This window comes from Amycolatopsis sp. NPDC003676 (assembly GCF_053587275.1).
In genome coordinates this window covers 1-55908 of sequence record NZ_JBSFNS010000031.1, presented here as the reverse complement: position 1 = coordinate 55908, position 55908 = coordinate 1, and the positions used below count along the sequence as shown (strand labels likewise).

At 70.2% G+C, this 55908-nt stretch carries 57 protein-coding genes (1 of these 57 only partly in view); 26 read left to right on the top strand and 31 right to left on the bottom strand.

The genetic code is table 11. From position 1 onward, the window contains the following. From ACWDNU_RS20145 to ACWDNU_RS20135, 3 genes are all read right to left on the bottom strand, one after another. Positions 1-769, bottom strand: partial view of a peptidoglycan-binding domain-containing protein gene (locus ACWDNU_RS20145; RefSeq protein WP_370938312.1) — the 5' portion only. It extends 59 nt beyond the left edge of the window; only the first 769 of its 828 coding nucleotides appear in the window; it begins with the start codon at positions 767-769; the stop codon falls past the left edge of the window. Positions 770-848: 79 nt separating this feature from the next. Beyond that, positions 849-1157 carry a cupin domain-containing protein gene (locus ACWDNU_RS20140; protein ID WP_449669997.1) on the bottom strand — a complete coding sequence of 103 codons (309 nt, stop codon included), beginning with the start codon at positions 1155-1157 and terminating at the stop codon, positions 849-851. 57 nt (positions 1158-1214) lie between these two features. Next, entirely contained in the window at positions 1215-1649 is a 435-nt protein-coding gene (locus ACWDNU_RS20135; RefSeq protein WP_449669996.1) for a HEAT repeat domain-containing protein, read from the bottom strand. Positions 1650-1710: 61 nt separating this feature from the next. On the opposite strand from ACWDNU_RS20135, the gene ACWDNU_RS20130 reads away from it, so the two are divergent. Continuing rightward, entirely contained in the window at positions 1711-4848 is a 3138-nt protein-coding gene (locus ACWDNU_RS20130; RefSeq protein ID WP_449669995.1) for a GH92 family glycosyl hydrolase, read from the top strand. Positions 4849-4952: 104 nt separating this feature from the next. Then, complete coding sequence (locus tag ACWDNU_RS20125; RefSeq protein WP_449669994.1) at positions 4953-6212, top strand: Bcr/CflA family multidrug efflux MFS transporter; 1260 nt, start codon at positions 4953-4955, stop codon at positions 6210-6212. 60 nt (positions 6213-6272) lie between these two features. Here the strand turns inward: ACWDNU_RS20125 and lexA are convergent, their stop codons facing one another. The 8 genes from lexA to bla form a co-directional block, all read right to left on the bottom strand. Further along, a complete protein-coding gene (gene lexA / locus ACWDNU_RS20120) occupies positions 6273-6926 on the bottom strand; it encodes a transcriptional repressor LexA (RefSeq protein ID WP_370938307.1) in 654 nt (217 codons plus the stop codon). Positions 6927-7138: 212 nt separating this feature from the next. Continuing rightward, the gene (locus ACWDNU_RS20115) at positions 7139-7594 is read right to left on the bottom strand and encodes a MarR family winged helix-turn-helix transcriptional regulator (protein ID WP_449669993.1); all 456 of its coding nucleotides are present in this window, start codon (positions 7592-7594) and stop codon (positions 7139-7141) included. Between the two features lie 32 nt (positions 7595-7626). After that, a complete protein-coding gene (locus tag ACWDNU_RS20110; RefSeq protein ID WP_370938305.1) occupies positions 7627-7989 on the bottom strand; it encodes a VOC family protein in 363 nt (120 codons plus the stop codon). A gap of 54 nt (positions 7990-8043) precedes the next feature. Continuing rightward, a complete protein-coding gene (locus ACWDNU_RS20105) occupies positions 8044-8769 on the bottom strand; it encodes a maleate cis-trans isomerase family protein (protein ID WP_449669992.1) in 726 nt (241 codons plus the stop codon). Positions 8770-8809: 40 nt separating this feature from the next. Then, positions 8810-9541, bottom strand: coding sequence for a hypothetical protein (locus ACWDNU_RS20100; protein WP_449669991.1), 732 nt, complete (start codon positions 9539-9541; stop codon positions 8810-8812). 168 nt (positions 9542-9709) lie between these two features. Then, positions 9710-10465, bottom strand: coding sequence for a hypothetical protein (locus ACWDNU_RS20095; protein ID WP_449669990.1), 756 nt, complete (start codon positions 10463-10465; stop codon positions 9710-9712). Between the two features lie 133 nt (positions 10466-10598). Beyond that, the gene (locus ACWDNU_RS20090) at positions 10599-11120 is read right to left on the bottom strand and encodes a D-alanyl-D-alanine carboxypeptidase family protein (RefSeq protein ID WP_370938301.1); all 522 of its coding nucleotides are present in this window, start codon (positions 11118-11120) and stop codon (positions 10599-10601) included. Then, the gene (gene bla / locus ACWDNU_RS20085) at positions 11117-12013 is read right to left on the bottom strand and encodes a class A beta-lactamase (protein WP_449669989.1); all 897 of its coding nucleotides are present in this window, start codon (positions 12011-12013) and stop codon (positions 11117-11119) included. Before bla ends, ACWDNU_RS20090 begins: the two co-directional genes overlap by 4 nt. A gap of 105 nt (positions 12014-12118) precedes the next feature. On the opposite strand from bla, the gene ACWDNU_RS20080 reads away from it, so the two are divergent. Together ACWDNU_RS20080 and ACWDNU_RS20075 are read left to right on the top strand one after the other, a co-directional pair. Next, positions 12119-13003 (top strand): LysR family transcriptional regulator, encoded by an 885-nt coding sequence (locus ACWDNU_RS20080; RefSeq protein WP_449669988.1) that lies wholly within the window; start codon positions 12119-12121, stop codon positions 13001-13003. Between the two features lie 4 nt (positions 13004-13007). Continuing rightward, a complete protein-coding gene (locus ACWDNU_RS20075) occupies positions 13008-13913 on the top strand; it encodes a serine hydrolase (RefSeq protein ID WP_370938298.1) in 906 nt (301 codons plus the stop codon). A 291-nt stretch (positions 13914-14204) separates the two neighbouring features. Here the strand turns inward: ACWDNU_RS20075 and ACWDNU_RS20070 are convergent, their stop codons facing one another. After that, positions 14205-15173, bottom strand: coding sequence for an SEFIR domain-containing protein (locus ACWDNU_RS20070; RefSeq protein ID WP_449669987.1), 969 nt, complete (start codon positions 15171-15173; stop codon positions 14205-14207). 190 nt (positions 15174-15363) lie between these two features. Between ACWDNU_RS20070 and ACWDNU_RS20065 the strand changes: the two genes are divergently transcribed. The 4 genes from ACWDNU_RS20065 to ACWDNU_RS20050 all read left to right on the top strand — a co-directional run bounded on the left by ACWDNU_RS20065 (position 15364) and on the right by ACWDNU_RS20050 (position 21458). Continuing rightward, positions 15364-15939, top strand: a complete 576-nt coding sequence (locus ACWDNU_RS20065) for a TIR domain-containing protein (RefSeq protein ID WP_449669986.1) — start codon at positions 15364-15366, stop codon at positions 15937-15939. A 3-nt stretch (positions 15940-15942) separates the two neighbouring features. Beyond that, positions 15943-17550, top strand: coding sequence for a KGGVGR-motif variant AAA ATPase (locus tag ACWDNU_RS20060; protein ID WP_449669985.1), 1608 nt, complete (start codon positions 15943-15945; stop codon positions 17548-17550). Between the two features lie 63 nt (positions 17551-17613). Beyond that, on the top strand, positions 17614-18240 hold the full coding sequence (locus tag ACWDNU_RS20055) for a hypothetical protein (protein WP_449669984.1): 627 nt from the start codon (positions 17614-17616) through the stop codon (positions 18238-18240). Beyond that, the gene (locus tag ACWDNU_RS20050; protein ID WP_449669983.1) at positions 18237-21458 is read left to right on the top strand and encodes a helicase HerA domain-containing protein; all 3222 of its coding nucleotides are present in this window, start codon (positions 18237-18239) and stop codon (positions 21456-21458) included. The genes ACWDNU_RS20055 and ACWDNU_RS20050 overlap by 4 nt, the downstream gene beginning before the upstream one ends. A gap of 50 nt (positions 21459-21508) precedes the next feature. On the opposite strand, the gene ACWDNU_RS20045 is transcribed toward ACWDNU_RS20050, so the two are convergent. Next, entirely contained in the window at positions 21509-22216 is a 708-nt protein-coding gene (locus ACWDNU_RS20045; RefSeq protein WP_449669982.1) for a S1 family peptidase, read from the bottom strand. A gap of 260 nt (positions 22217-22476) precedes the next feature. On the opposite strand from ACWDNU_RS20045, the gene ACWDNU_RS20040 reads away from it, so the two are divergent. After that, positions 22477-22893, top strand: a complete 417-nt coding sequence (locus tag ACWDNU_RS20040; protein WP_344279432.1) for an STAS domain-containing protein — start codon at positions 22477-22479, stop codon at positions 22891-22893. A 115-nt stretch (positions 22894-23008) separates the two neighbouring features. Here the strand turns inward: ACWDNU_RS20040 and ACWDNU_RS20035 are convergent, their stop codons facing one another. After that, entirely contained in the window at positions 23009-23659 is a 651-nt protein-coding gene (locus tag ACWDNU_RS20035) for a sigma-70 family RNA polymerase sigma factor (protein ID WP_370938290.1), read from the bottom strand. 285 nt (positions 23660-23944) lie between these two features. Then, the gene (locus ACWDNU_RS20030) at positions 23945-24907 is read right to left on the bottom strand and encodes a hypothetical protein (RefSeq protein WP_370938289.1); all 963 of its coding nucleotides are present in this window, start codon (positions 24905-24907) and stop codon (positions 23945-23947) included. Between the two features lie 509 nt (positions 24908-25416). Here ACWDNU_RS20030 and ACWDNU_RS20025 point away from each other — a divergent pair. The 5 genes from ACWDNU_RS20025 (at position 25417) to ACWDNU_RS20005 (ending at position 30315) form a co-directional block, all read left to right on the top strand. Continuing rightward, complete coding sequence (locus tag ACWDNU_RS20025; RefSeq protein WP_370938288.1) at positions 25417-25560, top strand: hypothetical protein; 144 nt, start codon at positions 25417-25419, stop codon at positions 25558-25560. Between the two features lie 62 nt (positions 25561-25622). Continuing rightward, positions 25623-27785, top strand: coding sequence for an ATP-binding protein (locus tag ACWDNU_RS20020; protein WP_449669981.1), 2163 nt, complete (start codon positions 25623-25625; stop codon positions 27783-27785). A gap of 57 nt (positions 27786-27842) precedes the next feature. After that, a complete protein-coding gene (locus ACWDNU_RS20015; RefSeq protein WP_449669980.1) occupies positions 27843-28271 on the top strand; it encodes an Asp23/Gls24 family envelope stress response protein in 429 nt (142 codons plus the stop codon). A 5-nt stretch (positions 28272-28276) separates the two neighbouring features. Continuing rightward, positions 28277-28405 (top strand): hypothetical protein, encoded by a 129-nt coding sequence (locus tag ACWDNU_RS20010; RefSeq protein WP_449669979.1) that lies wholly within the window; start codon positions 28277-28279, stop codon positions 28403-28405. A 314-nt stretch (positions 28406-28719) separates the two neighbouring features. Next, the gene (locus tag ACWDNU_RS20005) at positions 28720-30315 is read left to right on the top strand and encodes an FUSC family protein (protein ID WP_449669978.1); all 1596 of its coding nucleotides are present in this window, start codon (positions 28720-28722) and stop codon (positions 30313-30315) included. Between the two features lie 675 nt (positions 30316-30990). Here the strand turns inward: ACWDNU_RS20005 and ACWDNU_RS20000 are convergent. From ACWDNU_RS20000 to ACWDNU_RS19990, 3 genes are all read right to left on the bottom strand, one after another. Then, a complete protein-coding gene (locus tag ACWDNU_RS20000; protein ID WP_449669977.1) occupies positions 30991-31347 on the bottom strand; it encodes a hypothetical protein in 357 nt (118 codons plus the stop codon). A 54-nt stretch (positions 31348-31401) separates the two neighbouring features. Beyond that, positions 31402-32844: an MDR family MFS transporter gene (locus ACWDNU_RS19995; RefSeq protein WP_449669976.1), complete on the bottom strand. Its 1443-nt coding sequence runs from the start codon at positions 32842-32844 to the stop codon at positions 31402-31404. Positions 32845-33494: 650 nt separating this feature from the next. Next, positions 33495-34589, bottom strand: coding sequence for a calcium:proton antiporter (locus ACWDNU_RS19990; RefSeq protein WP_370938282.1), 1095 nt, complete (start codon positions 34587-34589; stop codon positions 33495-33497). A gap of 198 nt (positions 34590-34787) precedes the next feature. On the opposite strand from ACWDNU_RS19990, the gene ACWDNU_RS19985 reads away from it, so the two are divergent. The 4 genes from ACWDNU_RS19985 to ctaD all read left to right on the top strand — a co-directional run bounded on the left by ACWDNU_RS19985 (position 34788) and on the right by ctaD (position 38054). Continuing rightward, complete coding sequence (locus ACWDNU_RS19985) at positions 34788-35552, top strand: acetate uptake transporter family protein (RefSeq protein ID WP_449669975.1); 765 nt, start codon at positions 34788-34790, stop codon at positions 35550-35552. Positions 35553-35574: 22 nt separating this feature from the next. Further along, positions 35575-36000 (top strand): SPW repeat domain-containing protein, encoded by a 426-nt coding sequence (locus ACWDNU_RS19980; protein WP_449669974.1) that lies wholly within the window; start codon positions 35575-35577, stop codon positions 35998-36000. Between the two features lie 4 nt (positions 36001-36004). Further along, complete coding sequence (locus ACWDNU_RS19975; RefSeq protein WP_449669973.1) at positions 36005-36247, top strand: hypothetical protein; 243 nt, start codon at positions 36005-36007, stop codon at positions 36245-36247. Positions 36248-36347: 100 nt separating this feature from the next. After that, a complete protein-coding gene (gene ctaD, locus ACWDNU_RS19970; RefSeq protein WP_449669972.1) occupies positions 36348-38054 on the top strand; it encodes an aa3-type cytochrome oxidase subunit I in 1707 nt (568 codons plus the stop codon). On the opposite strand, the gene ACWDNU_RS19965 is transcribed toward ctaD, so the two are convergent. The 5 genes from ACWDNU_RS19965 to ACWDNU_RS19945 all read right to left on the bottom strand — a co-directional run bounded on the left by ACWDNU_RS19965 (position 38055) and on the right by ACWDNU_RS19945 (position 40940). Continuing rightward, positions 38055-38633: a TetR/AcrR family transcriptional regulator gene (locus tag ACWDNU_RS19965; protein WP_449669971.1), complete on the bottom strand. Its 579-nt coding sequence runs from the start codon at positions 38631-38633 to the stop codon at positions 38055-38057. Further along, the gene (locus tag ACWDNU_RS19960) at positions 38630-38881 is read right to left on the bottom strand and encodes a hypothetical protein (RefSeq protein ID WP_449669970.1); all 252 of its coding nucleotides are present in this window, start codon (positions 38879-38881) and stop codon (positions 38630-38632) included. Before ACWDNU_RS19960 ends, ACWDNU_RS19965 begins: the two co-directional genes overlap by 4 nt. Before the next feature lie 89 nt (positions 38882-38970). Continuing rightward, the gene (locus tag ACWDNU_RS19955; RefSeq protein ID WP_370938275.1) at positions 38971-39336 is read right to left on the bottom strand and encodes an RNA-binding S4 domain-containing protein; all 366 of its coding nucleotides are present in this window, start codon (positions 39334-39336) and stop codon (positions 38971-38973) included. A 7-nt stretch (positions 39337-39343) separates the two neighbouring features. Further along, the gene (locus ACWDNU_RS19950; protein ID WP_449669969.1) at positions 39344-40273 is read right to left on the bottom strand and encodes a hypothetical protein; all 930 of its coding nucleotides are present in this window, start codon (positions 40271-40273) and stop codon (positions 39344-39346) included. A gap of 82 nt (positions 40274-40355) precedes the next feature. Then, on the bottom strand, positions 40356-40940 hold the full coding sequence (locus ACWDNU_RS19945) for a GyrI-like domain-containing protein (protein WP_449669968.1): 585 nt from the start codon (positions 40938-40940) through the stop codon (positions 40356-40358). A 348-nt stretch (positions 40941-41288) separates the two neighbouring features. On the opposite strand from ACWDNU_RS19945, the gene ACWDNU_RS19940 reads away from it, so the two are divergent. The 5 genes from ACWDNU_RS19940 (at position 41289) to ACWDNU_RS19920 (ending at position 45435) form a co-directional block, all read left to right on the top strand. Beyond that, positions 41289-41981, top strand: a complete 693-nt coding sequence (locus ACWDNU_RS19940) for a helix-turn-helix transcriptional regulator (protein WP_370938272.1) — start codon at positions 41289-41291, stop codon at positions 41979-41981. A 64-nt stretch (positions 41982-42045) separates the two neighbouring features. Then, entirely contained in the window at positions 42046-42630 is a 585-nt protein-coding gene (locus ACWDNU_RS19935) for a nuclear transport factor 2 family protein (RefSeq protein ID WP_449669967.1), read from the top strand. Positions 42631-42660: 30 nt separating this feature from the next. Beyond that, positions 42661-43347, top strand: a complete 687-nt coding sequence (locus ACWDNU_RS19930) for a response regulator transcription factor (RefSeq protein ID WP_449669966.1) — start codon at positions 42661-42663, stop codon at positions 43345-43347. Further along, the gene (locus ACWDNU_RS19925) at positions 43344-44660 is read left to right on the top strand and encodes a HAMP domain-containing sensor histidine kinase (RefSeq protein WP_449669965.1); all 1317 of its coding nucleotides are present in this window, start codon (positions 43344-43346) and stop codon (positions 44658-44660) included. The genes ACWDNU_RS19930 and ACWDNU_RS19925 overlap by 4 nt, the downstream gene beginning before the upstream one ends. Positions 44661-44742: 82 nt before the next feature. Next, a complete protein-coding gene (locus ACWDNU_RS19920; protein ID WP_449669964.1) occupies positions 44743-45435 on the top strand; it encodes a DUF2231 domain-containing protein in 693 nt (230 codons plus the stop codon). Positions 45436-45574: 139 nt separating this feature from the next. Here the strand turns inward: ACWDNU_RS19920 and mftD are convergent, their stop codons facing one another. From mftD to mftA, 7 genes are read right to left on the bottom strand one after another with little or no spacing between them, the layout of a single operon-like run. Continuing rightward, the gene (mftD, locus tag ACWDNU_RS19915) at positions 45575-46747 is read right to left on the bottom strand and encodes a pre-mycofactocin synthase MftD (protein ID WP_449669963.1); all 1173 of its coding nucleotides are present in this window, start codon (positions 46745-46747) and stop codon (positions 45575-45577) included. Further along, positions 46744-48171, bottom strand: coding sequence for a mycofactocin biosynthesis glycosyltransferase MftF (gene mftF / locus ACWDNU_RS19910; RefSeq protein ID WP_449669962.1), 1428 nt, complete (start codon positions 48169-48171; stop codon positions 46744-46746). Before mftF ends, mftD begins: the two co-directional genes overlap by 4 nt. After that, positions 48168-48956: a mycofactocin-coupled SDR family oxidoreductase gene (locus ACWDNU_RS19905; protein WP_449669961.1), complete on the bottom strand. Its 789-nt coding sequence runs from the start codon at positions 48954-48956 to the stop codon at positions 48168-48170. Before ACWDNU_RS19905 ends, mftF begins: the two co-directional genes overlap by 4 nt. Further along, positions 48953-49642, bottom strand: coding sequence for a mycofactocin biosynthesis peptidyl-dipeptidase MftE (mftE, locus tag ACWDNU_RS19900; protein WP_449669960.1), 690 nt, complete (start codon positions 49640-49642; stop codon positions 48953-48955). Before mftE ends, ACWDNU_RS19905 begins: the two co-directional genes overlap by 4 nt. Position 49643: 1 nt before the next feature. Then, positions 49644-50822 carry a mycofactocin radical SAM maturase gene (mftC, locus tag ACWDNU_RS19895; RefSeq protein WP_449669959.1) on the bottom strand — a complete coding sequence of 393 codons (1179 nt, stop codon included), beginning with the start codon at positions 50820-50822 and terminating at the stop codon, positions 49644-49646. Beyond that, positions 50822-51115, bottom strand: a complete 294-nt coding sequence (gene mftB, locus ACWDNU_RS19890) for a mycofactocin biosynthesis chaperone MftB (RefSeq protein WP_449669958.1) — start codon at positions 51113-51115, stop codon at positions 50822-50824. The genes mftC and mftB overlap by 1 nt, the downstream gene beginning before the upstream one ends. Then, a complete protein-coding gene (mftA, locus tag ACWDNU_RS19885; protein ID WP_370938260.1) occupies positions 51105-51209 on the bottom strand; it encodes a mycofactocin precursor MftA in 105 nt (34 codons plus the stop codon). Before mftA ends, mftB begins: the two co-directional genes overlap by 11 nt. A gap of 190 nt (positions 51210-51399) precedes the next feature. Here mftA and ACWDNU_RS19880 point away from each other — a divergent pair, with 190 nt between their 5' ends. Then, positions 51400-53151 carry a PepSY-associated TM helix domain-containing protein gene (locus ACWDNU_RS19880; protein ID WP_449669957.1) on the top strand — a complete coding sequence of 584 codons (1752 nt, stop codon included), beginning with the start codon at positions 51400-51402 and terminating at the stop codon, positions 53149-53151. Then, positions 53148-53756 carry a DUF5134 domain-containing protein gene (locus ACWDNU_RS19875; RefSeq protein WP_449669956.1) on the top strand — a complete coding sequence of 203 codons (609 nt, stop codon included), beginning with the start codon at positions 53148-53150 and terminating at the stop codon, positions 53754-53756. The genes ACWDNU_RS19880 and ACWDNU_RS19875 overlap by 4 nt, the downstream gene beginning before the upstream one ends. 381 nt (positions 53757-54137) lie before the next feature. On the opposite strand, the gene ACWDNU_RS19870 is transcribed toward ACWDNU_RS19875, so the two are convergent. Further along, entirely contained in the window at positions 54138-54869 is a 732-nt protein-coding gene (locus tag ACWDNU_RS19870) for a zf-HC2 domain-containing protein (RefSeq protein WP_449669955.1), read from the bottom strand. A 110-nt stretch (positions 54870-54979) separates the two neighbouring features. Between ACWDNU_RS19870 and ACWDNU_RS19865 the strand changes: the two genes are divergently transcribed. Further along, positions 54980-55549, top strand: coding sequence for a sigma-70 family RNA polymerase sigma factor (locus tag ACWDNU_RS19865; protein WP_370938255.1), 570 nt, complete (start codon positions 54980-54982; stop codon positions 55547-55549). Positions 55550-55908: the final 359 nt, after the last annotated feature.

Below are 55908 nucleotides of genomic sequence, written 5' to 3'. Positions count from 1 at the left end.
TGCCGTGGTTGGCGAGGCCGTTCTGCCCGAGGTAGTAAGCGCCGACCTGGTGCTGCGCGCCCGAGGACAGGTCGGGATCGTTCACCGCGATCGCGTGGATGTGGTAGCCCCAGTCGCCTTGCGACGGTGTGCGCACCCAAGCCGCGAACCCGACTTTCCGGAGGTCCTTGGCGAATTCGACGCGGGTCGCCGAGGACATGTCCGCCACTGAAACGTCGAAAGCGCCGCCGCCGTCGTGCGTTCCGGCCGACGCGCCGACGCCGCCCGGGTTGTACGAACCCTGGGTGAGGCCGACGTCCTTGCCGAACAGCTTTTCGGCTGCTTGAAGCATCGCCTTGGTGCGCGTGTTCAGCGTGACGCCGTGATAGGTCACGTGGCTGCCCGCGGATACCACATTGGACACGCTGTACTGACCGGCGCCGAGCTTCTCCAGCGACGTCTTGCCGGGCAGGCCGGACGCGTCGATTCCGGTGTAGCCCAGCGACTTCTGGTACTTCGAGTAGGCGTCGATCGTGGTGGTGCCGAAGTAGCCGTCGACGTACTTGGCGTCCAGCAGCCCCTTGGCCTGCAACGCCTTCTCGACCAGCAGGACGCTGTCGTGCGCTCCCGGTGTCTGGGTGCTGTCGGCGCGCTGCGGGTCGATCTGGGCCGCCAGCAGCACGGCTTCCATGTTCGCCGCCGGCAGTGCCGCGGCTGCGCCCGGAGCGGCGACGGCGACCGTGGCCGCCGCCGCGGCCCCGGCGGTGAGCACTGCGAGTTTCCTGAGCATCCGTGTCCTCCCGGTCCTGGTCGGTCCGGGCCGAGCATCGCCGAACGGGATACACGGGACGTACAAATGCGGCTCGACCTCACTCCAGCCACTCGGTGACGAACCGGTCGTTCTCGTGGATGTGCACCGCCTCGTACGGTTCGGGCCCGAGGGAAACGAACTTGTGCGGCGTGTTCGGCGGGGCGACGAGCACGTCACCGGCGACGCCTTCGCGCTGCTCGTCGGCGATGGTGAACAACGCGCGTCCGCGCTGGATGACGAAGGTTTCGCGGTAAGGGTGCTGGTGCAGCCGCGGTCCGGCGCCGGGCTCGGTTTCGTATTCGCGGATGACGGAGACGCTGGAGCCGATCTCGTAGCCCTCGACGTCCCGGGTTGCGGGTTCAGTCATGTCTGTGAACGTTAGCCCGCTGGAGCGGTGGCTGGAGAGAATTCGGCGGGATCCCGGTCAGGCGATGGCGCCGTTGGCTCGGGCGCGCCAGAGTGCCGTTCGTGCCTCTCGGGTGTTCAGGCGGGTCAGTCCGATGACCGCCCAGTCGCGCAGCAGCTCGTCGGTGCCGTTGAGCTGGGCGGTGAGCACTGGCAGCGCTTCGGGGGATTCGGCTATTCCGATCAGTTCGAGCAGCCAGCTGCGCAGCCCGCGGTCGGCTTGCTCGTTTTCGAACTGCTCGATCAACGCGGGGAGGTGCTCGGCGGCGTGGTCGCGGAGCCAGCCGAAGCCGTCCTCCGCGCGTTGTGGGTCGCGGCTGCGCATCATGCGGATCGCCGCTTCGAAGCCTTTCGCCATGGCATCGAGCGTATCGAGGCTGTACAGCGCTTTCTCTCGCCTTTCGGGCAACCTGTCGGATGTCTGTCCGCCCAAAACCGGCCAGATCTCTGTCATTCGGTTGACCTCGCGGCCCGCCAGCCGGAAAGGTCGGACAACACGAGGTCTGGGAGGCAGCGTGCGGTACTCAGTCGTGGCAGCGTTGGTGACGGCGGCGGTCGTCGGAGCGGGAACCGTCGCGGCGGCAGCGCCGCAGACGCCGCTCGTGAGCGATCCGGCGGCGTACGTCGATCCGCTCGTCGGAACCGGGCGCGGCGGCACTTCGGTCGGCGAGATCAACAACTTCCCCGGGCCGGCCGCGCCGTTCGGGATGATGCAGTTTTCGCCGGACACCGACGGGTCCTACGCCGGCTACCAGTACCACAGCGACAAGATCCGCGGCTTCAGCCTCGACCACGCGTCGGTCGGCTGCAACGCGTTCGGCGACGTTCCGATTCTGCCGGTCACCGGTGACGTCGGGGCCAAGCCGTGGGATCGCGTCGAACGGTTCACGCACGACGGTGAGCAGGCGGAGCCCGGCTATTACGCCGTCACGTTTCCTGATTCGGGCGTGCGTACCGAGTTGACGGCGACCACTCGCACGGGGCTGGCGGCGTTCACCTTCCCGGCGGGGCAGAACGCGCAGGTGCTCGTGAAGGGCGGCGCGAGTCTCGCGGGCAACTCCGCGGCTGGCCTGCGGATCACCGGCGACCGCGAGGTCAGCGGGCAGGCGACGACCGGCCACTTCTGCGGGAAATCGAACAAGTACACCGTCTACTACGCCATCACCTTCGACCGTCCGTTCACCGCGCACGGCACCTGGGACGGCAAAACCGTCCAGCCGGGCAGTGATCAGGTCGACGCGCCGAAAGCCGGGGCGTACCTGACCTTCGGAGACGCGGGCACCGTTCATGCGAAGGTGTCGATGTCCTATGTGGACGTTCAGGGTGCGAAAAAGAACATGGACTCCGGCTGGGACTTCGCCGCGATGCGCCAGAAGACGAAAGACGCCTGGCGCGACGCGCTCGGCCGGATCCGCGTGGCGGGCAAGGATTCCGCGCAGCTCAAGACGTTCTACACCGCGCTCTACCACAGCCTGATGCACCCCAACACGTTCAACGACGTCGACGGCCGCTACATCGGCTTCGACAACCAAGTCCGCACGCTCCCCGCCGGGCACTCGCAATATGCCAACTTCTCCGACTGGGATACCTACCGCTCGCTCGCGCCCTTGCACGGCATGCTGTTCCCGAAGGAAGCCAGCGACATGGCGCAGTCGCTGACCAACGACGCGGTCCAGGGCGGCTGGTGGCCCCGCTGGCCGATGGCCAACGGCTACACCGGGCAGATGACCGGCGACAGTTCGGTCGCGCTGCTGTCCAGCCTCTACGCCTTCGGCGCGCGCGACTTCGACGTCAAGACCGCGCTGAAGTACCTGGTCAAGGGCGCGACGTCGGTGGACGAGACGCCGGGCGCGTACCAGGAACGCCGGGGAATCGCGGACTACCTCGCTCGCGGCTACCTGCCGAATAACGACGCCTCCCGCGGCGACCATGCGCGCGTCGGGGCCTCGATCACGCTGGAATGGGCGATCGACGACTTCGCCATCGCGCAGTTCGCGGGCGCGATCGGCGACCGCGGCGTCGCCCGCGACTTCACGAAACGCGGGCAGAACTGGCAGCACCTGTTCAACCCGGCCACCGGCTACCTCCAGCCGCGCGGCCAGGACGGCCGCTTCCCGGACGGCCCGGCGTATCAGCCGCCCGCGCCCGGCACCTTCGGCCAGGACGGTTTCGACGAGGGCAACGCCGCGCAGTACACCTGGCTCGTGCCGCAGGACACGGCCGGGTTGGTGACCGCGATGGGCGGTCCGGCGGCGGTGTCGGCGCGGCTCGACACCTTCTTCCAGAAGCTCAACGTCGGCCCGAACGAGCCGTACATGTGGGCGGGCAACGAGCCCGACTTCGGCGTGCCGTGGCTGTACAACCACGTCGGCCAGCCGTGGAAGACCCAGGAAGTCGTGCGCCGGATCGCGACCACGCTGTTCAGCGCGACCCCGGACGGCGAACCCGGCAACGACGACCTCGGCGCGCAATCGTCGTGGTACGTCTGGGCCGCGCTGGGGCTGTACCCGTCGACTCCGGGCACGCCGGATCTCACCGTGCACAGCCCGCTGTTCGAGCGCGCGGTGCTGACGCTGCCGGGCGGTCGCACGCTGGACATCCGTGCGCCGGGTGCGTCGACGACCACGCAGTACGTCCACGGCCTGGCCTTGAACGGGCACCGGTGGGATCGGACGTCGCTGCCGCAGGACCTCGCGCGGGGCGGCGGGCGGCTCGACTTCGCGCTGTCCGCGCAGCCGGACCGGAACTGGGCGGCGAACACGCAACCACCGTCCTACCGGGACGGGGAGGAACCGTACGTCGCCTCGGTGGCCAACCAGGTCACCGTCGAACCCGGTGGCTCCGGCGCCGTCGCGGTGAACGGCCAGCGGCTCGGCGGGCACCTGCGCTCGCTGAACATCGCGACGTCGGCACCGGCCGGGATCACCGTATCCGGACCGCGTTCAATGCCGCTCGACGACCGCACTGGAAGCGGGAAAATCGACCTGACAGTGAGCGCGGCGGCGGGAACTCGCGCGGGTTACTACGAAGTGCCGGTGACGTTGCGCGGGCAGGGACATTCGGTTTCTTCCTCGATAATTGTGTTGGTCGCGCCGAAGGGAAGCCTGGCCGGGGCCTTCGGCAATGTCGGAATTTCCGACGACGGAGACGGCGGTTCGGCGAATTTCGACGGCGCCGGAAACAGCTATTCGCGGAAAGCGCTGGCCGACGCCGGTCTCGCTCCGGGTTCGACCGGACACGCAGCGGGTACGACGTTCGTCTGGCCTGCCGCGCCGTCCGGTCGTCCGGACAACGCGGTGGCGTCCGGACAGAAGCTCGATCTAGGTGGAGCTTCAGTCGGCCGCCTGCTTTTCGTCGGTTCGGCGACGAACGGAGACCATCGCGGGAGCGCGACCGTCGCGTTCACTGACGGCACGACCGCGACCGCCGATCTTTCGTTCGGTGACTGGGTGTTGCCGGGCGGAAATGCCGAACCAGTGTTCGGCAATACGCTCGTGGCCCGCACCGCGCACCGGAATCAGCCCGGCGGCCAGGGAATCGGCGCCTCGGTTTACGCCACCTCGCCGCTGGAAATCCCGGCGGGCAAGAAGATCGCGACGGTGACTTTCCCGGCCGATCCGGACCTCCACGTTTTCGCCCTCGGTCTGGGGTGAGTTTGTCAAGCGGGATTCCCAGGGTGTGATCTGTTCGCGGGTTCCGGAATTTCTCGGCCGTCTTCTTCGTAGGTGCCCAAGTGCTCACGACGAAGGGGAGTGGCGTGAACGAAACACGCGAAGCGCCGAACGCGGGGAGCCAGCTGAAGCTGGTGCTCGTGCTCGGCGTTCTGGTGGCACTGGGGCCGCTGTCCATCGACATGTATCTGCCGGCGCTGCCGGACATCACCCGCGAACTGTCGACGACGGAGTCGACGATCCAGCTGACCCTCACCGGAACGGTGCTGGGGCTCGGGCTCGGCCAGTTGATCGCCGGCCCGCTTTCGGACGCGATGGGGCGGCGCATCCCGCTCGTCGCGGGAAGTTTGATCCACGTGGTCGCGTCGCTGCTGTGCCTGGTGGCTCCGACGGTGGAGCTGCTGAGCGCGGCGCGCGTGCTGCAGGGGCTGGGCGCCTCGGCGGGCGCGGTGCTGGCGCTGGCCGTGGTGCGCGACCTCTACACCGATCGCGCCGCGGCGAAACTGCTGTCCAAGCTCATCCTGGTGATGGGCGTTTCCCCGGTGCTGGCCCCGACGCTCGGCAGCGCGCTGCTGGCGTGGACGCACTGGCGCGGGGTGTTCGTGGTGCTCGCCGCGATCGGGCTGGCGAGCGGGATCGCGGCGGCGCTCGCGCTGCCGGAGACGTTGCCGCCCGCGCGGCGGCAGCCGTTCCAGTTCCGGGCGACCGTGCGGTCCTACCGGAGCCTGTTCACCGACCGCTCGTTCGTCGGGCTGGTGCTGGTGGCCGGGTTCGCGATGGCCGGGCTGTTCGCGTTCGTCAGCGGCGGGTCGTTCGTGTTCCAGCAGCAGTACGGGCTGGACCAGCAGCAGTTCGGCCTGATGTTCGGGGCGAGCGCGGTGTGGCTGATCGCCGCGACGCAGGTCAACGCCCGGCTGATGAACCGGTTCGAACCGCACCAGGTGCTGCTCGTGGCGAGCCTCGCCGCGGCGGGCTCGGCGGCGGTGCTGCTGGCGACCGCGCTGACCGGGTTCGGCGGGATGTTCGGCGTCGCGGTGCCGGTGTGGGCGGTGCTGTTCTTCGCCGGGCTGATCCTGCCGAACGCGCCCGCGGTCGCGCTCGACGCGCACGGGAACAACGCCGGGACGGCCGCGTCGCTGCTGGGCGCGGTGCAGTTCGGCGTCGGCGCGGCGGTCTCGCCGGTGGTCGGCCTGCTGGGCAACAACGCGGCCGCGATGGCCACGGTGATGTTCGGCGGGCTGGTGGTGTCCGGCCTGGTGCTGTGGCTGATCGCGCGGCCGTGGCAGGGCAGGGTCGCGAAGGAGGACGAGCTGGTCGACACCCGGGTTCCGGTGACGGTCGACTAAGGCCGGGGGAGGGCTCGTGGGCGGCGATCGCGGTTCTCGCCGGGATCGCCGCTCACGGGATCACATGCTGCGGAGCACCGAGACGACCACGCCGAGCACCGTGGCCCGGTCGCCGTCGATCACGTCGTAGGCCGGGTTGCGGGGCTCGAGGTACACGTGCCCGTCGCGGCGGCGGTAGACCTTCACCGTCGCCTCCTCGTCGATCATCGCGGCGACGATCTGCCCCGAATGCGCCTCGTGCTGCTGCTTCACCACCACGATGTCGCCGTCGCAGATCGCCGCGTCGACCATCGAATCGCCGCGCACGCGAAGCCCGAAAACGGTGCCGCGGCCGGTGAGCCCGCGCGGCAGCTGCAGGACGTCGTCCACGTGCTCCAGCGCGGAGATCGGCGTGCCCGCCGCGATGTCGCCGACGACCGGCACCGGCACGGAGTCGCCGCCGTCGCGCGAGGGGACGTCGCCGAGGAAGGCGCGCACGTCGATCGGCCGCGACATCGTCGAGCTGCGGCGCAGGAAACCCTTGTCCTCCAGCGCGGCGAGATGCTTCGACACCGAGGACGTCGACCGCAATCCGACCGCTTCGCCGATCTCGCGCGTGCTCGGCGAGTAGCCGTGCTGGCCCACCCAGTCCCGGATGGTGGCGAGGATGTGCTGCTGCCGCTCGGGCAGGGCCGAAGCGTCGAGGTGGTCGAAGACGTCGTCGTAGGCGGTCACGGGCCGATCGTAGAGGGCGTCTCGGCCGGTCGCGGGGGCCGGGGGCGTTGTTCCCGCGGTCGCTCCACTGTGGACTGTGGATGCGGTTGGCAGACTTTCCCTCCGGAGGGTGTCCGCAGTATCCGGGGCAGCAGTATCCGCAGTCGGCTCCGGTTCCGCCGCAGTACGGCGCTCCGGGAATGCCGCCGCACCAGGGATGGCCGAGCCAGTGATCACTGCCCCGCGAAATGCCGCTGCTGGTCGGTGACCTCGGCGAGCATCCGCTTGAACTCCGCGTACTCGCCCCGCCCGAGCCGCTGGGCGTGGCGGTCCTCGATCCCGGCCAGGATGCGGGTCGAGGCCCCGATCATCGCCTGCCCGCGATCGGTGGGGCAGACGAGTTTCGCGCGCCGGTCGGCCGGGTCGGGGCGGCGTTCGACGTAGCCGAGCGTTTCGAGTTCGTCGACCATCGTGCCGATGACCTGCTTGCGCCGTCCGGACAGCCGGGACAGCTCCGTCGCGCGCGCACCGCCGGGGCCGAGGTAGGCGAGCACCGCTCCGTGGCGCGGGCTCAAGTCGCCGAAGCCTTCGGCGGCCAGTGCGGTGAACAGTTCCCGCTGCACCGCGAACAGCAGCCGCCCGGCCAGCATCCCGAGGTCGGGTTGCGCGGGCACTCGGGAGTCAGGCACGGCGGAGATCGTAGCCCTCGGCAGCGCGCGGGTCAGGACCGCCGGGGCAGCACGCAGAATTCGTTGTCTTCAGGGTCTTTCAGCACGATCCAGTGGTCGTTCTCCGGATCTTCCACGACTCTCGCACCGAGCGTCACGAGGCGGGCCACCTCGTCGCGCTGCTCGACCGTGTCCGGCGCGATGTCCAGGTGCAGCCGGTTCTTGACCGTCTTCCCCTCGGGCACCGGCTGGAACAGCAGCGACGGCCGGTCGGGCGCCTTCAGTTCGACGTAGGTGAGTCCATGGCTGTCCGGCCACCGCTCGGCCCTCGGGTAGCCCAGCGCTTCCCGCCAGAATTCGGCGAGCGCGTCGGCGTCCCGGCAGTCGACGGTGACGGCGATCAGGTGGCTGCTCATGATCGATGACTACCCGCGATCCGGCCCGGTTACTCATCTGTCCACAGTGGACAATCAATGCGGGTGGGCGAGGAGGGTGCCGAGACCCGGTCCGGCGGCCGGGCGGCCGAGCAGGGTGAGGCAGTGCCACAGCGTTGCCTGCGTCGCGGTGAGCACGGGTTTTCCCGCGAGTTTCTCGAGCTCGGCGAGCAGCGGCGCGGTGTGCAGGGCGGTCTCGGGAAGCAGGACGGCCTGGGCGTCCGAGGAAGCGGCGGAATCGACAAGGTCGCGGATCCGGGCGCTGTCCCAGGCTGCCAGGTCGCGGTCCGAACCGGCGTCGGCCGACACGGCGTGCACGGTGGAGATGTCTTCCTCGGCAAGGAACGCCGCGAACGCGTCGGTGATTTCGGGTGCGTACACCGAGGCGAGCGCGACTCGCTCCAGGCCGAGCCGGTGCGCGGCGGCGAGGAACGCCAGCGACGTGCTGCTCGCCGGGACGCCGAGCGCGTCCGTCAGAGCGTCGGTCTGCGTCTTGGCCACGGCGACGCCGTCGATGAAACTGCAGCTCGTGCATGCCCAGCTGACGACGCGCGGCGACGTCGTGAACGCCGCCGCGGCCTGGACCAGCCGGTCCGGTTCGCTCAGCTCGCGCACGGCGGTCTGGACGTTCTCCCGCTCGACGACGCGCCGAGCCCACGGCACGTAGGCGAATTCCACGCCCGGCCGGGCGTCGAGGCATCCGGCGAGGGCGGTGAAGTCGTCTTCGGCGCAATCGCGGGTGGGATACAGCAGACCGATCATCTCGGGCAGTGTCGCACTTGACCGCCCGCCCGGCAGAACTTCAGGAGCCGGGGCCGGAGTAGATCTCCGCGGCGGGCGGGGCCTGGACGGGGACGGGCTGGTCCCAGCCGGTGAACTCCATCGTGCCTTGCTCTGGGGACTCGTACTGCAGCAGGCGGTGCGAGCCGGCGGCCTCGAGGAAGATCGTCCTGCTGCCGTTCTTGTACCGCACAGCCGGAGTGCCCGCCACGTCGGCGGGTTCGCTCGCGGAGTAGCCGGGCTGGTCGAGGTCGTCGGCCATGGCGCCGACGAGGAAGTCGCGATCCAGGAAGATCTTGACCCCCTCGCCTAACCCCCGGGCCATCGGCGAGGCCATGGACACCCACTTGTCGTCCAGCGGAGAGCGGGCCCCGGCGGGGCGCCCGGCCAGCTTGGCCATCCCGCGGGTGAACTTGATCCAGACCTTGTCGCCGACGCGGACCACCGGAATCTCCGAGCCGTCCTTCTCGATCGATCCGCTCGCACTGTCCTTGTTGAGCTGCACGTCGATCTTCGTCGGGCCGTCGCTGCCTTTGACATGGACTGCGGTCGACTTCTTCATCTCGGCCGAGACGGTGTCGCCGACCGTCGCGGCCTCGGGCGGCGCGTCGAACGGCTTGACCGGCGAAGTCGGGGCCGCGCTGGACAGCGACTGGGCGGGAGTGCCGCCGGAGCCGGAACAAGCGGCGCACACGAGCGCGACGGCGAGGGCGCCGCAGCGAAGGAGGAAACGTTTCTGGACCGGGCGAATCATGCGGTTTCCGTTCGGGACAGGCCCGGGACATCTCCGGGCGCATCCGCTTATCGCCTGCTTCGGCGGTCTGTTACGGCTTGTCCGCCGCCGTCATGGATCCGTGATTCGGATCCACAGTGGACGGCGGCCTCGCGTTCCCGAGCGGCGCGGGAACGCGAGGCCGTCCGATCAGGAGCCGGGGCCGGAGTAGATCTCCGCGGCGGGCGGGGCCTGGGCCGGGACGGGCTGGTCCCAGCCGCTGAACTCCATCGTGCCTTCCGACGGGGAATCGAGGCGCAGCAACCGGTGCGAGCCGGCGGCTTCGAGGAAGATGGTCCGGCTGCCGTTCTTGTAGCGCAGCGCCGGGGCGCCCGCCACGTCCGCGGGTTCGGCGGCGGAGTAGCCGGGCTTGTCGGCGTCGTCGGCCATGGAACCGATGAAGACGTCGTAGTCCAGGAACAGCTTGAACGCCTCGCCGAGGCCCTGGCCGAGCTTGGAGTCGAGCGAGACCCACTTGTCGTTCACCATCGAGGCGGCCTCGGCGGGAAGTCCGGCCTGCTTGATCAGCGACTTGGTGAACCGCATCCAGACCTTGTCGCCGACGCGCAGCACCGGGACCTCGACGCCGTCCTTCTCGATCGAGCCGCTCACGCTGTCCCGGTTGAACTGCATGTCGACCTTCATCTTGCCGTCGTCGCTCTTCGAGCCCTTGACGTGGACCGCGGTCGACTTCTTCATCGCGGCCTTGACGGTTTGGCCGACGGTCGCGGCGTCGGGCGGGGTGTCGGACGGCGCGGCCGACGAGCTCGCGGCCGGGCTGGCGGCGGGCGGCTGCGCGGCGCTTCCCCCGGAACCGGAGCCGGAGCAGGCGGTGCACGCGAGTGCGGCGGCGGCCGCGACGGTGCCGTAGCGCAGAAGAAGACGGTTCGAGACCGGGCGAATCATGCGATTTCCGTTCGGGACAGGCCCAGGACACCCCCGGGCACATCCGCTTATCGACCGGTACGGAGGTTCGTTACGGCTTGCCCGGTTTCGTCACGTATCCGTGACTTCCGGGTCCACTGTGGACCAACCGGCCTCAGCTGGCGGCGCGGGTCGGCGCGTAACCGGGGTGCGGCAGCCGTTGCGGGCGGCCGTTCGGGTGGTACTCGAAGTGCCACCATTCGTTGTCGTACACGCGATACAGGCCGAACCGTCCACCGTGGACTTCGAGCCATTGCGCGCCTTCGTAAGGCCGGACATCGAGCGCGACGCCTTGCACGTGCTGCGATTGCGCGGGCGGAAGCGTGAGATGCAGGGCGAGTTCGTGCGAACCGGCGCGCTGCACTTCGGCGTGGAACAGATCGGCCTGCGTGGCGGCGTCGCGGTGGCCGGACGTCAGGCCGAGCAGGATTCCGTGTCGCCACAAGGCTTCGGTGCGCGCCGCGGTGAACGCGGCGTACGTGCCAGGCGTGAGCCCGGCCAGGTTTTCGGCCGGATAGCGGGCCCCCAGCGCCCACTGGCACGCGACGTGCCGCGCCCGGCCCCGCGCGACCACCCACGCGACCGGCACGAAAAGCACCGCGAGCACGTGGGTGACCACTCGGTAGATTCCGGTCACTGCAACGCCTTCACGACCGCGGCGGCGGCCTGCGCGATCAGTTTGTCGTCGGACTTCGCGTCCTTCTGCGGGCGGTCGGACAGCACGGCGAGCACGATCGGCGCCCGGTTCGGCGGCCACACCACGGCGATGTCGTTGCGCGTGGCGTAATCGGCGGATCCGGTCTTGTCCGCGACCTGCCAGTCCGCGGGCACGCCGGCGCGGATCACGTGCGCGCCAGTGGTGTTGGCGCGCATGATCTTGGTGAGCACGGCCTGCTTGTCCGCCGGGAGTCCCGAGTCGAGCGCGACGGCGCGCAGGTCCTTGGCCCAGACTCGCGGGGTGGTCGTGTCCCGGACGTCACCAGGGCTCGTCTCGTTGAGAGCGGGCTCGATGCGGTCCACGTGGGTGACCGTATCGCCCAGCCGGCGGACCTCCGCGGCCAGCCCGGCGGGACCCCCGATTTCGCGGAACATGAGGTTATCCGCAGTGTTGTCGCTGTAACGCAGCGCAGCGTCGAGGACGCTCTGTAGCGACATTTGCTCCCCGATGTGCTTCTCCGTAATCGGCGAGTTGGGCACGAGATCGCTTTGCCGAATCGTGACCGTCCGGGCCAGATCGTCCCCGCGGTGCAGGATGGCTGCCGCGTTGAACACCTTGTGCGTTGATGCGTAGGCAAAACGCTCGTCGGCGTGATAGGCGACCTCGCGGCCGTCGCCGGTGTCGATCGCGTAGACGCCGAGCCGGGCGTCGAAAGCCTTCTCCAGCGCGGCGAAATCCGGCTGGACGACGGTCTTGGCCGCGGCCGGCGCGGCGGACTGTGCCGCGCTCGCCGGAGTTTCCGGTGTTGCTGGTGTGGCACATGAGGCTAGCGCGACCAATGCGAACGCGGCCAGGGTCAGCCTGCGGAACACGGGGTTCTCCCTCCGAAGTCGATCAAGTCCCCAGAAGCGTGCCCTCGTCCGGTTCATGCGGGCCAAGACACTTTTGTGCGAGATGATGCGAATCTGGCATAAGCTGTGGTCGTGGACTTGGTCGGCAGCTGCAAAGCGTTCGTGAGCGTGACCGAAGCGGGGAGTTTCACCGGCGGTGCGGCGGTCGCGCGGATCCCGCAGCCGGTGGCGAGCCGCCGGATCGCGGCGCTCGAGAAGCATCTGGGGGAGCGGCTGTTCGACCGGTCGACGCGGCGGGCGCGGCTCACGCCGTTCGGCCGGGACCTGCTGCCGTCGGCGCAACGCCTGGTCCGGCTCGCCGAGGCGATGGAACACGACGCTCAGCGCGCACGTCGGCGGCCGTTGCGGCTGGCGGTCCCGGACACGTCGACCACGCGTGATCTAGCCGAACTCGAGGCACAGGCGCGGACGGTCGAGGTGTTCCTGGAGTTCCGGGTCGCGGGGCCGGCTGAGCGGGCAGAGCTGGTGCGGACGCAGGAAGTGCGGGCCGCGCTCGTCGCGGTGCCGCCGGAGGACGGGGTGTGGACGGTGCCGCTCGGGCTGGCCAGCGAGGCCGAGCCGGACGAAGCCGTGGTCCACCTGGAAACCCTGCGTGCGGGCCGGGCCGCTGGTGCGCGCCGCCGGGTGTGGGTGCAGCCGGAGGACGACGTGCCGCACGTCCGCGACCGGGTGTTCCGCGCACGGGACGCGGCCGGGCTGTTGCCCGCGCAGGTCGAGGTCGCGGCGACGTTGACGACGGCCGCGGCGAGCGTGATCGGGTCGGCGGATCTGCTGCTGTGCTCGGCGGATCAGGCGCGGGAACTGGGGTTGGCGTGGCGTCCGGTCGGCGGCGTCCGGCTCTCGCGCGGGTACGACGTGGCGGCCGGGCTCGGCGACGACGTCGACCGGGTGCGGACGCCGTTGCGCGCGGCGATCGCCCGCTGTCTCGGCGCGAACGTTGCGGCAGACTGACGCCGTGAACACTGAAGCGCTGCTGGCGCGGCTGCGGGACGAACTCGACGAAGGCGGGCTGCGCGGCTCGTTCCTCGTCCGGGACCTCGGGTCCGGCCGCGAGATCGGGATCGAGCCCGACCTGGAGTTCGCGACCGCGTCGCTGGTCAAGGTCCCGCTCGTGGCGGTGACGCAGGACCGGATCCGGCGCGGCGAACTGGACGGCGCGCAGCAGGTGGAGATCGAGCCCGGCCGCGCCGAGAACGCGGGGCCGACCGGGCTGGCGCGCTTCCGGCATCCGGCGCGGGTGTCGCTGGACGACCTGATGTACCTGGCTTCCGCGATCAGCGACAGCGCGGCGGCCGACGAATTGCTGGCCCTCACCTCGCCCGCGGAGGTCACGCGGACCGTGCGGGAGTGGGGCATCACGGGCATCTCGGTGCGGCATTCGCTGAGCGAGCTGAACGACACGCCGCTGGAACGGTTCGACGCTGCCGAAGCGCACCTCGCGCATTCGCTGGCGATCGGCGCGGTGACCGAAGGGCGGGGACATCCGGTGCGGCAGCTGGATGTTTCGCGGGCGAGTTCCGGTTCGGCCCGCGCGTTCGCCGACCTGCTGACCGCGTTGTGGACGCCGTCGAAGATCGACCCGGACGTGTCGGCGCGGGTGCGGGAATTGATGGGCGACAACCTGTTGCGGCAACGGCTTGCGCCGGATTTCGCTTCGGATTCCGCGAAGTGGTCGTCGAAAACGGGGACGTTGGTGAACTTGCGGCACGAGATCGGGGTGGTGGAGCACTCCGACGGCCAGTCGTTCGCGGTCGCGGCGCTGACCGAATCCCGGGTGCCCGCGGCGATCCAGCCGGAGGCGGAGATCTTGATGGCACGGGTCGCGCGCGCGTTGCGGGACCATCTGCGGGCCCGCGGATAAGCCGGTCCGGCCGGATCCGCCCTCGCGGCGAATCCGGCCGGTTCTTCCGCGTCAGGCCAGGCCCAGCAGCGTGAGGATGAGAACGATTCCGTGCGTCTGCATTTCCGCGCACCTCCCTCCCGGATCCAGGCACGGAAAATCCCCGCCGCGAAAGAGCGTCAATTCGCGGTTATCGGGGTTTCCGTGATTCTCGGCGAACCGCCCGGAACGAGCGGCGTGCACCCAGAATGCGATCCGGGAACGAGGGCGGACAAGGGGTTTCCTGTTTCCTCGGAAGGAGGAAACCCCAGGTCAGCGCAGGGTCGGATTCCCCCAGGCGAGTGCTGCCGGGCGGGTGGTGCGAGCGGCCGGACCCGCCGGGGAGACGCCCGCGGCGGGGCGGCGGATCTCCAGCCGCAGCCGCCGGATGCCCGTGACGTCGAGTTCGGTGTGCCGCGGGCTGCCGAACGCGGAATGGTCGAGGTGGCGGATTTCCCCGTCGAGCCGGACGCAGAACAGGCCGGTCTGGAAAGCCGCGTCCTCGGCGTCGTCGAGCACGCCGGCCACCGCGGTGAAATGCGCGTAGGAACCGCCTAGGTCGATTTCCGCGAACGCCCACGCGCCGGAAGTCGGTCCGGCGGTGCGGAAAACGACGCTGTGCGCGTAGCTGATCCCGTCGATCCGCGCGGCGCCGGCGGTGATGTCCGCGCTCTTCTCGCGCCACGGCAGTTCGGTCGCCAGCACCGGTCCGGCCGCGGAATCCGTTTCGCCGCGCCACATCCCGCGCACCGGTCGTTCGTTCTGGCTGCGCCCGGTGATCGCGGAGAGCAGTCCGGCGACGCCGTCCTCAGTGAATTCCGAAATCCGGAAATGCGTCGTGGAATACGGGGTGAGAAAGGACGGAATGTCCTCGACCGAAGCGCCCGGCAGCACCACCGGCAGGATGCGGCTGGTCTCGCGCTCCAGGTCGCGGGTGAGCGCGTCGCGCATGATCCGCGCCTCGAACTGGGAGCCGCGGCCCTCGTCGAAGGGCGCTTCGCCGTCCGCCCGCCGTTTGTAGTTCGGCGAGGCGACCACCAGCACGAAATCGGCGGCGAGGATGTTGCGGATCGCCCAGGCCGACCAGTCGAGCCGGGAGGCGTCGTCCCATTGGTCCAGCCGGACGTCGAGCCCGATCCGGGCGCAGAGGAAAGTGGCGAAGGTCCCGACCTGCCGGTAGTGCTCGGCGGCGGTGTCGTGGGCGTAGCTGATGAAGACGCGGGGCGCGGCGGGGGCGGACATCGGACTCCTCGAATTCCGGCGGCGGCGACCGGTCCAGTTTCGGCGCGCGCGCCGGACCCGGCGGGCGGGCGCGGGTTTTCGGCCACAAAGTGTCCAGAATCTGTCCCTTGTCGCGGCGCGCGCCAAAGGTATCGTCGGGAGCCGAGGTCGGATCGCCAGGACGCGGAAATCGACGGGGAGCGGTGCCCAGGTGTACCACTACGACGTTTTCATCAGTTACGAACGGCGAGCCGAAGCCATCTCCAAGTGGGTCCGCAACCATTTTTACCCGCGGTTGTGCGAACTGCTCGACGGGAACCTCGACCGGGACGTCCAGGTGTTCTTCGACGGGTCGGTTCGGGTCGGCGGGAAGTGGCACGAGGAGCTACGTTCTGCCTTGCAGCACACCAGGGTTCTGGTTCCAGTGTGTTCTCCGAAGTACTTCTACAACGAGTGGTGCCTCGCCGAATGGGCCTCGATGGCGCGTCGCGAAGAACTGGCCGGAAGAGACCGTCCGGCCACTCTGATTTACCCGGTCATCTACTGCGATTCGAAAAACTTCCCGCCGTACGCGCATGAACGCCGGATGAAAGACCTGACCGAGTGGAATCATCCGTACGAGCAATTCCAAGTCTCGGCCAAGTACATCGCTTTCCACGACGAGATGAACCGCATCGCGGCGGAGATCGAGGAATTACTCAGCGCGGCTCCGGCGTGGCGGCCGGACTGGCCGGTGCTGACTCCTCGCCCGGACACTCCGCCCGCCTCCCGGTTTCCGAGGCTCTGAGCGATGACGGGCGTCGTGATCACCTTCTATTCCTACAAGGGCGGCGTCGGCCGCAGCTTCACGCTGGCCAACATTGCGGTGCTGCTGGCCCGGTGGGGACATCGCGTGCTGTGCATCGATTGGGATCTCGAAGCACCGGGGCTGCGCGAGTACTTCCGGCCGAAGCTGGACCACGATCCGGAAGGCGGTGTGGTCGACCTCGTTGCCGACTTCCGGGCAGGCGCGGTCCGGCCGAACCGGCACATCATCCCGGTCCGCCTGGACAACGTGCCCGGCACGCTGGATTTCCTCCCCGCGGGCGGAGACGGCCCCGCGTATCCGGGACAGGTGCAGGGAATCGACTGGGAAGGCCTGTACGACGAGGATTTCGGCGAGTATCTCGAACGCTGCCGCGAGGCGTGGACCTCGGACTACGACTACGTCCTGCTCGACAGCCGCACCGGGATCTCCGACGTCGGCAGCATCTGCACCGCGCACCTGCCGGACCGGCTGGTCGTTCTCTACACCGCGAACATGCAGAGCGTCCGCGGCGCGGTCGACGTCGCCCACCGCGCGAACGTCGCGCGGAACGCCATGCCGTACGACCGTCCGCAGCTTCCGGTGCTGCCCGTGCTCTCGCGGTTCGACACGCGCGAGGAGTACGACCGGTCGGAAAGCTGGCGGGAGATCTGCCTCAAGGAAACGCGGAGCTTGTTCGACAGCTGGCTGGACCAAGACGTCCCGCCTGCGGTGATCGCGCGCCACCTCACCCTGCCGTACGTCTCGTATTGGACCTTCGGCGAGCAACTGCCGGTGCTGCTGGAAAAAAGCCCTGGCGCTGACCAGATCGGGTTCGCCCTCGAGACCGTCGCCGCGGTGATCGCGCATTCCTACGACCGGACCGAGCTGCTGGCCGAAAACCGCGACGCCTACGTCGCGGCAGTGCGCACCCGCACGCAGAACTTCGCGTACGACATCCAGGTCAGCATGCCCCGGTCGAACCTCGAGGTCTCCCGGGATCTGGTGGCAGAGCTGGAAAATCTCGGCATCCGGGTGGGCCGGTCGCTGTCGGGCGACCGTTCTTGGCTGGGCCGCGCGGAAACCGATGCCCGCCACCTGTGCCTGGTGATCGACGGCAAGGCGAGCCGGTGGCAGCTCGCGGAGGTCGAGTTGTTCCTGCACCGCACGCTCGGCCAGGACCGCAGGCTGATCCCGGTGCTCACCGAGGGGACCGACTCGCGCGAGCTGTCCGGGTACCTCGGCAACCTCCGGCACCTGCGCCTGGGCCCCGCGTCCGGTCCGGTGAAGGTCGCGCGCAGCCTCGCCGACGAAATCGGCGCCGGACGGGCCCTGGTCGACACCGGCCAGTCCGACCTGGTTTCCCTGCTGCGGCAAGCCGAACACGCCCGGCTGCGCCCGGAACTGTGGGACCTCGTGGGCGAGTTCGCCAGCGAACTGCCGGCCGCGGTCGGAGCCGGGGACAGCGTGCGCGCGCAGGAACTCGGCGCGGACCTGGCCGTGGTGCTGCGCCCGCGCCGCCACGACGACGGTGCGGTACTGCCGCCGCCGCGGGTCCGGAAAGCGTTGGCCTGGGCCCAGCAAGTGCTCGACGTGCGGGTGAACGGCAGCTAGCCGGTCGCCCCCAGAACGCCCCGCCCGCGCCCGCGGCCGGGATGCCCCGAGGAAGGACGGCGGATGCACGAAAGACTGAGCCACAAGCAGTCCGCGGCGATGATCGCGCTGATGGTGCACGGCCGGGAGATGTCGAACCCGGAGCTGCGCGAGGAGGCCGGCTTCGCGCTCGATGGGAGGGATCGGCTGAAGCTCAACGAGCGCTACGTCAGCAGCAGGAAATCCGGCCGTGCGTTCGTGCACCAGCTCACCGACGACGGCTGGGACTGGTGCGCGGGCGAACTGGCCGCGCTGACCCCGCCGAAGCCGGTGCGGAGCACGTTGACCGTGGTGGCTTACCTGGCGCTGAACAAGCTCTTCGAGTACATGCGGTTGCACAACGTTTCGCTCAAGGAGGTGTTCACCGGCAGCGACGCGCCGCAAGCGGCCGGCCTGGAAGAAATGATCCGGCTGGCGTACCGGAAACTCGCCCGCTCTCCCCGGGACTGGGTCGGCCTGGCGGATCTGCGGCCGTTGCTGGGCGGTGCGGCCGTCGCCGAGGTCGACGCGGTGCTCAAACAGCTGAGCCGCACCGGGCAGGCGCATCTGGTGCCCGAGTCCAACCGCAAGGCCCTGACCGCCGAGGACAAGGAGGCGGCCGTGCGCATCGGCGGTGAGGACAATCATCTGCTTTCCATCGAGGCGTCATGATCGAACACCTTGCGGTATTGGCCACGTTGCGATTCGACTGGGCGGACACGCCCGATCACGTGTGGCGGGATTCGCCGTACCACGTCGACGGTCTGCACCCCGACGTGATGGCCGCGATCGACGTCGGCATCCGCGACGCCGCGGCGAGCGACGGGCCGAGCCCGATCGGACTGGTCATGCAGGGCATGAAGGGGGTCGGCAAAACCCATCTGCTCGGCATGGTCCGGCGAGCGGCGCACCGGGCGGGCGGCTACTTCTTCCTCGACGACCTCACCGCGGGCGACGCGTTCTGGGAGGACACCGCCGACGCGCTGCGGCGAGGACTGCTGCGCTCGGACGACTCGGCGGAACCGCAGGTGCGCAGCTTCGTCCGCCGGGTGTGCGAGCGCGGCGACGTGCCGTGGGAAAGCACTTCGGCGCTGGTCAGCGGACGCGGACTGAGCCGGTCGCACGTCGACGCGTTCCTGATGGGACTGCGGAAACTGGACCGGCAGGTCGCGGTCGAATGCGCGGACACCGCCCGCGCGCTGGTGCTGTACGCCGCCGAAGACCTGACGCAGAACGAGGTCGGCGACGATTACCTCGGCCGCTTCGAGGAATCGAAATCCGGGGCCCGGCGCAAGTGGGGGATCAGGGCGAAGCCGAAGTCCGCCTCGGACCAGGTGCACGACATCACCCGGCTGCTCGCGCTCACCGGGCCGGTCGTGATCGGCGTCGACCAGCTCGACACGCTGCTGGCCGTTTCCGATCTGCAGGCGAAGGAAGTCGGCAGCCGCGAGGACAACAACCTGCTCGTCGCCCAGATCGCCGACGGGCTGATGGAACTGCGCGAGATCACCCGGCGGACGCTCACCGTGCTGGCCTGCCTGCCCGCGACCTGGCAGCAGATCAAGGGGAAGGCCGCGGACACGGTGCCCGACCGGTTCCGGGAAACGCTCACGCTCGGCAGGGTGCTGGACGCCGAAGTCGGCAGGCAGCTGGTGGAGCGGCGGCTGGGATTCGCCTACGCGGCCATGGATTTCACCCCGCCGCACCAAACCTGGCCAGTCGCGGCCTCGGCGTTCGACGGGCCGTGGGAGGAGAACACGCCGCGGGAGATCCTCAAGCGGATCGGTGCGCACATCGACGCCTGCGTGCGAGCGGAACGGGTGCAGGAGCTGACCACGTTCAATCCGGACACGCCCTCGGTGCTGCCCGCGCGCCCGGAGCCGAAGCCCGACCGTTTCGCCGAACTGGACGACTGGTTCGACCAGCTCCGCGCGGACGCGGATCCGTCGGCGCTGCTCGACCACAAGGTCGAGGACGAGGTGATGCCCCGGCTGCTGTCGGCCGCCTTGCGCGGCTGGATCACCGAGGTCGGCGACGACGAGATGGAGTGGGACACCCGCGTCAGCGAGGACGAGCTGCACGCCTGGCTCACCCACACCCTCGACGAGGCCTCGGATCTCGAAGAACACTGGGCGTTCCGCGCGATCTCGGCGAAGAACCCGATCGCCGTGCTCAGCCGCTTCCGGAAGGCCCGTTCGGCGGCGGGATTGCGGGCCGGTGCGGGGAACCGGCATCTGGTGCTGATCCGGAACTCCTCGTGGTCCAAAGGGGAGAAAACCCAAGCCGAGCTCCGAGCGTTCGAAGCCGCCGGAGGGAAGCGGCTCAGGATGTCCGAAGCGGACGTCCGCACGTTCTGGGCGCTGGACGAGATGTTCGTCAAGGGCGGCCCGGACGTCCACGAGTGGCTCATCGACCGCAGGCCCGCCCGGCGTTCCCAGCTGCTGTCCGGAGTTCTGCCCGATGCCGCACGTCCCGACGGCGCCGCGCAGGCGACCCGGACACCGGAAGCCCCACGACCCGCATCTCAGCGGCCGAACCCGGTGCCCCAGCCGTCCCTCTTCCCCCAGCCGACCCCCTCACCAGCACAAACCCCGCGATCCCACCGCACCGGAAACACCCAAGCCCCTCGCTCCGACGGAACCCACCCGCCCCCGGACGGCACCATCGCCCTCGGCACCGAAACCGGCTCCGGCAAGCCGATTCGCATCGAACTGTCCGCCCTCCGCAAGCACGCCGCCGTCTTCGCCGGTTCCGGATCGGGAAAGACCGTGCTCCTGCGCCGGATCATCGAGGAATGCGCGCTGCTCGGCGTGTCGTCCATCGTGCTGGACCCCAACAACGACCTCGCCCGCCTGGGCGACGCGTGGCCGAGCCCGCCGAGCGGCTGGGGACCCGAAGACGCTCAGCTGGCCGAGAAATACCTCGAAGGCACCGACGTCGTCGTCTGGACACCGGGTCGCGCCACCGGGCGTCCGCTGGGGTTCGAGCCGCTGCCGGATTTCGCGGGAGTGCTCGACGACGAGGACGAGTTCTCCGCGGCGGTCGAGGTGGCCGTAGCCGCTCTCGCACCGCAGGCCCGTCTCACTGGCAGCACCGCGAAGGCCGACATCGGCTTGGCCGTGCTGCGGCAGGCGATCGCGCACCATGCCCGCACCGGTTCGCGAAGCCTGCCGGAGCTGATCGACGTCCTCGGCGATCTGCCCGAGGGCGTCACGAATCTCAACGGCGGCCGAAAAATCGCCGCGGAAGTCGCGGAGCTGCTCAAGGCCGCGATGGTGAACGATCCGCTGTTCGCCGGAACCGGAACCCCCGTCGATCCCGCCGTGCTGCTCACCCCGGCGGACGGCAAACGCGCGCGGATCTCGGTGATCAGCTTCGCCGGGCTGCCGTCCGAAGCCCAGCGGCAGAGCTTCGTGAACCAGCTGCAGATGGAGCTGTTCGCGTGGATCAAGCGGAATCCGGCGGGGGACCGGCCGCTCGGCGCGCTGTTCGTGATGGACGAGGCGCAGACGCTCGCGGCGTCGGGCTCGCTCACCGCGAGCACGCGCAGCACGATCGTGCTGGCCGCGCAGGCCCGGAAGTACGGGCTGGGGCTGCTGTTCGCGACGCAGGCGCCGAAAGGCCTGCACAACCAGATCGCCGGCAACGCGATGACGCAGTTCTTCGGGCGGCTCAACAGCCCGGCGCAGATCGCCGCGGCGAACGAGATGGCGCGGGCGAAGGGGAGTCCGGTGGCGGACATCTCGCGGCTGGAGCGGGCCCAGTTCTACGTGTCCGGCGAGGCGTTCGGGTTCCGGCGGGTGTCGACGCCGCTGTGCCTGAGCCACCACCCGGCGAGCCCGCTGCGCCTCGAGGAGGTGCTCGCGCGGGCCAGGAACGGGGAGGGATGAGGAAAGCGGCCCGGACCCGGGGATCCGTCCGGGTCCGGGCCGCCTCCGGATCAGACGCCCGCGACCGACTGGATCCAGTCGCGGTACTGGGTGACGTTGATGTAGGCGGTGTAGGACTGGCGGTCGCTGGTGGAGGCGACGCCGACCTGCTTGCCGTTCGCGTACATCGGGCCGCCGGAGTCGCCGCCGGCGGTGATGCCGTCGCCGCGGTTCGCGCACACCGAGACGCCGGCCGCGCCGTCCGGGCAGTTGACGGAGGTGACCTGGACGTTCGCCACCTTCAGCACCTGCGACTGGCAGTTGATCTCCGGCTGGTCGGTGCAGGTCGCGCCCCAGCCGTAGACCTGGGCGGTGTCGCCGACGTTGACGTCGCTCGCGGTGCCGAGCGGCGCGTACTCGGTCTGCACCTTCTGGCCGATCTGGACCAGCGAGATGTCGGCGTCGGGGGAGTCGTGCACCGACGTCGCGGAGACCTCGGTGCCCTGGGTCTGGTCGAGGCTGCCGACGTGGAAGGTGATCTGCTTGCCGCCCGCGCCCTGGGTGCAGTGGCGGGCGGTGAGGATCCAGTCGGGCGCGACGATCGTGGCGGAACAGAGTTCCTGGCCGCCGGCGAACATGCGGGCGGCGGAGTGCAGGGAGTCGGCGGTGCTGCCGTCGATGATGGCGGGCTGGGCGGGAGCGGCCACGGCGGGGGACGCCGCGGCGACGGCGGCGAAAGCCAGGCCGGACAGGACTGCGGCGGTACGCGCGATTCGCACGGGTGATCATCTCCGGTGGGTACGGGGAGTGAGCTGTCAGGTACTGACCCACCGTCGTGAATGTCGGTAAATGACGGAACCCGCCGAAGGTCGGGCTGACACAGTTCCCGACTTTCGTCGTAGGACAAGCGGAGCAGCCCCCGGTCGCGGTGTGCGGAGGCGGACTGTGAGCGCGGTCACCGTGCCCGGAGGTCCAGAATGGTGTCGGGTGGACGAGCGGGCGCGACGGGCCCCGCCTGGACAGGGAGCGCAGCACGCGGATGGAAGCCGGCTCACAGGGATCGGCACGGCTGAAGTCGTCGTACCGCTACGACGACCTCGACGTGCTCACGCTGCTGCTGGCGGGGGAACTCGACGCCGGCACCGCGCTGGTGGTGGTGCGCGCGGTGACCTTCGCGCTGGCCAAGCGCCCGATGGCGCTGGTGCTGGACCTGACCGGGCTGACGCAGCTGAGCGACGCGGGCGTCCACGTCCTGCGGGCCGCCCAGGACCGGGCGGCCGCCGAGGGCGTGGTGCTGCGGCTGCTCGCGCACCCCTCCGGAGAGGCGGGCCGGCGGCTGGCCGAGACCGGCATGACCGGGGTGTTCGACATCTACCCGGACCGCACGGCGGTCCGCGTGGAGACCGACCGGATCGCGTTCCTGCGCCGGATGAAACGGCGTCTCGACGCGGGCTGAGCCGGTCCGGATCCCGGCGTTTCGGACCGGCCCGAAACGGCGAGGTGGCCCGAGCGGGTGAACTTCCCGGACTTTTTTCGCGAGTGGTCCATACCAGTGCGGCGATGTTGCGAGTTCACGCGAGCAGCGCTTCGGCGAGCCCCTGCTCCTGGATCGACTCGCGCAGCTTGGCCAGCGCGCGGCATTGCGTCACCCGGACGTTGCCCGCCGAGATCCCCAGCGCCTTCGCCGTCTCCGCGGACGTCAGCCCGACGACCACGCGCATCGTCAGGATTTCCTGTTGCAGCTTCGGCATCCCGGCCAGCAGCCTGCCCAGCGACGCGCCGAGGTCGGCGGTCAGCGTGTGCGATTCCGGGCCCTCGCGCAGATCCGGGTTCTCCGGGACGTCGGACACCGGCCGCGAACGGTCTCGTGACACCGCGCGGAAAGCGTCGGCCACCTTGTTCGCCGCGATCGCGCGCACCAGGTGCAGGAACGATCCGCCGCGGTCCTCGTAGCCGGCAACTGCCTGCAGGACCGCGATGCACACCTCCTGCGCGACGTCGTCGGCCGACAGGTACGACAGGTCGCGTCCGCCGATGCGGGCCCGGCAGTAGCGCGCGATCACCGGTTTGAGCAGCGCCAGCAGTTCCGGAGCCGCGCCGGGGACGCCGTCGCGGGCCGCGCGGACCACGGTTTCCAAGCGTTCGGCGAGCCCGGACGGGCGCGGCAGCGCGGCGAGCGGGACATAGCCTTCGACCGGTTCGGGCACGGTGGCGGTGGGCATAGGGGTCGGTCCTTTCGTACGGGCGGCCGCGGTGGTCTCGCCCGCTCGATCCGGGAGTCGGCGGCCTGGCTCCGGATGTTGCGCATGCGCAGGTGTTGTCCAGCTTCTGTCCGTTGCGCGGCAACGAGTTTCGCTCGGACCTGGACAGATCTTGGACAGCTTCGCCCCGCCGGTAGCGCGTCCGGGCGCGGCGGCGATCCCGGTGCGGTCGGAGAGTTGTCCCGATCGGGAAGGGGAATCGCGATGATCACGCACTGACCGGAGCCGGGGCCCGGCCGGCGAGGTTCAGCCGGCCGGGTTCCACCGGATGCCGTAGGCGAATCCGGGCGCGAGATGGTCGAACCGCAGGTGCACCTCGCCCGAGCCGTCCGGGCTCACCGCGTCGCCGCGTGCGCCCGGATCGCGTGCGTCGTCTTGAAACACGCGGTCCAGCCGCACGATTTCGGCTGGCGGCGCGGCCGGGAAGCGCACGTGCAGATCGAACCGGTCGACCGGATGGCGCGGCACGCACACGTAGTGCGGGTGCCGGAATTCCGCCCGGAACCGCAGCGCGAGGTCGTGCGTTTTCCCGCGCGGCAGCGGATCGGCCAGCTGCAGCGCCAGCCCGACCCGGTCGTTCGACTCCATCGCGCGGCGGACGAGCGTGCCGCCGTGGAAGACGTCGACGTCCAGATCGCTTTCCCGCACCGGCCCGGAGGTCGCGGACGTGGTGGTGAGGGTGAGCGCGAGGTCCAGTTCGGCGATCTCGTCGGCGTCGGCGACGATCCGCCGGAACTCGAACACCTCGGGCCGCTCCTGGTCCAGGGCAAGGGACACGCGCAGCAGTTCGGTGTGCCAGCTGCCGCTGTCGGGCGCGGGCCGTGCGCCGCCCTCGCGCGGGCCGGCGAGCGCGAGGTGCGCCACGTGCTCGATGCCCTCGTCGATGCGCCGCCGGATCGTGCGGTCGTCGCGGTCCAGTTCGCGCGCGGCCCAGTGCACCCGTTCCTGGTAGAACGGCTTGCGCGCCGGTTCGTGCATCGCGAACGCCGCGAGCACGGCGATCCGGAGGTCCTCCGGGAGCGTTTTGGCCAGCGGCTCCAGCACGTGCGCGAGCCGGTCGCGGATCTCGACGTTTTCCGCGTTGTCGGGAATCCCGCACACCTCGCGCAGGACCGGGCCGACCCGAATCCCGAGCGGAGTGGTGAATACGCCGCGCCCCTTCCGGAGAACTTTCAATTCCGCGACCAAGTCCGCCGCGTTCGGTTCCACCCGTTCCTCCCTCGCGTCTCCCCGCCCGCAGCCACTGTTCCGCAATGCCGCCGGGGATGTCCAGCCTTGCCTGGCATCGGCGCACGGACTGTGACCGGAATGATTTCCCATTCCCGCGTCCGGCTGGTGCGGCCGGGTTTATCCGCGCCGGAAATTCGCTCGGATGGCGCCTTCCCGGAACGGCGGGTGACTGCCCTCTATTGGCGGCAGGCGGTTCGTCCGGGCTGCTGGCGGGCGGGGCTTTCGATCTCGTAAGCTGCGCCAACGGCCGTCTTGGGTCTACTGTGCCAGCTGGCTGGCCCCCGGCTCGCCGAAGCTGAATATGCCCTTTCGCCCCAGCCCTCGGCGACGCGGCTCGCAGGTGGTAATGCGACGCCAGTGTTGCCTCCTGTTCCCCGTTAACGCGATTAAGGCGGAAACAGGAAACTCCTTCCCCGAATGCCGCGCGGTCCCGCATTCTCGGGACGAGCCGCCGATCAGGCGGGCGGAAATCCGTTGAAGGAGCTGCCGTGAAGGTCGTCTGTTCGTTTTCTCTGCTGGTGCGGGCCGCGTTGTGGCTGGCCGGGATCGCGCTCGTGTCCGGGGTCGCGCTCGGCCATCCGGGCGGCCCCGCGCCGACCGTGCCGCCGGTCTCGGTGCGGACCGCGCCGTGACGAAACCACGGCCCGGCGTTTGCCGGATCGTCATACTGGGAGCGAGAAGAGGGTGGAGGCGGATGACAGCGCGCGCGACGTTCGGGGCGGAACTGCGCCGGCTGCGCACCGCGGCCGGGCTGTCGCTCGCCGATTTGGCCGCGCGGGTGCATTACAGCAAGGGATACCTGAGCAAAGTCGAAACCGGTCTCGCCGCACCGAATTCCGCACTCGCAGCCCTATGCGAATCCGAATTCGGCACCCCGGGAGCACTTACCGCACTGGTTCCCGCGGAAACCGGGAAACGCCGCACCCGGCCGGACGTCCGCCCGTCCGGCCTCCCCCCGGTGACCGCCGACTTCACCGGCCGCGACGAGGAACTCCGGGCCGTACGGGGGATTCTCGAGTCCGACGGCGGCGTTTGCGTCATTTCGGGGATGGGCGGGGCGGGGAAAACGGCACTGGCGGTGCGCTGCGCGTACCGGCTCGAACCGTCCTTCGCCGACGGCAGCCTCTTCCTGGACCTGCGCGGCACCTCCGACGATCCGGTCACGCCCGCCGACGCGCACGACCGGCTGCTGCGGATCCTGGAGGTGCCCGCCGAACGGATCCCGGCCGACCCCGACGACCGCGCGGCGCTCTTCCGGACTTGCCTGCGCGGCCGGAGTTTCCTGCTGGTGCTGGACAACGCGGGCAGCACCGGGCAAGTCCGCCCGCTGCTGCCCGCCGAACCGAAGTGCCGGGTCGTGATCACCAGCCGCTCCCGGCTGCCCGCATTGGACGAAGCCAAGCACGTCTCGCTGGGCGTCCTCCCCACCGCCTCCGCCACCGCGCTGGTCACGGCGCTGACCGGCGCGACCCCCGACGCCGCGCTGCGGATCGCCGACCGCTGCGGCCGTCTCCCGCTGGCGATCCGGATCGCCGCCGCCCGCCTGCGCGCCCACCCGGCGTGGGATGTCGCGGAACTGGAACGCCGGCTGGCCGACGAGACGCGCAGGCTGGGCGAATTGGACGACGGAGAACGAAGCCTGGCCGCCGCGTTCCGGTTGTCGGTACGCCAATTGGGCCGGCCGGAAGCGCGGCTGTTCGGCCTGCTCGCCCTTCACCCCGGCCCGGACTTCGACGTCACCGCCGCGCAAGCGCTGGGCTCGCTGGATTCGGTGGAGGCCGAACGCTTGCTGGACCGCCTGCACCAGGCGTACCTGCTCACCCAGCCGGAACTGGGCCGGTTCGGTTTCCACGACCTGGTAAGGGTTTTCGCCGCCTCCGGGGCCGCCGACGAGGACGCTTTCCGCCGCCTGGCCGATTTCTCCGTCGCCGCCGCGGAACGCGCGGACCGGGCGATGAGCGGCCCGCGGTACCGCCCGGAGGTGGCCTATCCGTCCGGGCTGCCGGAAGTGGAGTTCCCGGACCAGGACAGCGCGATCGCCTGGTTCCGCGCGGAATGGCCCAACCTGGTCGCACTCTGCCGCCGTTTGGGGGAAACGGACCGATGCTGGCAGCTGGCGTTCTTCCTGCGCGGTTTCTTCTACCTGACCAAACTGTGGGACCCGTGGATCGCGACGCACCGCTGGGCGCGTGCCGCTGCCGAGGCGGTCGGCAACCGCTGGGCCGCCGCCACGACCATCGCGAACCTTGGCATCGCGTACGTCGACCGCGGCGATCTGGACGAGGCTTCCCGTTGCTACAGCCAGGCTTTGGCGGAGTACCGGCAAATCGGCGACCGCCACGGCGAAGCGACCGCGCTGGCGCATTCCGCCTGGGCGGAGCACTACCGAGGCAACCACGAACAAGCCCTGCGGGACTTGCGCTCCGCGGCCGATTTCTACGCCCTGACCGGCAACCGACGCAGCGGCGCCATCACGACGCGGGGTGTCGCGCTGGTCCTCACTGCGCTGAACCGTCCCGCTGAAGCTGCCCGCCTGGTCGAGGAAACCTTGGCGGTGTTTGAGGAACTGGGCTTGGAACTGGACGTCGTGATGGGGCTGAACTGCCTAGGCTGGGCAAGATTCCGCGCTGGAGACCACCCGGGCGCCGAGTCGGCTTACCGGGAAGCCGCGGCCCGCGCGGAGTCCTGCGGAAGCACCCATGAAGCAGCACGGGCGTACTTGGGCTTGGGAAATGTCGCTGCAGCACAGGGAATCGCAGGGGAGGCCGCGTCTCTGTGGGAGCAGGCTGAAGCTGCGCATCCTGACCTGGACCCAGTGACCGTAGGCGAGGCGGCTGCTCGCACCGAATATCCGTGAGATTCCCGGACGGCGGGTGTCCTCCTGACGACCGGTTCATCCGACGAGGGAGAGACGATGCCTGATTCGACTGCGCTAGGACTCGCCACCGACCAGGGCCAGACCGCGATCGCGGACGTCGTGGTCCAGAAGATCGCCGGGCTGGCCACCCGCGAAGTCCCCGGAGTCCACGCCCTCGGCGGCGGCACCGCACGAGCCTTCTCGGCAATCCGGGAACGCATCCCGGGCGCGACGGCGTCCGCGGGCCAGGGCGTGTCGGTCGAGGTGGGGGAGAAGCAGGCAGCCGTCGACCTGCAGGTAGTGGTCGAATACGGAGCCTCGATCGCCGACGTGTCCCGCTCGATCCGCCGAGGCGTGGTCACTGGGGTGGAGCATATGACCGGGTTGGAGGTAGTGGAGGTGAACGTCGCTGTGACGGACCTGCACCTGCCGGAGGACGGGGAGGACGGGGAGGACGGTGCGGCGGACTCCGTGCGGGTGGAGTGAGCCGGGTGGCGTTGCCCGCGCGGCTGTGGCGGGGTGCTGCTGCGTTGGTTTTCCGCGACGGGCATGTCGTCGAGCAGGGTGAGGTAAGCCGGGCTGTCGCGGACGTGTGGCTGACGGTTCCGGTGGCAGTGTAGGTGCGGGTCGCGGCGGAAGTGCTTGGCCGGGAAAGAGATTGCTGATCAGGCCTCTCCGCCACGGGTTTCCTCCCGGGAACGCCGTTGCCAATGCCGCGCGCCTCCTCGATCTCCGCCGCGCGCAACGCCGCCCGTGCCGACACTCCCCGGTGTTGCGGGGACGAACGTTCAGGCTGTGGCGGCCGACTCCAGTCGCTGAGTCGGCCGTTGCCTGGGCATTTGAGCGAGCACGGTTCGCGCCCGCAGTGTGCCCGCCGTCTCTGGGTGGTGTGGCCGGGGTTTCGGGGCGGGTGGCGGCGTGTTGGGATGGGCGGATGGGATCGTCGCCCGAGCCGGTTGAGCAGTTGCCTCGTGTGGCGGGGTTTCGGGCGCTGATGTTCGCTTTGCCGCCGGTCGGGCGGCGGTGGTCGGCGGGGTTGCGGGCCGCGGCGGCGGTGGCCGTTCCGGGGATCGCGCTGGTGTTGGCTGGGGCGTCGGCCTCGGCGTTGTTCGTCACGCTCGGGACGTTCGCGGTCTTGTACGGCGAGGGGCGGCCCTACCGGGTTCGGGCGGGCGTTGTGGCTACTGCTGGTGTCGGCTTGCTCGCCGCGGCTGCGTTGGGTGCTTCGGTGGGGACTGTGGTTCCGCCCGGGCCCGTCTCGGTGCTGGTGGTTTCGGCGGTCGCAGTGCTGGCGACCTACGTCGTTGACGCGTTGCGGCTCGGGCCGCCAGGGCCGTTGTTCTTCGCGCTCGTTTGTGCGGGCGCGCAGGCGGCGGTCGAGGCGGGCGCCCGGCCGTGGGTGGTGCTGGGGTGCGCTGCGGCGGGAGTCGGGTCGTCGGTCGTGGTGTCGATGGCCGGGGTGCTGGCCGATCGGACAAAGCCGGAACGGGCCGCCGTCGAACGTGCGGTGCGGGCGGTCGACGCGTTCATCTCGGCGGAGCGGAAGACTGCTGAGACTCGGCACGCCGCCGGTGCCGCGGTGTCGGCGGCGTGGACTGCGCTGCATGACGCGGGACATCCGCGCCGGGGCACGAAACCGGATCTCGTGGCGACGCTGCTTGCTGCCCACCGAAGGTTCGCGGACGCTTCGCCGGGCGAGTCCGTCGAGTTGCCGCCGGGGAAGCTGCCGTTGCCGCGACCGAGCGTCGGGTACCGGTTGCGGCGGGCGGTTCCGTTGCGTTCGCATGCCGCGCTGACGGCGTTGCGCGTTGGTGCGGGTTGCGTGGTCGCTGGGGAACTGGCGGTGGCAGTCGGGATCGGACGTCCGCATTGGGCGGTGCTGAGTGCGTTGGTGGTGCTGCAGCAGGGATTGGACCGGCGGCGGGCGAATGTGCGTGCGCTGCACCGGTTCGTCGGGACGGCGGCCGGGCTGGTGCTGTTCGGATTGGTGATGATGGTCGGCCCGTCCGGGGTCGTGCTGATTGTGATTCTGGCGGCGCTGCAGTTCTGTGTGGAGCTGGTGGTGCCGCGGAATTACGCCGTGGCGACCGTGGTCATCACGCCGCTCGCGCTGCTGGCCGCCGGGGTCGCGAGCTTGCCGGGTCCGGTGTGGCCCGCGGTGGCGGACCGTTTCGCCCAGACGGCGATCGGGGTCGCGGTGGCGGTAGCCGTGCAGTACGCGGTGGTGCCGCGCGCGCATCGGAAGACGTTGGCCTGGACTGGATCCCGCGTTCGAGCCGCTGCCCGCGCGGTGCTGGCCGGTGCACCGGTTCCGCGTGCGGCGGCGCGCCGGGACCTCCAGTTCGAACTGGAAGGCGCGACCCGCACGGGCGTGGATTCAGTGCACAACGAACCCGGCTGGGCCGCCGAGCGATGGCCCGCCCACGCGGCCCTGGTCCACGACGGCTACGACCTGCTCCAAGCCTGCTGGTCCGCGCCGGATGGCGGGTTGCGGGACGTGGAGCGGTGGAAGAGCACGTTCGGCCGGTGAGGCTGGGACCCCTGGCCAGGCTGGAAAGCCATGCTGGGATGCCTGGCCAGGCTGGGACGCCCGGCCAGGCGGTGGTGCCCGGCTAGGCGGTGGTGCCCGGCTAGGCGGTGGTGCCCGGCTAGGCGGTGGTGCCCGGCTAGGCGGTGGTGCCCGGCCAGCCGGTGGTGCCCGCTAGGCGGTGGCGCCGGGCCTGGCGGTGGCGTCGGGCTTGGCGGTGGCACCGGCCAGGCGGTGGCTCGGGGTTGCGCGGGTTGCGGTGTTGAGCGAAAGCGCCCGTGCCTGGCTCGCGAACGGCGGATATTCGCCGTCCCGGGCGGGATGCCCGGCGAGTTCGGCTAGCGGAGGTGTCAGCAGGATTTGTCCGCGACGGCGGGCGCAGTCCAAGGCAACGCGAATGTTTGGCGGGTGTCCTGAGGCTCGCTGAAGTCCGGCGATTGGCCCGGCGGGCGGCGGAGTTCTTGCACGCGGAGCGTGCACGGCCGTGGTCCGGCGATTCCGCTAGTGACCGGTCGCCAACAGCGGGTGCTGACCCGCCTTGGTGTACTAGCCCGCGGCTTCTCCATCTCCGCCCAACTGTCGCGCATCCGCTGCCGAAGCGAGCGCCTCGAAGCCAGACTGCGCACCGCTCATGCGCAGACTCCGAGCCGCTCGCTTCAGCGCAAAGCCACGCCGCAGCTACCTAGGACGCAGGGCCGCCTCGATCTCGTCCCGGTCCGCGTCGCCAGGAGTGATCGTCAGCGGGCCCGCGACGTCCAGCAACCCCGGATGCCGGACCGTCCAGCGCAGCACCGGCAGCGAATCCTTCGTGAGGTCGTGCGCGGACGTCACGGTGACCCCGGGCGTCGGGCCGCACGTGACGACGTCCGCGGACGGGTCGCGGCCGTCGGTGTGGAAGAAGGCAGCTCGGCCGTCCGAGGACAGCGCCAGCAACGCCGGGGTGCCGTCGGCGGTGACGGTGGGCAGGACGTGGTCGTAGCCGGCCAGCCAGCGCATCGCTAACCGGTGCACGCGTCGGCCTCGGATGCTGGTCATTGACGCGGTGTAGGTGCGGGCGACGGCGTCCAGCCGTTCTGGGTCCACTGGGTGTCAGGCCTCCGTCTCCGCTGGTTCCGCGCGGGTGGACCGGACGAACCACGCCCCGGCCACTGCGGCCAGTCCGATGCAGCCGGCGACGACGAAGGCCATCTGCAGGCCGTTGGCATCGGGACTCACGGCGGCGTGTTCGGCGCTGCTGACGGTCGCGACGCTGACGAACACCGCGGTGCCCAGTGCACCGGCGACCTGCTGGAGCGTGGACAGGATCGCGCTGCCGTGCGAGTAGAGGTGATCGGGCAGCACGGCCAGCGACTCGGTCATCAGCGGCGTCATCATCAGGCCGAGGCCGGCCATCAGGACGATGTGGATGCCGATCACCGCGATCAGCGGCGAATCCGGGCTCAGCAACGAGAACAGCCACATCGAGACCGTCATCGCTAGCGCTCCCGGCAGCACCAGCGGACGCGCGCCGACCCGGTCGAACAGCGCGCCGACCGGACGGCCGAGCAAGCCCAGCACCAGACCGCCGGGCAGGACGGCCAGTCCGCTGACGAACGTGGACTTGTGCAGGACGGTCTGCAGATACAGCGGCAGCAGGATCGCGCCCACGCCGATCAGGCACATGAACAGCAACGCGCTGAGGGCCAGCGCGACCACGAAACTGCGATGGGTGAACGGCCGCAGATCGAGCAGCGCGCGGTCGCGTCGCTGCAGGCGGAGCTGCCGCCAGCCGAACACCGCCAGCGAGACCACCCCGACGACGATCGGCAGCCACGGCGGCACCAGCGCTGTCTCGGCGGATTCGCCCGCTGACGACAGGCCGTACAGCACTCCGCCGAAGCCGACGGCGGACAGGATGACCGAGAGGATGTCGAGCGGAACCGGGCGGGTTTCGCTGTCGATCCGCAGCTGCAGCATTCCGGTGACCAGCGCGGCCAGTGACAGCGGCAGCACGATGAAGAACATCCACCGCCAGCCGAGCGACGACAGGACGGCGCCGCCGATCGTCGGGCCGATCGCGGGCGCGACCGCGATGACGATGCTGATCGTGCCCATGGTCGCGCCGCGGCGCTGCGCGGGCACGAGCCGCATGACGGTGGTCATCAGCAGCGGGATCATCACCGCGGTGCCGCACGCCTGCACGACGCGGCCCGCCATCAGCAAGCCGAAGCCCGGCGAGACGCCGCACAGCAGCGTGCCGAGGCTGAACGAGGCGAGCGAGAACACGAACACCTGCCGCGGCGTGAACCGTTCTAGCAGGAACCCGGTCGTCGGGATCACCACTGCCATGGTGAGCAGGAATCCGCTGGTGAGCCATTGGATCGTGGTGGTCGGCACCGAGAGGTCGACGGTGAGGTCGCGCAGCGCGATGCTCAGGATGGTCTCGTTGAGGATCATCACGAACGCCGACAGCACGAGGACGCCGATCAGCAGCCCGGGCTTGGCGGGCGGCCGCGCGGGGGCTTCCGGAGTGGGGGACGAGACGCCGCTCATGGGCGCACCTCGCAGGCGCGGACGAATTCACGCGTCACGAGCCGGGCGGCGTCGCCTCGGGCGCTCGCGAAGGCGACGGGTGCGAGGTCGGCGGCACTGACGAAGCGGGCATCGGCCGACGGACGGCCGGGGACTGTCGGGCGGCTGCTGGGGGAAGCTCTTCGCGCGGCTTCACCGGCCGCTGCGGACGGAGTAGGGGACTGCTGGATCTTCACCCGGCCAGGATACGGATGAGCACCGACAAAACCGGCGGCCTTTTTCTCCCGAAGCCCGCGGCAGTGCGGGGAATCGCGCATCGGCCGGCGGTGGAAAAAGTGGCTCGACCAGCGGCCGGACGGCTGCTCGCGAGACCATGAAAAGAATCTCGTTCGCGGGCCAGGTGCAGTCAGCTCGGAGTCGCCGGGGAAGCAGCCAGGCAGGAGTCGGGAGAACCAAGCCTGCCGGGAAGCACGGTCGGTGCGCCCGTCGCTGGGCAGGAATCGGGAGAACCGAGTCCGCCGGGAAGCACGGTCAGCGCGCGTCGCTGGGCAGGAAGCCAGAGGCCTGGGTCCGCCGGGAAACACAGTCAGCCCGCGCGTCGCCGGACAGCAATCAGGAGGACCAAGCCCGCCAGGCCCCACCGTCAGCACACCCGCTGCCAGACGGCAACCTCACGGATTCATCGCCAGCACCAGGAATCCCGCCAGCAACACCAGATGCACCCCGCCCTGGAGCCGCGTAGCCCGCCCGGGCACCACCGTCAGCACGCTGACCACCACGGTGAGCGCGAGCAGCACGATGTGCGTCGGCCCGAGACCCAGCAGCAGCGGGCCCTTCAGCCACACCGAGGCGAGCGCGATGACCGGAATCGTCAGGCCGATGCTGGCGATCGCGGACCCGTACGCGAGGTTGAGGCTGATCTGCATCCGGTCGCGCCGGGCCGCGCGGACCGCCGCGAGCGTTTCCGGGGCCAGGATCAGCAGGGCGATCACCACGCCCACAAAGGACTGCGGCAGTCCGGCCGCCCGCACGCCGGCCTCGATCGCCGGGGATTCGACCTTCGCCAAGCCGACCACGGTGACCAAGGCGACCAGCAGCAGCCCGAGGCTCACCAACGTCTTCTGAAGGCTCGGCGGTTCCGCGTGCTCTTCCTCGCGGGTCTCGCCCTCAGAGTCGACGGGGAGGAAGAAGTCGCGGTGGCGGACGGTCTGTGTCGCCACGAACGTGGCGTACAGGACCAGCGACGCACCGGCCGCGAAAGCCAGCTGCGGTGCGGAGAACCCCGGACCTGGGGTGCTTGTGGTGAAGGTCGGAAGCACGAGGCTCAGCGTCGCCAGCGTGCCGACAGTCGCCAGCGCCGCGCCGCTGCCTTCGGGATTGAACCGAGTTTCCCCATACCGGCGCGCGCCCACGAACAGCGACAGCCCGACGATGCCGTTGGTGGTGATCATCACGGCGGCGAACACCGTGTCGCGCGCCAGCGTGTCGGCGTTGTCGCCGCCGGAAGCCATCATCGTGACGATCAGCGCGACTTCGATCACCGTCACCGCGACCGCGAGCACCAGCGAGCCGTACGGTTCGCCGACCCGGTGCGCGACTACCTCGGCGTGGTGCACCGCCGCGAGAACCGTGCCCGCCAACGCGATCGCCACCAGCGCGACCGGCACCGGACCGAGCGTGCGGCCCCACGTGAGCGCCAGCAGGACCAGGGAGATCAACGGCAGCAAAGTGGTCCAGGACAACAGATAACCGCGGACGCTCGCCATGCGCACACCCTGGCATATCGGACCCTCGGCCGCCTGGCATGCCGTCCTCGCGGGGGAGTGTCGCGTCCGAAATGGACACTGCCGGTCGCGCCGCGCCGCGCGAATTTCACTCGTTCGGCGTAGTACCTGCAGGGTTCCGCAGGTCGGCGGCGGGGTACGCGCGGCGCACAGGGGAGATCGGTGCGGAAAGGAGCCGAGATGACCCGCGAAATGAAGATGACCGACCGTGCGGTGCCGGCAGGCGGCGACGGCGCGGAGTACTCGTTCTGGCGCGAGCACACGCACATCAACCTGAGCCCGGTGGCCGCACCGTCGATCCTGGGCCTCGCCGGGTTCGCGGTGTCGACGTTCATGGTGGCGGCCAACCTGGCCGGCTGGTTCGGCAACGAGACGACGACGCCTCTGCTGCTGGCCCCGTTCGCGTTCGCTTTCGGCGGCGTCGCGCAGTTCCTCGCCGGGATGTGGTCCTACCGGGCCCGCGACGCGCTCGCCACGGTCGTGCACGGCGCGTGGGGCGCGTTCTGGCTCGGCTACGGCGTTTACCAGCTGTTCGTCGGCCTCGGCGGACTGCCCTCGACGGTGGCGAGCCCGGTCGCGGCGGCCGCGATCGGGTTCTGGTTCATCGGGCTCGCGGCGATCACCTGGACCGGCGCGCTTGCCGCGCTGGCGGAAAGCCTGGTGCTCTGCACGCTGCTCGCGGTCCTCGCCGCCGGGGCGACGCTGCTGGCGATCGGCATGATCGGCGACGTCGGCGTCGTGCGCACGATCGCCGCGTACTTCCTGCTCGCGTCCGCGGTGCTGGCTTGGTACGCGTGCAGCGCGATGGTGCTCGAAGCGGCGCACCACCGGGTGATCCTGCCGATGGGCGTGCGCGCGCCGCGGCCCGTCCGGACCACGACGGTGCCGTTGCACCAGGCGATCCAGTTCGACCACGGCGAACCGGGAATCAAGGCCGGGCAATAACCCGGCGAGGAGGTGACCACGGATGAAGATGAGCATGGCGCTCACCGCGTTCACGCCGCAGGACCGGAAGCTGCGCGAAAGCAGACTGCCGCTCACCGCCGAGTTCCTGGCCGGAGCGTGGCTGGTCTTCGCGGCTTTCGCGTACAGCTACTCGTTCACGCTCTCCGCGACGGCCGGGTTCTGGAACAGCCTGGCGTGCGGGATCGCCGTGGCGGCGGTGGCGCTGGTCCGGTTCGGCCTGCCGGAACGCGCGCGCTGGCTGGGGCTGGTCAACGTCGCGATCGGGTTCTGGCTCATCGCCGCGCCGTTCGCGTTCGGCTATCCGGTCGACGGCCATCGCGACGCGATCCGCACGAATTCGCTGATCGTCGGCGTGCTGCTGGCGATTTTCGCCGTCATTTCGGTGACCGTCGCCTACCGCAGGCACAGCGGCGAATTCCGGGAGTGAGGAGATGTACTGGCCAGTGCTGACGGTGCTGGCGATCGGCGTGCTCGCCTTGGGCGGCGCGGGATTGCGTGCGCTCAAGGCGGCGCCGCCGGTCCGGAAGGAGGCACTCGTCGGCGCCTGGCTGGTGGCCGCTTCGGGCGTGGTGTGGTGGGCGTCCGCACCCGCTGTCGGGGCGGTGTTCCTCGTCATCGGCGCGGCGGTCGTGTTCGGTGCGGCGTTGACGAACGGACAACTGCCGTCCCGCTGAGAAAAGGGGTTTGGCGCGGGCGGCGGCCGGTTATCCGGCCCGGGTGAGGCCGGGCGGTTTTCGGCTGCCCGGCGATCGTCGGGTGCGCGGGAGGTCGGTCATGACGCAACTGAAGCCGCGGCCAGTGGTGATCGCCGAGGCGCCCCGACGGGGCAAGAAAGGCTCGGTGCTGCTGGGCATCCTGCGCACCACCGACCACAAGCAGATCGGGCTGCTCTACCTCGGCACGTCGTTCGCCTTCTTCCTCGTCGGCGGCGCGATGGCGCTGCTGATGCGCGGCGAACTGGCCCAGCCGGGGCTGCAATTCCTGTCGCAGGAGCAGTACAACCAGCTGTTCACCATGCACGGCACGATCATGTTGCTGCTCTACGCGACGCCGAATGTGTTCGGATTCGCCAATTTCGTGCTGCCGCTGCAGATCGGTTCGCCGGACGTAGCCTTTCCGCGACTGAACGCGTTTTCCTACTGGTTGTACCTTTTCGGCGGATTGATCGTGCTGAGCGCGTTCCTCACGCCGGCCGGGGCCCCGGATTTCGGCTGGACCGCCTACACCCCGTTGTCGGACGCCGTGCACAGCCCCGGCACCGGCGGCGATCTGTGGATCATGGGCCTCATCGTGTCGGGTCTCGGAACCATTCTCGGCGCGGTCAACATGACCACCACGATCCTGTGCCTGCGCGCGCCGGGAATGACCATGTTCCGGATGCCGCTTTTCACCTGGAACATCCTGTTCACCGGGATTCTCGTGCTGATCGCGTTCCCGATCCTCACCGCCGCGCTGTTCGCGCTGGAGGCCGACCGAAGGCTCGGCGCGCACGTATTCGACCCGGCCAACGGGGGCGCGATCCTCTGGCAGCACCTGTTCTGGTTCTTCGGCCATCCCGAGGTGTACATCGTCGCGCTGCCGTATTTCGGGATCGTCACCGAGATCATTCCGGTGTTCAGCCGGAAACCGCTCTACGGCTACCGGTTGATGGTGTTCGCGACGGTCGGCATCACCGGGCTTTCCGCGACGGTGTGGGCGCACCACATGTTCGCCACCGGCGCGGTGCTGCTGCCGTTCTTCTCCATCATGACGTTCCTGATCGCGGTGCCGACCGGGCTGAAGTTCTTCAACTGGATCGGCACGATGTGGAAAGGGACGCTGTCGTTCGAATCGCCGATGCTGTGGTCGGTCGGATTCCTGGTCACGTTCCTGCTCGGCGGCCTGACCGGCGTGCTGCTGGCCGCGCCCGCGCTGGACTTCCACATCACCGACACGTATTTCGTGGTCGCGCACTTCCACTACGTGCTGTTCGGCACGATCGTGTTCGCCACGTTCGCCGGGATCTACTTCTGGTTCCCGAAGATGACCGGCCGGATGATGGACGAATCGCTCGCGAAATGGCACTTCTGGACCACGTTCATCGGCTTCCACACGACGTTCCTGGTGCAGCACTGGCTCGGCGCGGAAGGAATGCCGCGGCGGTACGCGGACTACCTGCGCAGCGACGGATTCACCTTGCTGAACACGATCTCCACCATCGGTGCGTTCATTCTCGGCGCCTCGGTGCTGCCGTTCATCTGGAATGTGGTGAAGAGCTACCGGTACGGCGAACGGGTCGACGTGGACGACCCGTGGGGATTCGGCAATTCCCTGGAATGGGCCACGTCGTGCCCGCCGCCGCGGCACAATTTCACTGAGCTGCCGCGCATCCGCTCCGAACGGCCTGCGTTCGAATTGCACTATCCGGACGCGGTGGAGCGGATACGGGACGAGCAGCACGTGCACTGGGGACGCCGGTCGAGGGAGAAATCGGAGGCGTGATCAGGGCTGGAATCCCTTGACCATGGCCTCCAGCCCGGCAGCGAACCACCGGTCGTAGTACTCGGCGGCAGCGGGATCGGCGGGCGTCTCCGGCGGCGAGCCGACCTGGGCGAGCGCGTGGCCGAGAGCGTAGACGCCGATGGACTGCACCGCGATCAGCGCGGTCTCCTGGGCGATGCCGTCCGCGGCGAACCGGTCGAGCACGCCCGCGAGCAGCGGCGTGACCGCGTCGGGGTCGACCGGATGGGTGGCCAGCAGCGGGACCGCGTTCGGATGGCTGAGCAGCATGGCGCGGTACGCCTCGGCGAACCCGGTCGCGGCCGCTGCCCAGGATTCCCGGGGCTCGAGGTCGGCGAGCGCAGTGGCGACCAGGCGGTCGACGACCGCGGCGAGCACGGCGTCGCGGTGCGGAACGTGGCGGTACAACGACATCGCCGCGACGCCGAGACGGGAGCCGAGCGCCCGCATGGTCAAGGCGTCGAGGCCGTCGTCGTCGATGAGGCCGATCGCCGCCGCGACGATCTGGTCGGTGCTGACCTGCGGCGGGCGGCCCGGCCGGCGGCGGGGCGTGTCGTTCATGCGGTCAGCGTGGCAGCCAGCGTCGTCCCGAGCATGACCAGGGTGAGCAGGCCGGCGACCAGATGCTGCACGTCCGGGACGACGTCGTGCCCGGCGGCCGGCAGGATTTTCTTCGGGCGCGCGTAGTCGCGCAGCCGCGGGCGGAGATTGCCCGGCGCGAGGTCGTTGAGCGGGAACATCGGCACCCATTCGGTCAGGACGAGCCAGGCCAGCCACAGCACCGGGACGACTACGGCGATCGGCGTCAAGGCAGTCTCCTGTAGTTTGTGTACCGCGTAAGCTTACAAGGTACGCAAAAGAGGCCGCAAGAATTCGCCGATCGGGTGGTCCAGCGGTATCAGCTCTGCTGACGGCGGAATTCGTCCAGCACCCGGCGTTCCCGCTTCGTCGGGCGGCCCGCGCCGCGCTCGCGGCGGGCGACCGGGATGGCAGCTTCAGGCGGCGGCTTCGGCGTGCGATCGATCAGGCAGGTGGCCGCGACCGCGGCGCCGACACGTTTCTGGATCACCTGCACGACCTCGACCACGCGCGTCGTCGTCCCGATCCGGGCGCGGACCTCGTCGCCGGGCACGACCGTCGTCGCGGGTTTCGCCGGGCGGTCGTTCACGCGCACGTGCCCGCCGCGGCAGGCAGCGGCGGCGTCGGCGCGCGTTTTGGTCAGCCGGACCGCCCAGAGCCAGCGGTCGATCCGCGTCGATTCCATGGGTCCATCATGGCGTGTCCCAGTGCCAGCGCAGGCCGAGGATCCCCGGAGTGACCGCGGCCGACACGACGTGCGCGGGAAGGCCCTCAGTGATCGGCAGTTCGGCGACGGTCGTCTCCGGACCGGCGGGGGAGTCGAGCCGGTAGGCGTGGCAGGCGCGCGGTTCGAAACCGGGCGCGAAATGCAGTTCCAGCACGTGCTCGTGCACGGCGTTGCGGAACCGGCGCTCGTAGGAGAAGTCCGGGCGGTCGTCGGTGAACTCGAATTCGTACTCGGCGATCGCGGTTTCGCCCCGGTCCAGGCCTCGGCCAAGGACGAGTTCGGCCACCGTGAACCCCTCCTCGGCCAGGGTTTCCGTGCGCCCGGGCGCGCAGTAGCGGGTGCGCATCAGCTTCGGCGGGCAGCCGGGGCCGACGCCGTGCGCGGTCACCAGCCGGATGTGCGTGTCGTCCTCCGTCGCGCGGAGCACCTCGCGCACTTCCAGCCGGTGCAGCCGCCGGTCCGGGCCTACGTGCACGGACTCGTGCAGGCTGACGACCACCAGCGACGTCCGGTACGCCGTCTCGAACGAGTTCAGCACCCGCAGCACCGCGTTCCGCCGTCCCCACAACCGTTCCCAGCGCACGACGGGAACCGGCGGCGGCTCCGGATCGCGCTCGATCAGCCCGGTCAGCGAGCCCGGCGGCAGGTCGAGCACCCCTTCGAGAATGCGTACTGCGACGCGCGAGCGGGCCCGGGCGGGCACCGTGCGGCCGGTCCGCCAGTAACTGAGCGTGGTGGTGCTGACCGCCGCGCCCGCCGCGGCGAGCCGGTCGCGCAGCCGGTCGAGGCCGAGCCCGCTGCGGTCGATGGCCAGCGTGAGGGCACGGCTGAACGGCCCGTCCGCCAGCGCGTCGGCGAGCCGGTCCGGCTGGGTGCCGGGACCTGTCGAGAACACCTGCGTCCTCCTCGGGTCGTCCTCACCCATTCGCCTCCGGAACGGGCGGCGGCGCAACCGTCGAAGGTCGGGTCTTGGCCGGTCAGCGCGGTTGCTCGACGAAGGGCTCGCGGAGTTCGGTGACCCATTCGCGCTCGTCGGCGGAGGTGTGCAGGTAGACCTCGCACGGGAAGCCGTCCGCGCGGAAGCCGTGTTCGTCGGTCCGCCGGGCGAGTTCCTGGCAGCCGGCGAGGAACCCGCTCGCCGGGCCGTGGTGGACCAGCGTCGCGGCGCGGGAGGCGGGCAGCTCGGCCGTCTCGAGCCCGTTCGGCTCGGCGACCGCGCCGGAGATCGGGAGCGCGGCGTGCACGACGACCGGATCGTCTTCGCCGGCGGGCTTTTCGTAGTAGCAGATCAGCGGTCCGGCCGGGGCGTCGGATCCTTCGAGCCGTTGGCCGAGTTCCGCGCACAGCGGGCGCAGGACCGGGCTGATCGCCTCGGGAGAGAAGCTTTCGACGGTCGCGGTGAGCCTTGCGACGCGCGTCGGGGAGATGTCCTTGACGACGATTTCGGTGTCCGGCACGGCGTGCTCGCTTTCCAGCGTGCGGAGTCTCGCCTCGACCTCGGCCAGCTGGAGCCGGTCGGCGGCGACCCGTTCGGCCAGCTCGGCCCGGCGCAGCGTCAGCATGCCGCGCACCTGCTCGGGTGCGCGCCAACCTCGCCGAGCCCGAAACCGAGGTCCTTGAGCGCGACGATTGGTGAACATGACCTCCCCAGCACACGCTCTGACCCGGTGTGAGAGTCAAGTGTCCCCTCCGGACCGGGAACGGGCCGGCCCCCTGCGCCGACCCGCTCCCGGTGGCCCCCTCGTCCCCCGACGAACGAGGGGACCGCGCCGGTCCGCCGCCCTCCACAGCACGGACCGGAGCCGGTCGCGGCTCCCGCGAACGGAACAGCGGAGGTGCTCCCTCGTGACGGCGGTCGCCCGCAAAGCCACCCGATCGGGTGAGGAATCGCAGGTCCGTAGGCTGGCCGGGTGAATCGCACGGACCGGCTGTACGCGCTTGTCGAGGAGCTCCGGGCGGTCGCGCCGCGCACCCGGACCGCGGCGTGGCTCGCGGCCCGGTTCGAGGTCAGCGTGCGCACGATCGAGCGTGATCTCGGCGCGTTGCGCGAGACGGGCGTCCCGATCTGGACCGAGACCGGGCGGACCGGTGGCTACGGCCTCGACCGCGAGCGGACCCTGCCGCCGCTCACGCTCACCCCGGAGGAAGCCATCGCGATCACCGTCGCGCTGCGCTCCGCCGCTGGTTCGCCGTTCGCGGGCGCGGCGGAGTCGGCGGCCCGCAAGGTGCTCGCGCGGCTGCCGTCCGACGTCCGCGACGCCGAACAGCACCTCGCCGCGCGGCTGCACCGGGTCGGCGAACCCGAACCGCCCGCTGTCCACAGCGGACTGATCCTCACCGCGCTCGCGGCCCGGCGCGTCCTTCGGCTGTCCTATGTGGACGCGAAGGGGCAGGAGACGGAACGCGACGTCGAGCCGCTGGGGCTGTTGTGGGGTCCGGCGGGCTGGTATGTGCTCGGCTGGTGCCGCCTGCGCGACGCGGTCCGCGGTTTCCTGTTGGACCGGATCCGCGCCATCGAGCTCACCGGTGACCGCGTCGAGCGCCGCGACGTCGACCTCGACGCCGAACTCGCGCGGATCTCCGCCCGCCCGCTCGGCGAGTGACCTGCACCACGCGGCGCGGAAACACCGACAGGACGGTGTCGCCGACGCCCGCGATCGTCGTCGCATGGCGAAAGAACCGAACCCCGAAGAAATCCCCGCCCTCTGGTGTCGCATGTGGAACGAGGACGCCTCGCTCGCGCACCGGCTGCTCACCGCCGACGGCCGTCAATGGTCCGGCACCAAACCCGGCCTCGACCCGCTGATCGGTCCGGCGGACGCCGAGGCGTTCATCGCGAAGTATCAGCGCGACGTCGGGAATGTGTTCGTCCCGCGCACGTTCGTCATCGACGGAACCGAACGGCTCGCCTTCACCTGGGACGTCACCCGCCGCGACGGCGTGGTCATCACCGGGGCCGACATGTGCGTGCTGTCCGGTGGAAAAGTCGCGCGGAACTGGACAATTCCCTCGCCGGACGGCCGGTCGTCGCTGCTGGACGGACCGGGCAAAGGCGACCTGGACCGTGACGGATTGCGTGCCCTGGCAACGGAAGCGCACCCGTGGCACGGCGAACTGGTGCTCGACCCGGTGCGGCAAACCGTCGCCGGCACCTGGTCGGACGGCACGCGCGGCGGACTCGCGGTGCTGGTCGTGGTCGACGGTCAGGTGGACCGCGAATGGGTGGTGCCGGGGACACGTCCGCTCCCGTGACCGCGCGCGCCCGCGAGGCATGATGGCGGCATGGCGAACCGCGTTCTGCTGGCCGACGACGACCGGGCGATCCGGGAATCGCTGGTCCGCGCGCTCGAACTGGAGGGCTACCGGGTCAGCGAGGTCGCCGACGGCGTCGAGGCGCTCGCGATCGCGCGGAGCGAGGAGTTCGACGTCCTGATCGTCGACGTGATGATGCCCGGCGTCGACGGTCTCGGCGTGTGCCGCGTGCTGCGCGCGGGCGGCGACCGCACCCCGGTGCTCATGCTGACCGCGCGCGTCGAGACCGCCGACCGGGTCGCCGGATTGGACGCGGGAGCCGACGACTACCTGCCGAAACCGTTCGAACTGGACGAACTGCTCGCCCGGTTGCGCGCACTGCTGCGGCGCAGCGCGGATCCGGGCGAGCAGGCCCAGCGCGTGGTGCGGCTGGGCGGGCTGGCGGTCGACGCCGGCGCGCGCCGGGTGTGGTGGCAGGACACCGAGGTCGCGTTGTCGAAGACCGAATTCGACCTGCTGGAGCTGCTGGTGCGCAATGCCGGGATCGTGCTCGGCCGCGACACGATCCACCAGCGGATCTGGGGGTACGAATTCGGTCCGGAGTCGAAGAACCTGGCGGTCTACATCGGATATCTGCGGCGAAAACTGGAGGCCGCGGGCGCGGACGAGCTGATCCACACCGTGCGCGGCGTCGGCTACGTGGTGCGGCCGGCATGAATCTGCGCGGGAAGCTGGCGATCGCGTTCGCCGCGGTCGGTGGCGGCGCGGCGATTCTCGTGGGCGTGCTGGGCTATCACACGGCTTCCCAGCGGATCAGCGCGGAACTCGACCGTTCGCTGCTGAGCACGGCGGCGCAGGTGTCGGCGGGCGCGGTGCAGCTGCTTGAGCCGAGCCCGTTCACCCGCGGTCCGGGGGACGACGACCACGACGAAGCACAGCCGATGGTCGCGCAGTCGATCGCGCCGGACGGGACCGTGCACCGGGTCGGCGGACGGCCGGTCGCGCTGCCGGTCACCACTGCGGATCGGGAGCTTGTTGTCGGCACTCGTTATGCGGACGCGACTGTCGGTCCGGACGACTACCGGGTGCTCACCGTCGCGCTCGGCTCCGGGCGCGGGTCGCTGCAGCTCGGCATCGACGTGGACGAAACCCGGCACGTCCTCGGCGACCTCGCCGAGCGGATGACCTGGGTCAGCCTCGCGGTGCTGGCCGGGGCGGCGCTGGCGGGCTGGCTCCTCGCGCGGCAGATCACCCGGCGGCTGGTCCGGCTCACCCGGCTGACCGAGGAGGTGAGCGCGGGCAGCAGGCCAGGGCTCGGCGTCCTGGACCGCGGCCGCGACGAGGTCGGCAGGCTGTCCGCCTCGTTCGCCGCGATGCTCGAGCGGCTCGCGCGCGCCCGCGACGACCAGGAACGGCTGGTCCAGGACGCCGCGCACGAGCTGCGTACTCCGCTGACCAGCCTGCGCACCAACGCGAGCGTGTTGCGGCGGTTCGAGGAATTGTCGCCGGACGCGCGGAACCGGCTGCTCGCGGACGTCGACGGCGAGACACGCGAGCTGACTCATCTGGTCACGGAGCTGGTGGAATTGGCCACCGGACAGTACGACGACGAGCCGCTGCTGCCGGTCGAACTGCGCTCGCCTGCTGAGCGAGCTGCCGCGCGAGTGCGTCGGCGGTCCGGTCGTGCGATTGCCGTGGACGCCGATGACACGACGGTTCCCGGCCGGTCGAAGGCCTTGGAACGGGCGATGACGAATCTGCTGGAGAACGCGGTGAAGTTCAGCTCGGGTCCGGTGGAACTGCGCGTGCGGGACGGGCGGGTCGAGGTGCTGGACCGCGGGCCGGGGATCGAGGACGCCGGCCGGGTTTTCGACCGGTTCTATCGAGCGGCGGGCGCGCGGTCCCTGCCCGGGTCGGGGCTGGGGCTGTCGATCGTGCGGGAAGTCGCGCTCTCGCACGGCGGCGAGGTGTTCGCCGGACCACGGGAGGGCGGCGGCGCGGTGGTCGGGTTCACGGTGGCTCTTACCTGATTCACACCTTGATCTTGCCCGGGGCTAACGGGATTCGGCCAAAGTTGTGGCTGGTGTGTGGTTCGTGGATGGGAAAGGCTGCATGACGACGGTCAACGGGTTGCCCGCTCATATCCTGCTCGTGCACGCGATTGTCGTGCTGCTGCCGTTGTCGGCGCTGGTTTTGGTGCTGACTGCTTGCCTGCCTTCGGTGCGCAGGCGGCTGGCCGGCGCGAACGCGATTTTGTCGGTACTGGTGGTTATCCTGGTGCCCATAACGACGAATGCGGGCGAGTGGCTGGAACGGCGCGTGGCGCGGACGCCGCTGGTCCGGGCGCACACCGAAATCGGCGACACGGCGATCTGGGCGGCGATCCCGGTGGCGGTGCTGGCTTTGGCGCTGTGGTGGCGGCAGCGGGAGGCTGGTGCTGCTGTGGCGGACGCTGATGCTGTGGCGGCGGGCGGTTCCGTGGCGGCGGTGTCCGGTGCAGGCGTGGGTGCTGCGGCTGGCGGTGCTGGCTTGGCGGTGCCCGAGGCCGCTGCGGCTGGCACGGCTGCGGCTGGTGCTCGTCAGGCGGGCCCCGCCGTGAGCGGTGCCAGCGCGGGCGGGGCTGCCGTGAACAGCCGTCGGGTGTTTCTCGCGCCTGCCTCCAAGGCGGTCAGCGTGACGTTGATCGTGCTGTCGATCCTGGCTGGCGGGGCGGCGGTTTACGACATCGTGCGGATCGGCGACACCGGTGCCCAAGCCAGCTGGCAGGGGCAGTTCCAGCAGAACCCGGCACCACGCGGACGATAGCGGAACCCTTGCGGTGTAAGGACTCCACGTCCGGAACCACGCGCGGCTGAACGCGAGCTGCCTGCACCCCAAAAGACTGTCTGTGAGGGGAACCCTGAGGGAATCAGAGTCCCTCAGGGTTCCCCTCACGGACAACAGATCAAGCCCCGATCCGGCGTTCGAAGCCCTCCGGGACGATCAAGTCGTCCCGGCTCAGGTCGTGCACGCTGCGATGCCCCAGCGCGAGCAGCGTCGAATCGATGCCGTTGCGCAGCACGTCCAGCACGTTCTCCACCCCGGCCTGCCCGCCCGCCGCGAGGCCCCACAGGTACGCGCGTCCGATCAGGACCGCGCGCGCCCCGAGTGCGAGCGCCTTCACGACATCGCTCCCGCGCCGGATTCCGCCGTCCAGCAGCACTTCCACCTCGCTTCCCACCGCTTCCGCGACGGCGGGCAGCGCGCGGATCGTGGCGGGAGTGCCGTCGAGGTTGTTGCCGCCGTGGTTGGACACCGAGATCGCGCTGACTCCGGCGTCCACCGCGCGGCGTGCCTCGTCGACCCGGTACACGCCCTTCAGCAGGAACGGCCCGTCCCACTGTTTCCGCAGCCAGCTCACGTCTTCCCAGCTCGGCGGCGCGGTCTGCATCCACTGCCCGTACGCGCCGAAGAACGACGGCACCGGCGTCCCGGGCTCGGCCATGTTCGGGACGCTGAGGTCTGGCAGCTTCTTGGTGCGCGCGTAGGCGAGCAGCCACCGCGGATGCATCATGCCTTCGGGTGCGAAGCGGATCAGTTCGCGCAGCGTCAGCTTGTCCGGGATGTGCGGGCTGCCCCAGTCGCGGCTGTGCGAGAACGACCAGTCGAGCGTGAGGATGATCCCGACCGCCCCCGCGGATCGCGCCCGGTCCAGCCGACGGAGGATGTCGTCGCGGCTGCCGGTCCAGTATACCTGGAAGTACGTATTGGGGTTGGCCGCCACCACTTCCTCGACCGGCTTGCTGGCGAACGACGACAACCCCATCGAAGTCCCGCGCGCGGCGGCCGCACGGGCGACCGCGACCTCGCCGTCGGGATGCACGGCCTGTACGCCGGTCGGCGAAATCAGCACGGGCAGCGCGACGTCGCGGCCGAGGACGTTCGTGCTCAGATCGCGTTCGCCGGGCAGTCCGGCGGTGCGCGGGGCGAAGCGCAGTTCGTCGTACGCGGCCAGATTGTCTTGCAGCGTCAGGCCTTTTTCCGAACCGGCGATCAGTGCCGAGTAGACGGACGCGGGCAGGCGCTTCTTCGCTCGCCGCTGTGCTTCGGCGATCGATTCGAACCAGGTGGTGCTCATCGTTTTCCCTTCGGGTCGACGCGCAGAGGGCGCCAGGTGACGCGCGGCCGCAGCGGGACCGCGGTCCGGTGGTCGAGACAGCCCGCCCACACCCCGGCGCCGTACGCGAGGTCGTCGGCGATCGCGCCGGTGGTGTAGCGGAATGGATCGAGATCGGGGCGTTGCCGCAGCCAGGCGGTCAGCGGCGGTCCGGCGAGCAGCGACGCGATCGCAGCTCGTCGTCCCCAGCGTTTTCGGCCGCCGGGCAACAAAAAAGCGGCGAGCAGGGGCGCGGCGAATTGCGTGTTGTAGCGGCCGAACCCGAGCCAGGTTTGGCCGACGGCCGTACCCATCGCGCGCGCAACGCCGTGTGTCGGCACGTCGCTTCGGCGCAGCACGCGGGCCATGGTCAGCACTGCGCCCGCGAAGGCAGCGGCAGCCGGAAGCGGACGGCGGGCCAGAAGCGCGGTGACGGTCAGCGTCGGCCACGGGTGCAGCACGAGCGGGGCCATCGCGGCCGGGCGGCGAATGGCCAACGGTGCGGCGGAAGTGCCGTAACTGGCGCGACGACGGAGCAACGCGCGCCAAGTGGCCGGTTCGTGGTGGTCGACGTGCGCGGACGGGTCGTAGCGGATCCGGAAGCCAGCGTCGTGGAGTCGCCAGCCGAGGTCGACGTCCTCGCCGACGCGCATTGCCGGGTCGAAAACCGCACCGTCACGGGCGACGGATTCCACTGCGGTCCGGCGAACCAGCAAGGCGGCAGTGGGCACATAGGACAGTCGTGTGCCGGGTGCGACGCGGGCAGCGGCGGTGCCAAGGTCGAGGCTGCTGGCGGCGCGGGTGTAGCGGCCAGCCCACGTGTCGGCGGCGAGCGGACGCACGCGCGGCGCGACGGCGGCGACGAGCGGGTCGGCGAAATGCCCGGCCAGCTGGTCGATCCAGTCCGGCGACGGGACGCAATCGCTGTCCAGGAAAGCGATCAGGTCAGTGGAAACGTGCTCCAGGGCGGTGTTTCGGGCAGCGCCCGGTCCGCCGTTGACCTCGCGGCGGACGAGTTTCGCGCCGTGTGCGGAGGCTGCTGCGGCGATGGCGGCGGGGTCGGCGGATCCGTCGTCGACGACCAGCGCGGGGTATCGGCCGTCGAGACCGGCGAGGCAGCGGCCGAGCAGTCCGGCGCGGTCGCGGACCGGGATGACGACCGTCGCGTCGGCGGTTTTGGCTGGCGGCAACGGGTGCGCGAACCCGGCGTCGGTGAGCAGCCGGGCGAGGACGCCTTCCGCGGGGGTCTCGACGGGGTGGTCCGCCAAGCGAGCCCACGCCGTTCGCCCGGCCTTCGTCAGGCGCAGCACGCGGGCGGGGGAGCCGCCGAAGAGGAGGCCTTCGGAGAGTTCTTTGACGCTCGGGTCGACGACGAGCCGGAATCCGGCGGGCAGCGGGGTGGTCACAGCGCCAGCCCTCCGTCCACCGGGACGACCGCGCCGGTCATCGCGCCGCTTTCCGGCCCGGCGAGGAAGGCCAGGACGGCGGCGACCTCGGCGGGATCGAGCAGCCGCTGCTGAGGTTGTTGCGCGGCAAACGTTTGCGCCGCCGGAAGGTCGTACAGCCGGGCGCTCTCGGCGAGGATCGGCGTGTCGGTCGAGCCCGGGCTGACCGCGTTCGCGGTGACGCCGGAGTCGCCCAATTCCGTGCCCAGCGCGCGAATCAACCCGGCGACTCCGGCTTTGGCCGCGCAGTACGCGGCGAGCGTCGGCAGCCCGCGCGTCGCGGCGGCGGACGCGACGGCCAGGAACCGTCCAGAGCGCGGTTTCGGACGGCGCAGCATCGCTGGAATCGCTACGTGGGCGAGGTTGAGTACGCCGCGGAGGTTGACGTCGAGGACAGCGTCTTCCTGCTCCGGCGGCATTTCCCACAGTGGCACTCCGCCCGCGATCACTCCCGCCGCTGCGATGGCCGCGTCGAGTCCGCCCCATCGTTGTCCTGCTTCCGCGACGGCTGCGGCCAGCTGCGCACGGTCGCGGACTTCCGCGCGGAATTCCTCCGCCGTACCGCCGTTTTCCCGGATCTTGGCGACCACTGTGGACAGTTCTTCAGCGGTGCCCATCGGGTAGGGGAGGGCGGGATCGTCGGCCGCGACATCCACCGCGAGCACGGCCCAGCCCTGGCCAGCCAGCTTCACTGCGGTGGCTGCGCCGATGCCGCGCGCCGCGCCGGTCACGAGGGCGGCTTTCACGGCGTCACCACGGAGGTCCAGTCGCGAACGTGCGCGCGCAACTGCGCCGTGAGGACGTCGAGGAGGCCCCGGCCTTCGTCCGCGGTGGCTCCAGTGGGATCGCCGAGGATTCCGGTTTCCGTCACGGCCAGCACACCGCCGTTGCGCAGCACCGGAAGCAACTCGCCCAGCGGACGGCTGTCGCCCGGCACCGCTTTCTCCATCTGCACATTTTCCGGACGGAGGGCCAGCTGCAGAGCGGTTTCCGGCCGTCCGGCGTGCGGATCGCCCTGCCAGCGCGGTTCGAACATCGAGACGTCCCGCGATTCGGCGCGCAGGATCGCGACCGCGCGCGTCACCGAAGCCGCGTTGCCTCCGTGCGCGGACACGAAAAGCAGCCGCCGGAACGTTTCGCAGGCCGACCGGCCCAGTTCCACGAGCAGGAGTTCCGTGGCCGCTTGCCCGATCGAGATCGTCCCGGCGAACCCGGCGTGTTCGCCGCTCGATCCGTACGGCACGGCCGGCGCGACCAGCACGTCCGGCCGTTCCGCGGCGAGCCGGTCGCACAATGCCGTCGCGATGTCGGTGTCCGTGCTCAACGGCAGGTGCGGGCCGTGCTGCTCGGTTGCCCCGAGCGGCACGGCGAGGATCGCGCCGGACGCCGCCTGTTCGGCGACGTCCGGCGACGACAGATCGGCCAAGCGCATCTCAGCGACCCGGTCCCGGTGCGAAGCCCGCGAGCGGGTTCTCGTCGCAGGCCCGGTCCGGCGGGCGGCGCATGCCGATGGTCACCGGAACCTTGCGGTGCGAATGGTCCAGCGACGGTTTCGGCACGCTGCCCGCGGCGACCCCGGCCAGCGCGCGTTCGCCGTGGCCGCGCACGCATTCCGGGTCCGGGCCGTCGAGCGGGAGCCCGGTGAAGAACTTCGCCGCCATGCACCCGCCGCGGCAGGCGTCGAACGCCGAACACGACGTGCAGGCCCCGCCGCTCTGCGGGCTGCGCAGTTGCGCGAACAGCTCGGATTCCCGCCACACCCGGGTGAATCCGCCCTCGCTGCGCGTGTTTCCGGCGAGGAAGGTGTCGTGGATGGCGAACGGGCACGCGTAGACGTCGCCGACCGGGTCGACCAGGCACACCACCCGGCCCGCCCCGCACAGGTTGAGGCCGGGCAGGCCACCGTCGCCGTAGCCCGCCAGGTGGAAGAACGAGTCGCCGGTGAGCACGTTTTCGCCGTGCTTGACCAGCCACTCGTACAGCTCCCGTTGCTGGGCCGCGGTGGGGTGCAGCTCGTCCCAGACGTCCGCGCCGCGGCCGGACGGGCGGAGCCGGGTGAGCCGCAGCTGGGCGCCGTAGCGGTCGGCAATTGCTTTGAAGTCGTCGAGTTGCCCCGCATTCTGCCGGGTGACTACGACAGAAATCTTGAAGTTCTCGAAGCCCGCGGCGGAAAGGTTCTCCATCGCCCGGACGGCGGTGCGGTAGGAGCCGGGGCCGCGGACGTGGTCGTTGACCTCCTCGGTGGCGCCGTCGAGGGAGATCTGGACGTCGACGTAATCGCTCCCGGCGAGCCGTTTCGCGACGTCCTCGGTGATCTTGATGCCGTTGGTGGAGAACTTGACGCCGACGTGGTGCTCGGTCGCGTAGTCGACCAGCTCCCAGAAATCGGGCCGGACAGTCGGTTCGCCGCCGCCGATGTTCACGTAGAACACCTGCATGCGCTCGAACTCGTCGATCAGCGCCTTGCACTCCTCGGTGCTCAGCTCGCGCGGGTCGCGGCGGCCGGACGAGGAAAGGCAGTGCACGCAGGAGAGGTTGCAGGCGTAGGTGAGCTCCCAGGTGAGACAGATCGGCGCGTCGAGCCCGAACTGGAATTCGTCGACAAGCGGCATCACACGCTCCTCGGATGGATCATGTCCGACGCCGCGAGCACGGCGAGGGCGGCGCGGTAGCGGGGCAATTCCGCCTGCGCGACCCCGGCCTGCGCACACGCCGCGCGGGCAGAGGGGTGGTCGGTCAGCGCCTGCACCGCGGCGAGCATGGTGCGGCTCTTGAGAAAGGACAGCCGGCGGGTGCCGAAGTGGTACAGCAGCGCGCCGAACCGCTCCGGCCGGATGGAGACCCGGCTGTCCAGTTCCCAAGCACCGTCCAGATCGAACGCCGCGGCGTCGCGGTCAGTAGACACCGCACATTCCGTCGATCGAGACCTCCTCGACGAGCAATTCGTCGGCTACGACCTCTTCGGCCTTCGTGTCGGCTGCGGTTGTCGTCTCGCTCATCGTGACTCCCTTGTCCCGCTCGGCGATATTTGACACTTGGTGTCGAATGTGACGGCGACAATACTGTCACCCCGTGCCAGAAGCAATGGCTTGCTCTCGCGGCACACCCGATCGGGTGTTTGCCCAGGCCGGGAACCGACTGCCCCGCCCGTCCGACTCCTCAGGAGGCGGACGACGCGAAGGGAGCAGGATGGCCATCGGCACAGACGACGCGCCACGCACCGAACGAGAACTGGCGACCGGATGGGCGGCGCTGCGTCCGCTGGTGTTGCGGCTGCACTTCTACGCCGGAGTGTTCGTCGGACCGTTCCTGCTGGTCGCTGCGCTGACCGGGATCGCGTACGTGTGGACGCCGCAACTGGAGGAGGCTCTTTACTCGCAGGAGTTGCACGTCCCGGCCGCCGCTGGCGCGGTGTCGCTGGACCAGCAGGTTCTCGTCGCGCGCGGGCAGGTGCCGGACGGGAAGGTGATCGGCGTCCGCCCGGCGCCGTCCGCGACTGACACCACCCAGGTGATCTTCGACCGTCCGGGTCTGGCACCGAGTTACCGGTACACGGTGTTCGTCAATCCGCATGACGGCGGGGTTCGCGGCGCGCTGGAGACCTACGGTTCGGGGCAGGCGATGCCGGTCCGAGGCTGGATAGACACCCTGCACCGCAACCTTCATCTAGGCGACTTCGGCCGGTTGTACAGCGAGCTGGCAGCGAGTTGGTTGTGGGTGATCACGCTCGCCGGGTTGGCTTTGTGGCTTGGCCGTCGCCGACGCTTGCGTGCTGTGCTTTTGCCTTCCGGCGGCAAACCCGGACGGCGGCGGCTGCGTTCCTGGCACGGCTCGGCTGGCCTGTGGATCGCCGCGGGGCTCTTGTTTCTCTCCGCCACCGGATTGACATGGTCCCTTCATGCGGGCGCGAACATCACCGATCTGCGGTCCTCTTTGGACTGGACTACGCCGTCGGTTTCGTCGGCCTCCCGGTCTCCCGGCGACGTCGGCTGGCAGGCGGTTCGCGACGCGACCGTGCGGGCCGGGTTGTCTGATCCGGTGGAGATCCGGCCGCCTTCCACGGGTGGCTATGTGGTGCAGCAGGTCGGAAGGGGTTGGCCGTCCAAACAGGACTCGATGGCGGTCGATCCTGGTACGGGCGTTGTTGCTGGGACGTTGAGGTTCGCTGACTATCCGCTCGCCGCGAAGCTGAGCCGATGGGGGATCGACGCGCATATGGGGCTGCTGTTCGGAGTCGCGAACCAGATTGTGCTGACGGTGCTCGGTGCGACGTTGGTTTGTGTTGTGGGGTGGGGATATCGGATGTGGTGGCTGAGGGGCCGCTCTGGTCGGCCGGCGGCGGGTGGCTTGCGTGGCGGGGGCCGTTCCGGCGAGTCGCGTGGCTTGGATCGGTTGCCGGAGGATGACCGACGCAGGCGTAGCCGGGCTCGCTTCGGCCGCTTGCCGATAGGCGGGACGCGTGTCGGCGGGTTGCCAACGGACGATGTGCGGTTGCCCGGTGAGGCTGACGCTGGCCGATCGCCGGAGGACGCCAAGTCGTTGCGCGGGCAGGCTCGTTCCGGCCAGGCGTCGATACCCGGCGTGAGCGGTGAGACTGGCGAGTTGCCAACGGATGCCGCGAAGCCGCGTAGCGAGGCCTCCTCGGGCCGATCGCCGGAAGATGACGGGGCGTCGGGCGGTCCGGTCCTGTCTGGTCGTGGCGTGCGCGGCGGGGCTTGGCCGGATCGGTTGCCGGAGCGCGGCGAACGGTCACGGGACCGGGCCCGTTTTGGCCGCTTGCCGATGCGCGGTGCCTGGCGGCGAATCCCCGGGCGAGTGCTGGCTCCGGTGCTGGTCGGAGTAGCGGTCGTGGGCTGGTTCCTTCCGGTGTTCGGGTTGTCGCTGCTGGGATTCCTGGCCGTGGACTGCCTGCTGGGCCTGCGCCGGGAGGTTGCGCGATGATCGCCGAAACGGGTTTGCGTTGGATCCTCACGCTGCTGTTCGCCGCGGCCGGGACGTTCTGCCTGTACCGGTGCGCGCGGCGTCCGGGCGTCAGCGGCCGCGTGGCGGACGCGCTGCACGCGGCGATGTGCGCCGGAATGGTCACGATGGCTTGGCCCGCGACGATGACTTTCGCGCGAATGCCCCAGGTCGTGGTGTTCGCGGCGGCCGCCGGATGGTTCGCGGTGAGCGCGGCGCTGGGATTCGGGCACGGACGGCTGCCGGGAGCGCACCACGCGCTGATGATGGCCGGAATGGCGTGGATGGCGTTCGTGATGCCGTCGGCGATGGCGGGAATGACGACGTCCGCGACGGCGATGGGCGGCGAGCACGCCGGGATGGACATGGGCGACGCGGGCATGACGATGACCGGGCGCGCACCCGCGCACGTGGTGGCGGTCGCGGCCGTGCTGGCGGTGGTGTTCTTGGTGGCCGGGGTCGCATGGCTGGCCCGGGCGATCGACCACGCCCGGACGGTCGCCCGGCCCGGACGGCGGGAGGTCGGGCTGGCGATGGAAGGGGTGATGAGCTTGGGAATGGCGGTGATGGCGGTGGCGATGATCTGAGCTGGGTCGGGATGTTTGGGCTCGGCCGCTTCCCGGGGCTGACCGGCTTTGGCTGACGCTTAACACGACCGCCGTGACTCCGGCCCGAAGCAACGGATCCGCAGTTCCAGCCAATCCCGCAATGCTTAGCCTGACCAGCTCAGACGACAGGTTTGCGACCCCTGGCCTGCGTGGCCCAATGCAAGAGGCGGCGCATGGCCGTTGCCTCGGGTTACGTCGGCTGGTGTCGCGAGCCGTATCAGACTGCGCGGTCTTTCTCGGATTGCCGCTGGCGTGCGGTTCGCGTCGCGTGTGGCTCTGTGATGGCACCGCGAAGCGACCTCGCGCTCGAGCGTTCCCGGTGTGAGCTGCTTGGCCGGAACGCCCGGGGCGAACGGGCGGTCAGGCGGCGCGGTGCCGTCCGGTCGGGCGTTGGGAGTCGCGGCCGCGTTTCGGGTGCGGGCGGACCAGGGCGAGCGCGCCGTGGGTGGTGACGGTGGTCTGCTCCGGGTCGTCGGCGGTGTCGGCGAGGTCTGGGCCCGGCTGGTGGCGGAGCCGGTGCTGGCGGTGGACCGCGTAGAGCAGCGCCAGTCCGACGACGAGGAAGACGTGCGACAGCACCCGGGCGACTGTCACCCGGTCGCCGATCAGGTCGCCGGTGGTGAGCACTGCGAGGACGATCACGAATCCGGTGATCATCGGCAGCTGCCCGGCCGCCGCGCGGGTTCGCAGGGCGGCCCACAGCAGGCCGACGCCGACCGCGAGGTTCCAGGCCGCGCTTTCGTTGATGAGGTGGCCTTCCATGAAACCGCCGCCGCCGTGGGCGTTGTCCATGCCGAGCAGCTGCGCGAACGCCAGCCCGCACTGGACCAGCCCGACCAGTCCCAGCGCGACCCGCAGACCCCATTTTTCCCTCGGCGGGGCCGGGGTTTGGGCGAGGATCCGGTCGGTGAGGTCGGGCACCTCGGGCGCGCTGCGGACCAGCATGGTGCGGCGCAGCGTCGCGCTTCGCTCGTACCAGCTCCGGCACGCCGCGCAGGTCTCGAGGTGTTGGTCGACCTGCGGTTCGGGCAGCGGACCCGCTTCGCCGTCGAGTCGCGCGGACAGCGCTTCGCGGAAGATTTCACAGCTCACGTCTGTCACAGTCGCTCGGATGCGCGGCCGAGTTCCCGGCGGGCTCGACGAATTTTCCCGGGACCTGGTCGTGGAACCGCCGCCGGACGGCATGGACTACCGTGACGTCCGTGTCCACCGGCCGCGACAACGACGACGAGCGGATCACCGCGCTGGCCCTCGCCGCCGGCCGCGGCGACCAGGTCGCATTGGAAGCCTGGGTCCGCGCGACGCAGGCCGACGCGTGGCGCTTCCTGGCCCACCGCACCAGCCCGGCCGACGCGGACGACCTCACCCAGGAAACGTACCTGCGCGCGTTCGGCTCGCTGCCGCGCTTCGCGGGCCGGTCGTCGTCGCGGACGTGGCTGCTGTCCATCGCCCGCCGGGTGGTCGTCGACCGCATCCGCGCGCGCTCGGTCCGCCCCCGCGAATCCACGACGGCCGACTGGCAGCGAGCCGCCGAAGAACAATCGGCGCGGACGCGCACGGCGGGCTTCGAGGACCTCATCGAACTGGGCCTCCTGCTCGATACCCTGGACGAGGACCGCCGGGAAGCCCTGGTGCTGACCCAATTCCTGGGCCTTTCCTACGCGGAGGCGGCCGAAGTGTGCGGCTGTCCGGTCGGCACGGTGCGTTCCCGGGTGTCCCGCGCCCGTGATGATTTGCTGCGCGCGCAGGAGGAGAACGACACCGCGATGTGACGCGGGTTGTTCCGTTCTGCCGGGTCGCTGGGCTGTCGGCGTGGGGTGCTTGGTAGTCGGGCGGATCTGCTTGGCTGTCGGCGAGTAGTGGATTGTCCGGCAGGTTGGCGGACAGCTTGGATACCGGGATGGGCCGCTGCTCGCGTCGGGTGGCGGGCGAAGTGGACGGCTGGCTGTCGCGGATGACGGCGGCGGGCCGGTCGCTTGGCGGCGATCGTCTGGAGTGGACGGTGGCGGATCGCCGAGTTGAGTGATTGGCTCGCTTCCCGAGCCGAGCCGAGCCGAGCCGAGCCGAGCCGAGCCGAGCCGAGCCGAGCCGAGCCGAGCCGAGCCGAGCCGAGCCGAGCCGAGCCGAGCCG

Bases quoted from the DNA above. Each gene is read 5' to 3' on its own strand.
- ACWDNU_RS20140 (WP_449669997.1), bottom strand. From the start codon at position 1,157: ATGACTGAACCCGCAACCCGGGACGTCGAGGGCTACGAGATCGGCTCC.
- ACWDNU_RS20135 (WP_449669996.1), bottom strand. From the start codon at position 1,649: ATGACAGAGATCTGGCCGGTTTTGGGCGGACAGACATCCGACAGGTTG.
- ACWDNU_RS20110 (WP_370938305.1), bottom strand. From the start codon at position 7,989: ATGAGCAGCCACCTGATCGCCGTCACCGTCGACTGCCGGGACGCCGAC.
- ACWDNU_RS20105 (WP_449669992.1), bottom strand. From the start codon at position 8,769: ATGATCGGTCTGCTGTATCCCACCCGCGATTGCGCCGAAGACGACTTC.
- ACWDNU_RS20100 (WP_449669991.1), bottom strand. From the start codon at position 9,541: ATGATTCGCCCGGTCCAGAAACGTTTCCTCCTTCGCTGCGGCGCCCTC.
- ACWDNU_RS20095 (WP_449669990.1), bottom strand. From the start codon at position 10,465: ATGATTCGCCCGGTCTCGAACCGTCTTCTTCTGCGCTACGGCACCGTC.
- ACWDNU_RS20070 (WP_449669987.1), bottom strand. From the start codon at position 15,173: ATGTCCGCCCCCGCCGCGCCCCGCGTCTTCATCAGCTACGCCCACGAC.
- ACWDNU_RS20060 (WP_449669985.1), top strand. From the start codon at position 15,943: ATGACGGGCGTCGTGATCACCTTCTATTCCTACAAGGGCGGCGTCGGC.
- ACWDNU_RS20055 (WP_449669984.1), top strand. From the start codon at position 17,614: ATGCACGAAAGACTGAGCCACAAGCAGTCCGCGGCGATGATCGCGCTG.
- ACWDNU_RS20050 (WP_449669983.1), top strand. From the start codon at position 18,237: ATGATCGAACACCTTGCGGTATTGGCCACGTTGCGATTCGACTGGGCG.
- ACWDNU_RS20040 (WP_344279432.1), top strand. From the start codon at position 22,477: ATGGAAGCCGGCTCACAGGGATCGGCACGGCTGAAGTCGTCGTACCGC.
- ACWDNU_RS20035 (WP_370938290.1), bottom strand. From the start codon at position 23,659: ATGCCCACCGCCACCGTGCCCGAACCGGTCGAAGGCTATGTCCCGCTC.
- ACWDNU_RS20020 (WP_449669981.1), top strand. From the start codon at position 25,623: ATGACAGCGCGCGCGACGTTCGGGGCGGAACTGCGCCGGCTGCGCACC.
- ACWDNU_RS20015 (WP_449669980.1), top strand. From the start codon at position 27,843: ATGCCTGATTCGACTGCGCTAGGACTCGCCACCGACCAGGGCCAGACC.
- ACWDNU_RS20005 (WP_449669978.1), top strand. From the start codon at position 28,720: ATGGGATCGTCGCCCGAGCCGGTTGAGCAGTTGCCTCGTGTGGCGGGG.
- ACWDNU_RS20000 (WP_449669977.1), bottom strand. From the start codon at position 31,347: ATGACCAGCATCCGAGGCCGACGCGTGCACCGGTTAGCGATGCGCTGG.
- ACWDNU_RS19995 (WP_449669976.1), bottom strand. From the start codon at position 32,844: ATGAGCGGCGTCTCGTCCCCCACTCCGGAAGCCCCCGCGCGGCCGCCC.
- ACWDNU_RS19990 (WP_370938282.1), bottom strand. From the start codon at position 34,589: ATGGCGAGCGTCCGCGGTTATCTGTTGTCCTGGACCACTTTGCTGCCG.
- ACWDNU_RS19985 (WP_449669975.1), top strand. From the start codon at position 34,788: ATGACCCGCGAAATGAAGATGACCGACCGTGCGGTGCCGGCAGGCGGC.
- ACWDNU_RS19980 (WP_449669974.1), top strand. From the start codon at position 35,575: ATGAAGATGAGCATGGCGCTCACCGCGTTCACGCCGCAGGACCGGAAG.
- ACWDNU_RS19975 (WP_449669973.1), top strand. From the start codon at position 36,005: ATGTACTGGCCAGTGCTGACGGTGCTGGCGATCGGCGTGCTCGCCTTG.
- ctaD (WP_449669972.1), top strand. From the start codon at position 36,348: ATGACGCAACTGAAGCCGCGGCCAGTGGTGATCGCCGAGGCGCCCCGA.
- ACWDNU_RS19965 (WP_449669971.1), bottom strand. From the start codon at position 38,633: ATGAACGACACGCCCCGCCGCCGGCCGGGCCGCCCGCCGCAGGTCAGC.
- ACWDNU_RS19955 (WP_370938275.1), bottom strand. From the start codon at position 39,336: ATGGAATCGACGCGGATCGACCGCTGGCTCTGGGCGGTCCGGCTGACC.
- ACWDNU_RS19945 (WP_449669968.1), bottom strand. From the start codon at position 40,940: ATGCTGACGCTGCGCCGGGCCGAGCTGGCCGAACGGGTCGCCGCCGAC.
- ACWDNU_RS19935 (WP_449669967.1), top strand. From the start codon at position 42,046: ATGGCGAAAGAACCGAACCCCGAAGAAATCCCCGCCCTCTGGTGTCGC.
- ACWDNU_RS19930 (WP_449669966.1), top strand. From the start codon at position 42,661: ATGGCGAACCGCGTTCTGCTGGCCGACGACGACCGGGCGATCCGGGAA.
- ACWDNU_RS19925 (WP_449669965.1), top strand. From the start codon at position 43,344: ATGAATCTGCGCGGGAAGCTGGCGATCGCGTTCGCCGCGGTCGGTGGC.
- ACWDNU_RS19920 (WP_449669964.1), top strand. From the start codon at position 44,743: ATGACGACGGTCAACGGGTTGCCCGCTCATATCCTGCTCGTGCACGCG.
- mftD (WP_449669963.1), bottom strand. From the start codon at position 46,747: ATGAGCACCACCTGGTTCGAATCGATCGCCGAAGCACAGCGGCGAGCG.
- mftE (WP_449669960.1), bottom strand. From the start codon at position 49,642: ATGCGCTTGGCCGATCTGTCGTCGCCGGACGTCGCCGAACAGGCGGCG.
- mftC (WP_449669959.1), bottom strand. From the start codon at position 50,822: ATGCCGCTTGTCGACGAATTCCAGTTCGGGCTCGACGCGCCGATCTGT.
- mftA (WP_370938260.1), bottom strand. From the start codon at position 51,209: ATGAGCGAGACGACAACCGCAGCCGACACGAAGGCCGAAGAGGTCGTA.
- ACWDNU_RS19880 (WP_449669957.1), top strand. From the start codon at position 51,400: ATGGCCATCGGCACAGACGACGCGCCACGCACCGAACGAGAACTGGCG.
- ACWDNU_RS19875 (WP_449669956.1), top strand. From the start codon at position 53,148: ATGATCGCCGAAACGGGTTTGCGTTGGATCCTCACGCTGCTGTTCGCC.